The sequence below is a fragment of the Wenzhouxiangella sp. XN201 genome, assembly GCF_011008905.1.
In the GTDB taxonomy this organism is placed as follows: domain Bacteria; phylum Pseudomonadota; class Gammaproteobacteria; order Xanthomonadales; family Wenzhouxiangellaceae; genus Wenzhouxiangella.
Genome location: NZ_JAAIVI010000017.1, coordinates 1,090,905 through 1,148,575, shown reverse-complemented (window position 1 = coordinate 1,148,575; position 57,671 = coordinate 1,090,905). Strand labels below are relative to the sequence as shown.

The 57,671-nt window shown below is 62.7% G+C and carries 49 protein-coding genes and 1 tRNA gene (2 of these 50 cut by a window edge); 21 read left to right on the top strand and 29 right to left on the bottom strand.

The features are described 5' to 3' along the window. The 5 genes from secF to queA all read right to left on the bottom strand — a co-directional run. Positions 1-701 carry the 5' portion of a protein translocase subunit SecF gene (gene secF, locus G4Y73_RS05600; protein ID WP_164230292.1) on the bottom strand. Its footprint begins 271 nt before the window's first position, so 701 of the gene's 972 nt are visible here — the first part of the coding sequence; the start codon lies at positions 699-701; its stop codon lies beyond the left edge, outside the window. A gap of 16 nt (positions 702-717) precedes the next feature. Further along, positions 718-2,577, bottom strand: a complete 1,860-nt coding sequence (gene secD / locus G4Y73_RS05595) for a protein translocase subunit SecD (RefSeq protein WP_164230290.1) — start codon at positions 2,575-2,577, stop codon at positions 718-720. 44 nt (positions 2,578-2,621) lie between these two features. After that, positions 2,622-2,954 (bottom strand): preprotein translocase subunit YajC, encoded by a 333-nt coding sequence (yajC, locus tag G4Y73_RS05590; protein WP_164230287.1) that lies wholly within the window; start codon positions 2,952-2,954, stop codon positions 2,622-2,624. A gap of 141 nt (positions 2,955-3,095) precedes the next feature. Continuing rightward, complete coding sequence (gene tgt / locus G4Y73_RS05585) at positions 3,096-4,199, bottom strand: tRNA guanosine(34) transglycosylase Tgt (RefSeq protein ID WP_164230285.1); 1,104 nt, start codon at positions 4,197-4,199, stop codon at positions 3,096-3,098. A 51-nt stretch (positions 4,200-4,250) separates the two neighbouring features. Further along, a complete protein-coding gene (gene queA / locus G4Y73_RS05580; protein WP_164231218.1) occupies positions 4,251-5,270 on the bottom strand; it encodes a tRNA preQ1(34) S-adenosylmethionine ribosyltransferase-isomerase QueA in 1,020 nt (339 codons plus the stop codon). Positions 5,271-5,377: 107 nt separating this feature from the next. On the opposite strand from queA, the gene kynU reads away from it, so the two are divergent. Beyond that, positions 5,378-6,640, top strand: coding sequence for a kynureninase (kynU, locus tag G4Y73_RS05575; RefSeq protein ID WP_164230283.1), 1,263 nt, complete (start codon positions 5,378-5,380; stop codon positions 6,638-6,640). A 4-nt stretch (positions 6,641-6,644) separates the two neighbouring features. Further along, the gene (locus tag G4Y73_RS05570) at positions 6,645-7,352 is read left to right on the top strand and encodes a VTT domain-containing protein (protein ID WP_164230281.1); all 708 of its coding nucleotides are present in this window, start codon (positions 6,645-6,647) and stop codon (positions 7,350-7,352) included. On the opposite strand, the gene G4Y73_RS05565 is transcribed toward G4Y73_RS05570, so the two are convergent. The 4 genes from G4Y73_RS05565 to gor form a co-directional block, all read right to left on the bottom strand. After that, on the bottom strand, positions 7,315-8,961 hold the full coding sequence (locus tag G4Y73_RS05565; RefSeq protein WP_164230279.1) for a hypothetical protein: 1,647 nt from the start codon (positions 8,959-8,961) through the stop codon (positions 7,315-7,317). The two genes, G4Y73_RS05570 and G4Y73_RS05565, sit on opposite strands and share 38 nt — an antisense overlap. Further along, positions 8,958-9,668: a glycosyltransferase family 2 protein gene (locus G4Y73_RS05560; protein WP_205596489.1), complete on the bottom strand. Its 711-nt coding sequence runs from the start codon at positions 9,666-9,668 to the stop codon at positions 8,958-8,960. The genes G4Y73_RS05565 and G4Y73_RS05560 overlap by 4 nt, the downstream gene beginning before the upstream one ends. Before the next feature lie 115 nt (positions 9,669-9,783). Beyond that, complete coding sequence (locus G4Y73_RS14170; RefSeq protein ID WP_276207543.1) at positions 9,784-13,836, bottom strand: S8 family serine peptidase; 4,053 nt, start codon at positions 13,834-13,836, stop codon at positions 9,784-9,786. A 33-nt stretch (positions 13,837-13,869) separates the two neighbouring features. Then, entirely contained in the window at positions 13,870-15,225 is a 1,356-nt protein-coding gene (gene gor, locus G4Y73_RS05550; RefSeq protein ID WP_164230272.1) for a glutathione-disulfide reductase, read from the bottom strand. Between the two features lie 118 nt (positions 15,226-15,343). On the opposite strand from gor, the gene G4Y73_RS05545 reads away from it, so the two are divergent. Genes G4Y73_RS05545 through G4Y73_RS05495 form a run of 11 tightly spaced genes read left to right on the top strand, consistent with a single transcriptional unit; the run spans position 15,344 to position 23,302 of the window. Beyond that, on the top strand, positions 15,344-15,772 hold the full coding sequence (locus tag G4Y73_RS05545; RefSeq protein ID WP_164230270.1) for a DUF3293 domain-containing protein: 429 nt from the start codon (positions 15,344-15,346) through the stop codon (positions 15,770-15,772). Continuing rightward, a complete protein-coding gene (ccmA, locus tag G4Y73_RS05540) occupies positions 15,772-16,374 on the top strand; it encodes a heme ABC exporter ATP-binding protein CcmA (RefSeq protein ID WP_164230268.1) in 603 nt (200 codons plus the stop codon). Before G4Y73_RS05545 ends, ccmA begins: the two co-directional genes overlap by 1 nt. Beyond that, entirely contained in the window at positions 16,371-17,042 is a 672-nt protein-coding gene (gene ccmB, locus G4Y73_RS05535) for a heme exporter protein CcmB (RefSeq protein ID WP_164230266.1), read from the top strand. The genes ccmA and ccmB overlap by 4 nt, the downstream gene beginning before the upstream one ends. Beyond that, positions 17,039-17,794 (top strand): heme ABC transporter permease CcmC, encoded by a 756-nt coding sequence (gene ccmC, locus G4Y73_RS05530; protein WP_164230264.1) that lies wholly within the window; start codon positions 17,039-17,041, stop codon positions 17,792-17,794. Before ccmB ends, ccmC begins: the two co-directional genes overlap by 4 nt. Then, on the top strand, positions 17,791-17,961 hold the full coding sequence (gene ccmD / locus G4Y73_RS05525) for a heme exporter protein CcmD (protein ID WP_164230262.1): 171 nt from the start codon (positions 17,791-17,793) through the stop codon (positions 17,959-17,961). The genes ccmC and ccmD overlap by 4 nt, the downstream gene beginning before the upstream one ends. Then, positions 17,945-18,394 carry a cytochrome c maturation protein CcmE gene (ccmE, locus tag G4Y73_RS05520; RefSeq protein WP_164230260.1) on the top strand — a complete coding sequence of 150 codons (450 nt, stop codon included), beginning with the start codon at positions 17,945-17,947 and terminating at the stop codon, positions 18,392-18,394. The genes ccmD and ccmE overlap by 17 nt, the downstream gene beginning before the upstream one ends. Next, positions 18,391-20,355 carry a heme lyase CcmF/NrfE family subunit gene (locus G4Y73_RS05515; protein WP_164230259.1) on the top strand — a complete coding sequence of 655 codons (1,965 nt, stop codon included), beginning with the start codon at positions 18,391-18,393 and terminating at the stop codon, positions 20,353-20,355. Before ccmE ends, G4Y73_RS05515 begins: the two co-directional genes overlap by 4 nt. Then, positions 20,352-20,888, top strand: coding sequence for a DsbE family thiol:disulfide interchange protein (locus tag G4Y73_RS05510; protein ID WP_164230257.1), 537 nt, complete (start codon positions 20,352-20,354; stop codon positions 20,886-20,888). The genes G4Y73_RS05515 and G4Y73_RS05510 overlap by 4 nt, the downstream gene beginning before the upstream one ends. 35 nt (positions 20,889-20,923) lie before the next feature. After that, positions 20,924-21,301, top strand: a complete 378-nt coding sequence (locus G4Y73_RS05505; RefSeq protein ID WP_164230255.1) for a cytochrome c-type biogenesis protein — start codon at positions 20,924-20,926, stop codon at positions 21,299-21,301. Next, the gene (locus G4Y73_RS05500) at positions 21,298-22,299 is read left to right on the top strand and encodes a hypothetical protein (protein WP_164230253.1); all 1,002 of its coding nucleotides are present in this window, start codon (positions 21,298-21,300) and stop codon (positions 22,297-22,299) included. The genes G4Y73_RS05505 and G4Y73_RS05500 overlap by 4 nt, the downstream gene beginning before the upstream one ends. After that, positions 22,283-23,302 carry a lipid A deacylase LpxR family protein gene (locus G4Y73_RS05495; protein ID WP_164230252.1) on the top strand — a complete coding sequence of 340 codons (1,020 nt, stop codon included), beginning with the start codon at positions 22,283-22,285 and terminating at the stop codon, positions 23,300-23,302. The genes G4Y73_RS05500 and G4Y73_RS05495 overlap by 17 nt, the downstream gene beginning before the upstream one ends. A gap of 6 nt (positions 23,303-23,308) precedes the next feature. Here the strand turns inward: G4Y73_RS05495 and G4Y73_RS05490 are convergent, their stop codons facing one another. Then, entirely contained in the window at positions 23,309-24,406 is a 1,098-nt protein-coding gene (locus G4Y73_RS05490) for an EAL domain-containing protein (protein ID WP_164230250.1), read from the bottom strand. Positions 24,407-24,527: 121 nt separating this feature from the next. Here G4Y73_RS05490 and G4Y73_RS05485 point away from each other — a divergent pair, with 121 nt between their 5' ends. Together G4Y73_RS05485 and bfr are read left to right on the top strand one after the other, a co-directional pair. Continuing rightward, the gene (locus G4Y73_RS05485) at positions 24,528-24,758 is read left to right on the top strand and encodes a (2Fe-2S)-binding protein (protein WP_164230248.1); all 231 of its coding nucleotides are present in this window, start codon (positions 24,528-24,530) and stop codon (positions 24,756-24,758) included. 28 nt (positions 24,759-24,786) lie between these two features. Then, entirely contained in the window at positions 24,787-25,272 is a 486-nt protein-coding gene (gene bfr / locus G4Y73_RS05480) for a bacterioferritin (RefSeq protein WP_164230246.1), read from the top strand. A gap of 156 nt (positions 25,273-25,428) precedes the next feature. Here the strand turns inward: bfr and G4Y73_RS05475 are convergent, their stop codons facing one another. From G4Y73_RS05475 to G4Y73_RS05460, 4 genes are all read right to left on the bottom strand, one after another. Then, entirely contained in the window at positions 25,429-26,796 is a 1,368-nt protein-coding gene (locus tag G4Y73_RS05475) for an aminotransferase (RefSeq protein WP_164230244.1), read from the bottom strand. Positions 26,797-26,864: 68 nt separating this feature from the next. Further along, entirely contained in the window at positions 26,865-27,659 is a 795-nt protein-coding gene (locus tag G4Y73_RS05470) for a lysophospholipid acyltransferase family protein (protein ID WP_205596488.1), read from the bottom strand. Positions 27,660-27,693: 34 nt separating this feature from the next. Further along, positions 27,694-29,076 (bottom strand): aldehyde dehydrogenase family protein, encoded by a 1,383-nt coding sequence (locus G4Y73_RS05465; RefSeq protein WP_164230242.1) that lies wholly within the window; start codon positions 29,074-29,076, stop codon positions 27,694-27,696. Positions 29,077-29,160: 84 nt separating this feature from the next. Then, positions 29,161-30,546, bottom strand: coding sequence for a tryptophanase (locus tag G4Y73_RS05460; protein ID WP_164230240.1), 1,386 nt, complete (start codon positions 30,544-30,546; stop codon positions 29,161-29,163). A 278-nt stretch (positions 30,547-30,824) separates the two neighbouring features. Here G4Y73_RS05460 and G4Y73_RS05455 point away from each other — a divergent pair, with 278 nt between their 5' ends. Then, positions 30,825-33,041, top strand: coding sequence for a S8 family peptidase (locus G4Y73_RS05455; RefSeq protein ID WP_164230238.1), 2,217 nt, complete (start codon positions 30,825-30,827; stop codon positions 33,039-33,041). Positions 33,042-33,135: 94 nt separating this feature from the next. On the opposite strand, the gene G4Y73_RS05450 is transcribed toward G4Y73_RS05455, so the two are convergent. Further along, positions 33,136-33,651 (bottom strand): adenine phosphoribosyltransferase, encoded by a 516-nt coding sequence (locus G4Y73_RS05450; RefSeq protein WP_164230236.1) that lies wholly within the window; start codon positions 33,649-33,651, stop codon positions 33,136-33,138. 3 nt (positions 33,652-33,654) lie between these two features. Further along, a complete protein-coding gene (locus G4Y73_RS05445) occupies positions 33,655-35,067 on the bottom strand; it encodes a M20 family metallopeptidase (RefSeq protein ID WP_164230234.1) in 1,413 nt (470 codons plus the stop codon). 132 nt (positions 35,068-35,199) lie between these two features. Here G4Y73_RS05445 and G4Y73_RS05440 point away from each other — a divergent pair, with 132 nt between their 5' ends. Then, positions 35,200-35,736 carry a histidine phosphatase family protein gene (locus tag G4Y73_RS05440; RefSeq protein WP_164230232.1) on the top strand — a complete coding sequence of 179 codons (537 nt, stop codon included), beginning with the start codon at positions 35,200-35,202 and terminating at the stop codon, positions 35,734-35,736. A gap of 10 nt (positions 35,737-35,746) precedes the next feature. On the opposite strand, the gene G4Y73_RS05435 is transcribed toward G4Y73_RS05440, so the two are convergent. The 7 genes from G4Y73_RS05435 to G4Y73_RS05405 all read right to left on the bottom strand — a co-directional run bounded on the left by G4Y73_RS05435 (position 35,747) and on the right by G4Y73_RS05405 (position 40,440). After that, the gene (locus G4Y73_RS05435) at positions 35,747-36,022 is read right to left on the bottom strand and encodes a DUF2845 domain-containing protein (RefSeq protein WP_164230230.1); all 276 of its coding nucleotides are present in this window, start codon (positions 36,020-36,022) and stop codon (positions 35,747-35,749) included. 40 nt (positions 36,023-36,062) lie between these two features. Beyond that, on the bottom strand, positions 36,063-36,839 hold the full coding sequence (locus G4Y73_RS05430) for a hypothetical protein (RefSeq protein ID WP_164230228.1): 777 nt from the start codon (positions 36,837-36,839) through the stop codon (positions 36,063-36,065). A gap of 21 nt (positions 36,840-36,860) precedes the next feature. Next, the gene (locus G4Y73_RS05425; protein ID WP_205596487.1) at positions 36,861-37,793 is read right to left on the bottom strand and encodes a glycosyltransferase family A protein; all 933 of its coding nucleotides are present in this window, start codon (positions 37,791-37,793) and stop codon (positions 36,861-36,863) included. Positions 37,794-37,979: 186 nt separating this feature from the next. Further along, positions 37,980-38,055, bottom strand: a tRNA-Thr gene (locus tag G4Y73_RS05420). A gap of 49 nt (positions 38,056-38,104) precedes the next feature. Further along, positions 38,105-38,527 (bottom strand): TonB-dependent receptor, encoded by a 423-nt coding sequence (locus tag G4Y73_RS05415; RefSeq protein ID WP_164230226.1) that lies wholly within the window; start codon positions 38,525-38,527, stop codon positions 38,105-38,107. A 128-nt stretch (positions 38,528-38,655) separates the two neighbouring features. Further along, a complete protein-coding gene (locus tag G4Y73_RS05410; protein WP_164230224.1) occupies positions 38,656-39,708 on the bottom strand; it encodes a hypothetical protein in 1,053 nt (350 codons plus the stop codon). Positions 39,709-39,909: 201 nt separating this feature from the next. Then, positions 39,910-40,440, bottom strand: a complete 531-nt coding sequence (locus tag G4Y73_RS05405) for a hypothetical protein (protein ID WP_164230222.1) — start codon at positions 40,438-40,440, stop codon at positions 39,910-39,912. A 659-nt stretch (positions 40,441-41,099) separates the two neighbouring features. On the opposite strand from G4Y73_RS05405, the gene G4Y73_RS05400 reads away from it, so the two are divergent. Then, on the top strand, positions 41,100-44,210 hold the full coding sequence (locus G4Y73_RS05400; protein ID WP_164230220.1) for a DUF11 domain-containing protein: 3,111 nt from the start codon (positions 41,100-41,102) through the stop codon (positions 44,208-44,210). Positions 44,211-44,336: 126 nt separating this feature from the next. On the opposite strand, the gene ppc is transcribed toward G4Y73_RS05400, so the two are convergent. Together ppc and G4Y73_RS05390 are read right to left on the bottom strand one after the other, a co-directional pair. Beyond that, positions 44,337-47,039 carry a phosphoenolpyruvate carboxylase gene (ppc, locus tag G4Y73_RS05395; RefSeq protein WP_164230218.1) on the bottom strand — a complete coding sequence of 901 codons (2,703 nt, stop codon included), beginning with the start codon at positions 47,037-47,039 and terminating at the stop codon, positions 44,337-44,339. Positions 47,040-47,151: 112 nt separating this feature from the next. Then, the gene (locus tag G4Y73_RS05390; RefSeq protein ID WP_164230217.1) at positions 47,152-48,522 is read right to left on the bottom strand and encodes a serine hydrolase domain-containing protein; all 1,371 of its coding nucleotides are present in this window, start codon (positions 48,520-48,522) and stop codon (positions 47,152-47,154) included. A 389-nt stretch (positions 48,523-48,911) separates the two neighbouring features. Here G4Y73_RS05390 and G4Y73_RS05385 point away from each other — a divergent pair, with 389 nt between their 5' ends. Then, positions 48,912-50,048, top strand: coding sequence for an alanine racemase (locus G4Y73_RS05385; RefSeq protein ID WP_205596486.1), 1,137 nt, complete (start codon positions 48,912-48,914; stop codon positions 50,046-50,048). 153 nt (positions 50,049-50,201) lie between these two features. Here the strand turns inward: G4Y73_RS05385 and G4Y73_RS05380 are convergent, their stop codons facing one another. Further along, on the bottom strand, positions 50,202-50,342 hold the full coding sequence (locus G4Y73_RS05380) for a hypothetical protein (protein ID WP_164230213.1): 141 nt from the start codon (positions 50,340-50,342) through the stop codon (positions 50,202-50,204). 27 nt (positions 50,343-50,369) lie between these two features. Next, on the bottom strand, positions 50,370-51,092 hold the full coding sequence (locus tag G4Y73_RS05375; protein ID WP_164230210.1) for a cyclase family protein: 723 nt from the start codon (positions 51,090-51,092) through the stop codon (positions 50,370-50,372). A 125-nt stretch (positions 51,093-51,217) separates the two neighbouring features. On the opposite strand from G4Y73_RS05375, the gene G4Y73_RS05370 reads away from it, so the two are divergent. Next, positions 51,218-52,732 (top strand): winged helix-turn-helix domain-containing protein, encoded by a 1,515-nt coding sequence (locus tag G4Y73_RS05370; RefSeq protein WP_164230208.1) that lies wholly within the window; start codon positions 51,218-51,220, stop codon positions 52,730-52,732. A gap of 204 nt (positions 52,733-52,936) precedes the next feature. Here the strand turns inward: G4Y73_RS05370 and G4Y73_RS05365 are convergent, their stop codons facing one another. Together G4Y73_RS05365 and G4Y73_RS05360 are read right to left on the bottom strand one after the other, a co-directional pair. Further along, entirely contained in the window at positions 52,937-54,025 is a 1,089-nt protein-coding gene (locus G4Y73_RS05365) for an efflux RND transporter periplasmic adaptor subunit (RefSeq protein ID WP_164230206.1), read from the bottom strand. A 17-nt stretch (positions 54,026-54,042) separates the two neighbouring features. Next, positions 54,043-57,123: an efflux RND transporter permease subunit gene (locus G4Y73_RS05360; RefSeq protein ID WP_164230204.1), complete on the bottom strand. Its 3,081-nt coding sequence runs from the start codon at positions 57,121-57,123 to the stop codon at positions 54,043-54,045. 231 nt (positions 57,124-57,354) lie between these two features. On the opposite strand from G4Y73_RS05360, the gene G4Y73_RS05355 reads away from it, so the two are divergent. After that, positions 57,355-57,671 carry the start of a thiamine pyrophosphate-binding protein gene (locus G4Y73_RS05355; RefSeq protein ID WP_164230203.1) on the top strand. Its footprint extends 1,432 nt past the window's final position, so the window shows 317 of its 1,749 coding nt (coding positions 1-317); the start codon lies at positions 57,355-57,357; the stop codon falls past the right edge of the window.

Sequence of the window (57,671 nt, the reverse complement as noted above, 5' to 3'; positions counted from 1 at the left end):
TTGATGGCGAGGTTGGTCAGTTCCTTCGGGCTGCCCTTGCGGCGGGTCTGGAAATTCTCGCGCAGGCGGTCGTAGACGACAATGGTGTCATTGAGCGAGTAGCCGATCAGGGCCAGGATGGCGGCCACAACGGTCAGGTCAAAGCTGACCTGCAGGATCGACAGGACGCCGAGCACCACCAGGACGTCGTGGACCAGTGCGCCGACCGCACCGACGGCAAAGCGCCACTGGAAGCGGAAGGAAACGTAGATCAGCACGCCGATCAGCACGTAGAGCAGCGCCAGTCCGCCCTGCTCGGCCAGTTCCTGCCCGATCTGCGGGCCGACGAACTCGACACGGCGCATCTCGAGATCCGGCACGTTCTCCGACAGGGCCTCGAGTACCCGGGTGCTGAGATCCGCCCCGGACTCGCCGACATCGGAGGCCGGAATGCGGACGACGATGTCACTCGCTGTACCGAAGGTCTGGACCACGAAGTCATCGAAACCGGTGTCTTCCAGAATCTGGCGCACCTCGCTCAGCTCGGGAGCCTGCGGGTAGTGCAGCTCGATCAGCGTGCCGCCGGTGAAATCGAGACCGAAATTCAGGCCGCGGGCAAACAGGGAGACGATGCCGCCAACCAGGATAAGGGCCGACAGCACCAGTGCCAGGTTGCTGTAGCGCAGGAAATTGATCTTGGTGTCGCTTTTGATGATGTCCATGACGATTCCGCGCTCCTCAAAGAGCCAGTGACTTGACGCGCTTGCGGCCGCCGTAGATCAGGCTGACAACGCCGCGCGTGCCAAGGATGGCCGTAAACATGGAGGTGACGATACCCAGACTGAGCGTGACGGCAAAGCCCTTGATCGGGCCGGTACCGAACATGAACAGCACGATGGCCGCAATCAGGGTCGTGACATTGGCGTCCGCGATGGTCGAGAAGGCTTTCTCGTAGCCGGCCCGGATCGAGGCCTGCGGCGTATTGCCGTTGCGCAATTCCTCGCGTATTCGCTCGAAGATGAGCACGTTGGCGTCGACCGCCATGCCGACCGTCAGCACGATGCCGGCGATGCCGGGCAGGGTCAGCGTCGCACCGAGCATCGACAGCAGCGCCACGATCAGCACCAGGTTTGCCGTCAGGGCCAGGTTCGCGACCAGGCCGAAGACCTTGTAGTAGACCGCCATGACGACCAGCACCAGGGCGAAGCCGATAATGACCGAACGGAAGCCCTGGTCGATATTGTCCTGCCCCAGGCTCGGACCGACGGTGCGCTCTTCGATGATCTGCATCGGCGCAGCCAAGGCGCCGGCACGCAGCAGCATGGCCAGCTGGGCCGCCTCGGTGGCCGATCCCAGGCCGGTGGTCTGGAAACGCTTACCGAAGGGCTCGCGCGTGACCGCGGCTGAGATCACTTCTTCGACCCGGCGGGTGGAGTGCACCTCTTCGCCATCGACCATCTTCGTTTCGGGCCGGTGCTCGATGAACACGACGGCCATGCGATTGCCGACATTCTCGCTGGTGTGGTCGAGCATGCGCCGGGCACCGGCGCCGTCGAGCGTGACCACCACATTGGGCTGGCCCGACTGCTGGTCGAAGCCGGCCGCGGCGCCGATCAGGTTGTCACCCGAGGCAATAACCTCGCGCGAAAGCAGGATCGGCTGTTCACTGCGATCGTAGTAAAGCCGGGAACCCGGCGGAATGCGCCCGGTGCGCTCGGCCTCGTAGGGGTCGTTCTGCTCGTCGACGGCGCGATACTCCACCGTGGCGGTCGCGCCCAGCACGCGCTTGGCCTGCGCGGTGTCCTGAACGCCCGGCAGCTGCACGACGATTCGATCGGCGCCCTGCTGCTGGATTACCGGCTCGGCCACGCCCAGCTCGTTGACGCGGTTGCGCAGGGTGGTGATGTTCTGCCTGAGCGCGTTCTGCTGGATTTCCTGCAGGTACTGCTCGTCGATGCTCGCGCGCAGGTTGAAGGTGTTCGAACCGTCGACCGACTCGAGCTCCAGTTCTTCGATCTCGCGCTCGATCAACTGGCGCCCCTCGTCGCGATCTTCGGCCGTACGCAGTTCGGCCACCACGTGGTTGCGATCAACCCGCACCGAGCGATAGCGAATGCCGCCATCGCGCAGGATGTTGCGCACATCGCTGACGTAGCTTTCCAACTGCTGGGTACGCGCGGCTTCCATGTCGACCTGCATCAGGAAGTGCACACCACCCTGCAGATCGAGGCCGAGCACCATCGGTTCCGCGCCCAGCACATCCAGCCATGCCGGCGTGGCTGGCGCCAGGTTGAGCGCGACCACGTATTCCTCACCCAGCGATTCCCGCAGCGCATCAGCTGCCCGCAGCTGCCGATCGGTGTCCTCGAAACGAATCAGCAATCGCTGCGGGGAGAACTCGGTGGGCCCGTGGGCAGCGCCCTCGGACTCCAGCACTCGCTCGACCTCACCCACCAGCTCCTGCTGCAGGTCGAAACCGCGCGAGGAAGACACCTGCACCGCAGGGTCGTCACCAAAGAGGTTGGGCAGTGCATAGAGGATTCCCAGGCCGAGTGCAATGACCAGCAGGGCGTACTTCCAGGGTGCGAATCGATTCATGGGTCGACTTCAGTTGTTGGTATCGGTTGGCGAGATCGGCACGATCAGTTGGCGGAATCGAAGGTGCCCTTGGGCACGACCTGGCCGATCGAGTGTTTCTGCACCTTGATCGTCACCTGATCGGACAACTGCAGTGAGACAAAACTCTCGCCCACTTCGGTGATCTTGCCGAGCATGCCCCCGGCAGTGACCACCTCGTCTCCCACCGACAGTCCGGCGACCAGTTCGCGGTGCTGCTTGTTGCGCTTCATCTGCGGCCGGATCAGCAGGAACCAGAAGATGACGACAATCAGGATCAACGGCAGCAGGCTGCCCAGCATCGAGGGCGCGTCGGCCGCCGCATCTTGCGCCATGGCGCTCGCAATCAGAAAATCCATGTTTCTAGGACCTCGGCTTGGTTCGGGTTCGGAAAATCTATGTGGGGTCGACCGTGGGCCGATCCAAACGACGAATTATCGCACAGTGGACCCGGGACAACCACACGCGATTGCCGCAGTAGCGCCGAAGCGGCCAGAATCTCAGTCCCCGCGCCGCCAGCCCTCGCGCAGCCGACGCGCCAATTCACCCAGGGCGCCGGCCTCGATCGCTTCACGCATCCGGCGCATCAGCTGCTGGTAGTAATACAGGTTGTGAATGGTGGCCAGGCGGTGGCCCAGGATTTCATTGCACTTGTTGAGATGCTTGAGATAGGCGCGCGAGAAATGCGTGCAGGTGTAGCAGTCGCAGTCGGGATCGACCGGGCCGGTATCGCTTTGGTGGCGAGCGTTGCGAATCTTCACCACGCCCCGGCTGGTGAACAGGTGGCCATTACGGGCATTGCGTGTGGGCATCACGCAATCGAACATATCCACGCCGCGGGCCACGGCCGCAAGCAGATCCTCCGGTCGGCCCACGCCCATCAGGTAGCGCGGATGCCGCTGCGGCAGCAGCGGGCAAGTCGACTCAAGGATGGCTTCGCGCTCGGCCTCGGGCTCGCCCACGCTCACCCCCCCGATGGCATAACCGTCGAAGCCGATCTCGATCAGGCTCTCGGCCGATCTGCGGCGCAATTGCGGGTACATGCCGCCCTGCACGATGCCGAACAACGCGGCGGGATTGTCGCCATGAGCCTGCTTCGAACGCTCGGCCCAGCGAAGGGAGCGCTCCATCGAATCACCTGCTTGTGCCTCGCTGGCCGGGTACGGGGTGCACTCATCGAAGATCATCACGATATCCGAGCCCAGCGCCCGCTGGACCGCCATTGACTCCTCCGGCCCGAGAAAAACCTTCGAGCCGTCCACCGGCGAGGCAAAGGTCACGCCCTGCTCGTCCATCTTTCTCAACCCGGCCAGGCTGAACACCTGGAAGCCGCCCGAATCGGTCAGGATCGGCCCCTCCCAGCCCATGAAATCATGCAGGTCGCCATGTGCCTCGATCACCCCGGTACCCGGCCGCAGCATCAGGTGAAAGGTGTTACCGAGAATGATCTCCGCACCGATCCCACGCAGTTCCTCAGGGGTCATCGCCTTGACCGTCCCGTAGGTCCCGACCGGCATGAACGCCGGCGTTTCCACAGTCCCCCGCTCGAAAGTCAATCGCCCGCGCCGGGCATCGCCATCCTTATCCAGCAGTTCGAACTTCATTCGCACTCGCTCACTAGTCTTTTCCTGAACCCTGAACCCTGAAACCGTCTTTTAACCAATAAACATCGCATCGCCATAACTGAAAAACCGGTACTCCGCCTCGACCGCATGCCGATAGGCCGCCAGCACATTTTCGCGGCCGGCAAAGGCACTGACCAGCATCAACAAGGTCGACCCCGGCAGATGGAAGTTGGTGATCATCGCATCGACCGCCCGAAATTCGTAACCGGGATAAATGAACAGGCGGCTGTTGCCCTCGAACGGTGCCAGCTCGCCCCCGGCAGCAGCCGTTTCCAGGGCGCGCACAGCCGTGGTGCCGACCGCCACGACCCGACCACCGCGCCTGCGGGCCGCCTCGACAGACTCGACCAGCTCCGGCGACACAGACAGCCATTCGGCATGCATGCGGTGCTCGGCCACGTCTTCGACCCGCACCGGCTGGAACGTGCCAGCGCCGACGTGCAAGGTACATTCGGCCCGGGTCACACCCTTTTCGTCGAGCCGATCGAAGATCGCCTGGTCGAAATGCAGTCCGGCGGTCGGCGCGGCCACTGCACCCGGCACCCGTGCGTACACCGTCTGGTAACGCTCACTGTCCATCGCCTCGTCGCCACGCTCGATATACGGCGGCAACGGCATATGCCCCGCGGCTTCGAGCAGGTCCGACCAGGCCGGGCCCTCGGCAACAGCCAGTCGCCAGAAATCGCCTTCCCGGCCCAGCACTTCCAGTTCGAAACGCTCATCGACCCGCAGTCGACTCCCCGCCGTTGGCTTGCGGTTGGCCCGCAGCTGCGCCACCGCCTCCCCTTCATCGACAACACGCTCGATCAGAATCTCGACGCGCCCGCCGCTTTGCTTGCGCGCCCATAATCGGGCGGGAATGACCCGCGTGTTGTTGAACACCAGCAGGTCTGCCGAATCGAGCAGGTCGGGCAGATCGGAGAACTGACGGTCGGCCCAGCGCCCGGACTCGCGCCCAAGCTGCAATAGGCGACTGGCCGAGCGTTCGGACAGCGGATACTGCGCAATCAGCCGCTCGGGCAATTCGTAGTGGAAGTCGGATAGCTTCATGCCAATGGGGGATCGGGCCGGCCGGCCATTGTAGCCCCGGCCGACGATGCTTTTCGCGGCCATCGAATCCGGCTATCCTGCGGACTTGAGCAAACGCCTGACCACGCATGACCAGCCAGACCACCCGTCCAGCATTCAACCCCGGTCAGTTCCGCGACCGCTTTCGCCTGCCCGAAGGTCGCGGCGACGGCCAGGCGGTCTACCTGTGCGGCAACTCGCTCGGCGCCCAGCCGCGGGCAGCCGCAGACGCAGTCGACGCCGAGCTGGAGCGCTGGGCACGCCTGGGGGTGGCCGGACATTTCGATGGACCGACGGCCTGGACCGAGTACCACCAGCTGCTCACTGCTTCCCTGGCCGGGTTGTGCGGCGCCCGGCCGGTCGAGGTGGTCGCTACCGGCACCCTGACGGCCAATCTGCACCAACTGTTGATCAGCTTCTATCGCCCACAGGACCAGCGCCGCCGCATCGTGATCGAGAAAGGCGCGTTTCCGTCCGACCGCTACGCAGTCGCATCCCAGGCCGCGCTGCACGGCCTCGATCCGGCCCACGACGTGGTCGAACTGGCACCACGCCGCGACGGCCTGCTGCACGAGGAAGACCTGGAGGACTACCTAGAACGCTACGGCGAGCAAGTGGCTCTGGTGCTCTGGCCCGGCGTGCAGTACGCCACCGGACAGGTGTTCGATCTGGGACGCGTCTGCCGCGCGACCCGCCGTGCCGGAGCCACGATCGGTCTGGACCTGGCCCACGCCATCGGCAACGTGCCACTGAATCTGCACGACGACGGCCCGGATTTCGCCGTCTGGTGCAGCTACAAATATCTCAATGCCGGGCCCGGCGCCATCGCCGGGTTGTTCGTGCATGAACGCCACGCCCACTTCGAAGGCCCGCGTCTGGCCGGCTGGTGGGGGCAGGATGTGCCGACGCGATTTCGCATGGCGCGGGAATTTCGCCCCGAGCGGGGTGCGCCCGGCTGGCAACTTTCCACCCTGCCAATCCTGGCCACGGCGCCGCTGCTCGCCTCGCTGCAGCTTTACGACGAAGCAGGCGGCATCGATCCCTTGCGCCGCGCTTCGCTCGACCTGAGTGGTCACCTGGCGAGGCGCATCCACGAGGAATTGGACGATCAAATCGAGATCATCACGCCGCTCGAACCCCAGCGTCGGGGCTGCCAGCTCAGCCTGCGGGTGCGCGCCGGCGAATCGGCCGGCCGCCGCCTGCTCGAACGCCTCGAGGCGCGCGGCGTGGTCTGTGACTGGCGCGGGCCGGATATCATCCGGGTGGCTCCGGCCCCGCTGTACAACACGTACGAGGACGTCGAGCATTTCGTCGAACTGAGCGACCGCCTGCTCGCCGCCGACAAGCACTGAATCCATGCAGCACAAGCGCATCAAGTTCGCCCTGGCGACACTGACACTCTCGGTGGTGATGGCCTTCGCCATCGGCCTGACCGACGCCGGTCAGGGTGCCGCATTTGCCCTGATCGAACGACTGGAGGGCTGGGTGGACCTGTACTTCTGGCCCGGTGTGCTGGGCTATGTATTGGCCTTCGCCATTCTGATCACTCTGACGCTGCCCATGGCCACGCTGTTCACCGTCACCGGGGGCTTCCTGTTCGGCGCGAGTATCGGTTCCGCCGCCGCTCTGGCCGGCATGACCCTGGGCGCCATGCTCACTTTCAGCATCATGCGGCTGCTCAAGGTGCGCGAGGACAGCACCGTCCTGCGCCACGGCCGGGCGCAGGCCCTGTTCGAACTGATGGATCGAAATGCCGTGTTCTACGTCACTCTGCTGCGTATCGTGCCGGTGGCGCCCTGTTTTGCCGTCAATGCCGGCGCCGCCATTACCCGCATCGATTTTCCACGCTTCACGATCGCGTCCCTGGTCGGACTGACGCCTTCGGCCATCGTCTACGGCGGTCTCGGGGCCGGCCTGGAAACCATACTCGAGGCACGCCGGGTGTTGTCACCGACGCTGCTACTCGAACCCAGGATCGGCTTGCCGTTGCTGGGCGTCGTCGTGCTGGTCGTGGCTTCCTGGCTGCTCAGGCGTCATCTGCCGGGGCTGAGCCCGGAAGCCTGAATACGACTTGGTCGTCGCTCTCGTGCCAGGGCTGACCGAATCGCTCCTCAAACGACCGGATGCATGGCTCAATGTCCGGAAGTTCTCGACTGTGCTCGAAGGGCCGCCGACGATGAAAGACCACGAAGCGATCCCCCGATGGCCCCTGTTCGAGCAAGTCGGACAGGAACACGAAACGTGCGAGTTCGATATCGTGGTCACCCTCGGGATCGAGCTCGCCCCAGGTCCAGTCGCTGCACAGTCCGCTGATCATACCGATCCGGACCGGCAGCTGATGGAATCGCTGGAACTGCGAGATCGCGGTGTTGTTGGACTCGAAGTACCACGGTGCCTCGATGATTTCCCAATTGCCGGGCTCGGCGGCCATGTCCGCATAGATCTCCGGCAACCGGACCGAGCTCATCAAGTCGTGGTAGACGCTACGCTCGAAGTCGTAGTCGACCTGGTAGCGGGCCGCGTTGGTGAACTGGTTTAAACCACGGTAGAGCTGCGGAAACGGACCGGCCAGGTAATGCGCCCAGACAAGTGCCGCCGCGATCGCGAAAGCAGCTGATCGCGCCATCGACCCCCAATTGGATCCGACGGCTGAAGGAATCCAGGCCGCACCGACGGCAACCAGCGCCAGCACCAGTGGCTGGGCAATGGCGCTGTAGCGCACCAGCACCAGCGCATTGTGAATCCAGGCCGGCTCCAGCAGAACGATCACCACCAACACCGCTGCCACCATCCAGGCCCAGTAAAGCAGGAAATACCGGTCCCGCCGCCAGAGTTGCCAGGCCCCGATACCGGCCAGCGCCAGCCCGATCAGGGCCACGGGATTGCCCGCCGTGCCCAGTGTCAACTCCCAGGCACGGACCAGGGTGATCCAGTCGGGTCGATCCATGCCCGCCTTGGCGGCAATCGACCACGGATCGGAAAGTATCGGCGGCAGCAGCAGCGCACAGCAGGCGACCGTGGTGGCTCCGCCGAGCAGCAGCAATCGTCCCAGCGGCCACCACCGCCGCTCGACCAGTCCGTGCTTCAGACCGGCCAGTCCGAACCAGGTCAGTGCTGCACCGGTGAACAACGCGCTGAGTGGGTGCAGCCAGGCAGCCAGTACCGCGCACACCGCGAAGACGACCGCCCGGCCCCGCCCACCTTCGTGCCACCAATGCCACAGCACGATCACCGCTACCAGGCCGAGCAGGACTGTCAACGCGTATGGCCGAACATAGCGCGAAAAATGCACCAGCAATGGGGAGATCGCGATCAAGGCGCCGAGCAGCAGGCGTTCGTATTTGCCCAGCCAGGCGGCGAGCAGCCGCGGGATGACGACAATCGATGCACAGCCGGCCGCCAGCGGTAGAGCACGCATGTGCCACTCCTGCAGCCCGACCGTCTGCGCCAAGGCCTTGAACAGCAGGGTCAGCGGAATGCTGTGGTCGGCATGGCCCAGCGACAGGAAGATCTGGCGGTAGTCGGCTGTCATCAGCCGGTGCAGCGCGTGCCATTCGTCGTCGATCAGGATTTGCAGATGAAGCTGCCAGAATCGCAGCCAGAGACCGAAGCCCAGCACCAACAGCCATGCCAGAGCGCGAAAGGGTTCCCGGTCGAATCGCTCGGCGATCATCCCGCCGGGGCACGGCTGATCAAGCCGAGGCGCTGGCCGAGAAAGCGGCACGAAACGCGCAAAACGCCCACACCGTAGGTTATCGAACGGCGAAAATCGATCGACGAAGCCTCGCCGAAGTAATGGGCCGGGCAAGTCACCTCGCCGATGCGGTATCCCTGCCCGAGCACCTGCGCCAGCATCTCGTTGTCGAAGACGAAGTCGTCGGAATTGGCATCCAGATCGATCGCACGCAGCACTTGGGCGGAAAAGGCGCGGTAACCGGTGTGGTACTCCGACAGTTTCGCCCCGGTGCACAGGTTCTGGAATGCCGTGAGCACGCGGTTGGCAACATACTTGTAAACCGGCATGCCGCCACGTATCGCACCGCCGCCGAGGATGCGTGAACCGAGCACGACCGGGAACAGGCCACTGGCGACCAGTTCAACCATGGCCGGAATCAAGCGCGGACTGTACTGGTAGTCGGGGTGCAGCATGACGACGATGTCGGCGTCCAGTTCCAGCGCCTTGCGGTAACAGGTCTTCTGATTGCCACCGTAGCCGCGATTACGATCGTGCTGGATCACGTGCTCGATGCCGAGCGAGCGCGCCAGACCAGCCGTGTCGTCCTGGCTGGCGTCATCGACCAGCACGATCTCGTCGACGACGTCGCGCGGCACCTCCGACAGCGTTTTCTCCAGCGTCCTGACTGCATTGTAGGCAGGCATGACGACGACCACCCTGTGCTGCCTGATCATCGATTTCGCGACCTTCTGGTTGCGGTTAACGGAACCAATGACGGTTCGGCCGGCCGCGCGGGCCGGCCGAACCGCCCGAACTCATCTACTGGCAGGTCACGCGCGATGTCAGCTTGCTGGTGGTGACCTCGGCCGAATACTCCTGGTTCAGCGGCGGCAGGGACTGGAACTCGAAGATCTCCGTTGCCGAGTCTTCGCTGTCGTAAACCCGCGAATACGCGCCGACTGTTTCAATACTGATCTCGGATTCTTCACAGCCCGGACAGAAACCGCGCAGCTCGAGCAGGTCGAGATCCTCGGCCAGCGGCCCGTCGCCGCGACCGGACGTGATCACCCAGCGGCCAACACCCACCTCGTCGAAGTAATATCGAATGTGCGCCTGAGCCTCTGCGGTCACCATCATGGTCGTGCCTCCGACAGCCATGTCGGGCGGCGACCAGGTGCCGGTGTAGCTGACGGGCTCAGCATTGACTTCCGGACAGGTCTGACCGATGACCGGCGACATACGCTCGGATCCGTGCCGGCCATTGACACGCCAGGACACCATCATGTCGTCCGCCCCGATACGCGTCAGGCTGACCCGCCCCACGGTATCGATATTGTTGCGATTTCCCAGGCTGGTGGTGCGCAACAGGCCGGCGGTCCAGGATGAACGGTCATCGGCAACACTGCCCACGGCGTTGTAAAAGGTCGGGACACCCGCGTCGTCGTAGGTGTACCAGATAGCGGTGCCGGTCGCCCCGGCATTCCAGTCTATGCCCTGGTTGGTCTCACGGAATTTCGGGCTCCAGACCGAAAAGCGCGGCGGCATTCCGCTGCTTTCACTGAAACTGGCGGTCACCCTGACCCGCTTCTCGGTGGTAGTGGTATTGTCCAGAACCACGAAATAGCGGCCCGGGAAGAGCGGCTGTCCGACGGCCGGCAGGTCGAACTCGACCCCATCAGCGGAAGAAGCCCCCGATGCCAGAGCGGTACTGTCCGGAGCGTCCGGCGTATCAGGCTCCGACTCGGCCAACTCGTCGAAGTCGAGTCGTTGAATGGCCACATCGACGCCTTCCTGTCCCTGGACCGAAATGCTCAGGTCTTCGGCGGTGTCGGGCACGTCAATGTACAAACGGCGGTGGCTGGTATTGCCCGGCACCACCACCGGCATGGTTTCCTCGGCAAACATTGCCGTCGTTGGTGTCCCGAGCTGGGCCGTTCTCGTCATGAAGACCGGAACGACCCCGAGATAACTGGAATCATCCGGCGTGCCGCGCACACCAAGCGCACCGAACCAGCGCTCGTTGCGCCGCATTCTGGGCTCATCCCAGTAAAGATCCAGCTCAAGCGTTCCCGCTTCGTGAGCCCCGGGGCCGGATACCACCAGGCTGGGATTATTACTTGCCGGTAGCACCGCCCAATCGAGCTCGACGTCGTCGGATGGTCCCGATGCGCTCCAGTTCTGTACCAGGATCCACCATTGACCGGAAGCTGGAGACTCGATCAGGCATTCTTCAAGTTCTTCAGGACTGGTGGATCTGCATTGCTCTTCGGATTCATCCGCCTCGCCGTTTCCGTTGTCGTCACGGCCGACAAACAGATCGATATCGGTCGCATCGGAAGACACTACTTCGGCGATCAGCATCAGCGTGTCATCCGGGACATCCGCCAGGAATGTACGCAGACCATCACTGTCCTGATAGGGATCGTCACGAGAATCATCCTGCGGCAGAGAGAAAGATTCACGCTCGGGCTTGACCAGCGCACTGGTTCGGAATACAGGCTCCGTCAGCACGCCTGCTGAAACGGAGACATTCTCCTGACCTCTATTGTCCGAGACTTCCAATTGCAACTCGTCAGGCAATTCAATTGCAGCAGACTGCACTCCAAGCGTCAGCTTCTGAACAGAAAACGCGCCACTGGAAGGAGTCAGCAGAATCGACGCTTCACCCAGAGCACCCGTGGGCAGCGCTTCGGCATTGACTTCGATCGACAATTGCTGGCGCTCACCCTCGGCCAGCGTGAAACTCTGGGGTGAGACCGTGACTGAAATATCGCCCTGGACGGACACGTCCCAGGACCCGCCGCCCAGTGCCTCAACGGTCCGCTCGAAGGTGCATGAGCCCGCGCATTCCTGATCCCAGAGCCCCGAAAGATTGAGCTTGCGCGGGTCGCCGCCCGTCGCGGGATTGGCCGACGAGAAATCATTGCGGGTGATGGGCAGGAACAGACCCGCGTCAGCGGCGCGATCGACGCGCACACGACCTGCTCCGCGGTCGAAAAATGTTGCCGCACCATCACCATATCTCAGGGGATCGGTCTCGGACGTGGTCTCGAGAGCGGACTGAATGATATCGAGAGTCCACTCCGGATGAATCGATTTCAGCAATGCAACCGCCCCGGCTACGTGTGGACTCGCCATCGAGGTACCGCTGCTGAACGCCAGCGATTCAGGACCGTCATGCCAGCCGGCCGCAATATTTGAGCCTGGCGCCACGACGTTGGGCTTCATCACTCCCGGATATTCCACCGGGCCGCGTGCCGAGAAGCCGCTCACGAGATCCTGCCAGTCGGCATTTCGTATTGCGTAACCGTCTGCGAACAGCGTTGCCGTTGGTTCATTCGCGGCGGCAATTGCCGCAATCGACGCGGTACCGTCTTCCAGGCTCATCATTGCCGCAGGAATCGCGGACTGCGACAACCCGCCCATGACGATCGGCGGACCTTCGACGTCATTGAAGACCAACACCGCGACTGCACCCGCCTGCGCCGCGTTGCTCACCTTGGTCTCGAAGGTACAATGACCACGCTGCAGAAATGCGATGGCGCCGTCCAGTGCATCAGCCTGGAATGAAGAGCAGGCGAACAGATCACCACTAACGTCATCGACCGACACGACCGGGGCGGAAATCATTCCGGAAACCTCCGGACCATTGCCGTGAATGACAAATCGATCTTCCAGGTCGGCTACTGTCGCCCGATCACCCACCAGGCGGCCGTGTGTCGAACTGCCAACCGCGAAGGTCCACGGCGCATCGGCCGGTGATCCAACCGTTCCCGGAGCCGGCCCTTCATTGCCCGCCGATGTCACGAAAGCGATGCCTGCCGACCAGATGTTCAACAGCCAGCTGCTGCTGCTCCATGGATCGGAGGGGGAACCGCCAATCGAGTAATTGATGACGTCGACGCCGTCAGTGATGGCCTGCTCCCAGGCATCCACAATGGCACTGCCTTCGCACTGATCGTCCAGGTCATCATCGGTGGGATGGTCCTTGTAGCAGACCTTGTAGGAAATAATGTTGGCATGCGGCGCCACACCGGTCGTATCGAAGACGTAAGGACCCGTACTGGAGAGGGTGTATTCAATCGGAACACCGGCTGCGGTGGATGCAACATGCGTTCCATGACCGTCCGGGTCCTTGCCCTTCGTTTCCTCGACAGTGAAATCGTAGACACCAACCAGCTTGTTATTACATGCAACCGTGGCCTTCGAGCACTCACCAAGTTGCGATTCGTACGGGTTGGAAAAAACATGCCCGGAAGCGAGGTCATCATCGGAGAAATACTGGTGATCCCAATTGATCCCACTGTCGATGATGCCGATGACGGTTCCCTCACCGCCGTTGGCGGGCAAGCCACCCACGCCTGCATGGACATTGCGGGCACCGATGACTTCCGGCCCGGCATCCAACTCCAGTTTGTGAGCCAGCACGGGTCTGATGGCACGCACGCCGGGCAGCTTCGCCAATTGCCCGACTTCCTTTTTGCTCATTACAGCGACGAAACCATTGAACACGTGATGGTAGGTGCTGGCGGCTTCGACGGTTCGACCCAGTTCAACGCTCGCCCGATCGAGAACTCGATTCCTCTCCTGAGCCAGGTGGGCGACATAGGCTTGCACTTCCGGGGCGCGCGGGTCATAACCCGGTCGCCCGTTAAGATGGGGCGCCGTCGCCTGCATCGACTTGCCCACTGCACGCGGGCCCGATTCTGCTTGTAGCGAATGCACGGGCCCGCCTTCGAAAGCGAGTGCCGGCGGGTCGGCGAGTTCAACAAACCACTTGTCCGGCACGACCGTCGTTGGCTTGGCCGACGCAAATCCACCAACACCAAGCAGCAGAAGACCGAATAGTGCAGAAATCCTGATTTTTACCATCACTGAATTATCCTCGCCTGTTCCTTGTCAGGTTCAATTATCAACGGGCTGCCGCATGGTCACCAGTTCCTCGGCGCTAGTGGGATGTATTCCCAGGGTGCGGTCAAACTCGGCCTTGCTCAGACCGGCCCGGACCGCCACCGCAAAACCTTGCACGATCTCCGGGGCGTCGGGTCCGACCACGTGACAGCCGACTACCCGGTCGCTGGCATCGTCGACAAGGAGTTTCATCAGCCCCTTCTCGTCGCGTTGCCCGAGAGTATATTTCATTGGAGTAAAACTTGACCTGTAGACGCGCACGGCGGAAAGGTGTTCGCGGGCCTCGACCTCGGTCAGACCAACCGTTCCCACCGGAGGCTGGCTGAACACCGCCGCCGGCGTGTTGGCGTGATCGACGGGGCGATCCATGCCGCCGAACTGCGTGTCGGCAAAAGCATGACCTTCCATCAAAGCCACTGGCGTCAAGTTGATGCGATCGGTCACGTCGCCGACAGCAAAGATGTTGTCGGCGCTGGTTCGGCTGTAGGCGTCCACCTCGATGCGATTCTCCGCGCCCATACGCACGCCCGCATCCTCCAGCCCGAGGCCCCAGGTATAGGGAGATCGTCCGGTGGCGAACATCACGCAGTCAAAAACCTGTCGGCGGTCGTCGGAAAAGGTCACTTCGATACCATCATTGGCCTGCTCGAGCCGCGCCGGGACGCAGTGATACTGGATGTCGATGCCGCGGCTGCGCATACCCGCCTCGACCGTCCCCCGCACATCGTCATCGAAGCCGCGCAGAATCAGATCGCGCCGATAGGCGAGCGTCACTTCGCTGCCCAGGCCGTTGAAGATGCCGGCAAACTCCACCGCGATGTAGCCGGCTCCGGCAATCAGCACGCGTTCCGGCAATTTCTCGAGGTGAAAGGCCTCATCGGATGTAATGGCCAGTTCCCGGCCGGGGATGTCGGGCAACCACGGCCGGCCGCCGGTGGCAATCAGGATCTTTTCAGCCGTAACCCGATCCTCGCCGACCGCAACGGTATGTTCATCCAGCAGCTGGCCGCGTCCCTGGTACAACTCGACGCCGGCGCTGTGGAGCAGCCGGTGATAGATACCCTCAAGGCGATCGATCTCGCGATCCTTGGCCGCAATCAGCGCCGGCCAGGAAAAGGCGGGCTCGCCGACTTTCCAGCCATAGCCGGCGGAATCGGCGAAGTGTTCGGAAAACTGCGAGGCATAAACCAGCAGCTTTTTCGGTACGCAGCCGCGGATCACACAGGTGCCTCCGACTCGCGATTCCTCGCAGATCGCAACGCGGGCGCCATGGCCGGCGGCAATGCGCGAGGCTCGAACGCCGCCCGAGCCGGCACCGATCACGAAGAGGTCAAAATCGAAGCGGGGCATGGGTCAGCCTTTTCTCCTGTTGCATCGAGTGGAATTGATTCAGATCATGCCCGCGCCGAGCCAGGCGGTAGAATGGTACCGCACCAGCCTGAACCATCGCTGACAACCCGAGCCCGACATGGAAGATCACTCAGCCAGCCACTTGCAGGAGGGTTTACTACAGGCCTTTACCGCGGCCGACTATCGCGTCGCGATGGCCGGCCACGAGCTGTCGATCCGCATTGGCCGCACGCATCCCGAACTCGACCGGGCGCTGGGCCATCGAGCCTGGGCCATCGTGACAGCCTGCAATCCGGGTGGCCGGCTGGCCGACGAAGATGACAACCAGCGCCGGCAGTTGGCACTCGAGCAAGCGATTGAAGAATTCGGCTGGCCGTATTGGCGGGGTCGGAATCTCGATCCGCAGAACGCGTGGCCCGAGGAGCCCTCGCTGTTGATCGTCGACGCCGATGTCGAAGCACTCATGCGCCTGGCTGCACGCTTCAGCCAGGTGGCCATCGTCACCGGGCGGCCGGGCGCGAGCGCCGAATTGAGGCCCTGCAGCTGATGCGAACCCTGCTGGAAGCCCACCAGGCCACGTTCGCCCGGTCCGGGGAGCCGGTCTTCCGGCCCGTCGATCTCGATCTCACCGGCGGCCAGGCGCAACTCGTACGCGGCACCAACGGCTCCGGCAAGACGACCCTGCTGCGCCTGCTGGCCGGCATTCTGAGACCGTCTTCGGGCACCGTCGCCCGGCATGCGTCGGTGGCTTTTCTCGGCCATCTGTCCGCATTCAAGAGTGACTTGAGCTGCCGCGAGAATCTCGATTTCTGGCGCCGCTTTCGCGCCACCAGCAGCGGACTCGACAACAACCGGGCGCTGGCGCGCGTCGGCCTGGCCGGACTCGGGCTACGCCCGTCCCGCACGCTCTCGGCCGGCCAGAAACGGCGCCTGGGTCTTGCCGGCCTGTTGGTGGCGCCAGCCGCAATCTGGCTGCTCGACGAGCCTTATGCCAGCCTGGACGATGCCGGCTGCGCCCTGGTCGACGAACTGCTCGCCGAGCACATCGGACGCGACGGCGCAGTGGTGCTCTCAACGCATCAACGCCTGCCCGAACTGAATTCCAGACCGGCGTCGCTCACGGTCGAGTCGCCCGAGGTGTCAGCATGAACCTGGCACCGGTTCCGGCCCTGCTGCGACGCGATCTGCGCCTGGCACTGCGCCATGGCGGCGAATCGCTGATGCCGCTGATCTTCCTGTTCGCAGTCGTGATTCTGATTCCGCTGGGCGTCGGTCCCGGCCCCAACCTGCTGGCCAGCATCGCGCCGGGCATGATCTGGGTGGCGGCGTTGCTTGCCAGTTTGCTCGCCCTGGAGCAGTTGTTCCGGCCCGATCTCGAGGACGGCACGCTCGAGCAATGGTGGCTGGCGCCCTGTGCACCGACTCTGCTGGTGCTTACGCGCCTGCTTGGTCACTGGCTGGTGACCGGCGTGCCAGTGATCCTGTTCGCGCCGCTGGCAGCCCAAATGCTGTATCTTCCAGTCGCGGGCCTGCCCACACTCATGCTCAGCCTGCTCATCGGCACGCCGATTCTCAGCCTGGTGGGCGGCCTGGCCGCGGCTCTGACCCTGGGAACGAACCGTGGGAGCGTGCTGCTGTCCATTCTGGTGTTCCCGATGGTCGTGCCGGTGTTGATTTTCGCCACTGGCGCGGTCGCGGCGGCCGCCGAGGGCTACTCGGCCGCGGCGCATCTCGGGCTGCTGACCGCATTGTTAATCCTGGCTGCTACGCTGGCTCCGCTGGCCATCACCGCTGCATTGAGACTGAACATCGAATGATATTCCAACGCCTCAAGGTCGGATTCCACAGACTCGGTTCGCCGCCGTTCTTCCACACGGTATGTCGAGTGCTCGCGCCCTGGCTGTGGGCAGGCTTTGCCGTGTGCGCAGCGGTTGGGCTCTACCAGGCGCTGTACGTGGTACCGCCGGACTACCAGCAGGGAGACAGCTTCCGCATCCTCTACATTCATGTGCCGGCGGCCTGGCAAGCCATGGCCGGCTACCTGATCATGTCAATGCTCGCGGTGATCGCGCTGGTCTGGCGCATCCGCACGGTCGAAATCATGGCGATGGCCGCCGCTCCGATCGGTGCGGCCTTCACCGCGCTGTGCCTGGCCACCGGCTCGCTCTGGGGCAAGCCGATGTGGGGCACCTGGTGGGCCTGGGACGCGCGCCTGACCTCGATGCTGGTGCTGCTGTTCATCTACCTGGGCATCATGGGCCTGTACGCGGCTTTCGACGATCGCCGCAAAGGTGCGCGCGTCGCCTGCATCCTGATATTGGTGGGCCTGGTCAACATTCCCCTGATTCACTTCTCGGTGGAATGGTGGACCACGCTGCACCAGGGTGCGACCATCCGCCTGATCGGCGAGTCGCGCATGCACCCGAGCATGTTGCCGCCACTGGTCTGGATGACCGTCGGCGTCAAGCTGATGTTCGGCGCCGCCCTGCTCGACCGCGCCCGCAATGATCTGCTCGATCAGGATCGACGCAAGCACTGGATTCACGACGTCATCGGAGCGCGCTCATGATTCCCGAACTCGACTATGCCTTTTATGTCTGGAGCAGTTATGCCTTGTTCGCCGTGGTCATCGGCTGGCAGTTCCTGCAGCCCCTGCTCAGGCGGCGGCGCATCCTGGCCGAACTGCGTGAAGAACTCGCCCTGAAAACCGGAAAATACGATGACCCCAACGCGTAAGAAGCGACTGGCCGTGGTGGCCCTCATCCTGGTCGGCGTCGGTACCGCCGCCGCGGTGGCCTTCACCGCGCTCAACGACAACATGCTCTACTTTGTCAGCCCCACTGACGTGCATGCCAACATGGCCCCACCGGACAAGCAGATCCGCCTCGGCGGCCTGGTCGCGGCTGGTTCCGTCGAACGCGATCAGGACAGCCTGGCGGTGTACTTCACGGTCACCGATGGTCGCCACGATGTTCCCGTGAGCTTCGAAGGCATCCTGCCCGACTTGTTCCGCGAAGGCCAGGGCGTGATCGCCCACGGCAGTCTCGACGAATCGGGCCACTTCCATGCCCATGAGGTTCTCGCGCGCCACGACGAGACCTATATGCCCCCGGAGGTGATGCGCTCACTCGAAGAGGCCGGCCATCCGGCGGAGGCTTCCGGACGATGATCGCCGAACTCGGCCAACTGTTCCTGATCCTGGCCCTGATTCTGGCCGCGCTGCTGGCCAGCCTGCCGATGGTGGGCGCCTGGCGCGGTAACGACGCCCTGATGAAGCTGGCGCCGTCGCTGGCGACCGGGCAATTCGTGTTCCTGGCCGGCGCCTTCGCCGCGCTGGCCACCGCCTTCATGCAGCACGATTTCACGGTCACCTACGTGGCCATGCATTCCAACCTGCTGCTGCCCTGGTACTACCGCCTGACCGCGGTATGGGGCAGCCACGAGGGCTCCCTCCTGCTCTGGATGCTGCTGCTCGGCGGCTGGACCCTGGCGGTGGCAGTTTTCTCGCGCTCGCTGCCGAAACACTTCGTTGCGCGCGTGCTGGCCGTGATGGGGTTCGTGTCGGTCGGCTTCCTGTTGTTCATCCTGCTCACCTCCAATCCCTTCGAGCGTATCCTTCCGGGTCCCATCGACGGCCGCGACCTCAACCCGTTGCTGCAGGACCCGGGCATGATTTTCCACCCGCCCCTGCTCTACATGGGCTATGTCGGTTTCGCGGTGGCGTTCGCCTTTGCCATTGCCGGGCTGATCGGCGGCAAGGTCGAGCGCGACTGGGTGCGCTGGGCCCGTCCCTGGACACTGGCGGCCTGGGCCTTTTTGACCTTCGGCATCGCGCTGGGCTCCTGGTGGGCCTACTACGAACTCGGCTGGGGCGGCTGGTGGTTCTGGGATCCGGTCGAGAACGCCTCCTTCATCCCCTGGCTGATCGGCACGGCCCTGATTCACACCCAGGCCGTCACTGAAAAGCGCGGCGCCTTCCCGGCCTGGACGGTGCTGCTGTCGATCGCCGCTTTCTCGATGTCTTTGCTGGGCACCTTCCTGGTCCGTTCCGGCGTACTCACATCGGTACACGCATTCGCCAACGACCCCGAACGCGGCCTGTTCATTCTCGCCTTCATGGGCGTGGTCACCGGCGGTGCCCTGCTGCTCTACGCCCTGCGCGCGCCGCGCATCATGACCGGCGAGGGATTCGACTGGATCAGTCGCGAATCGGCCCTCCTGCTCAACAACGTGTTCTTCACGGTGTCTGCCGCCATGGTGCTGCTGGGTACGCTCTATCCGCTCATCATCGACTTCATGGGCTGGGGCCAGATCTCCGTCGGGCCGCCTTATTTCGGCGCCATGTTCGTCATGCTGATGACACCAGTCGTGCTGCTGCTGCCCCTGGGGCCCTTCACGCGCTGGAAACGCGACGAGTTCAAGCGCATCGTCCGACCCCTGGTCTGGACCGCGCTGGGCGCAGTCGCCGCCGGGCTGGCTGTGAGTGCCTTGCTCGGCGCCTGGAACCTGCGCGCGGTCACCGGCTGGATCGGCGGTTTCTGGCTGATTGCCGGCGCCCTCGCCTGGGGCTTGCGAACCGGGCGGGCTGGCCGCTCCGGCCTGGCGCGTAGCCAACTCGGGATGATGCTTGCTCATGCCGGCGCCGGTGTATTCCTGATCGGCGCGGCCATGGTCGAGTCGACCACCTTCGAGCGCGACATTCGCATCGCTCCGGGCGAGAGCGTGGAAGCATCGGGCTACCGGTTCGAGCTCCATGAAGTGGTGCAGGTCAAGGGACCCAACTGGCGTGCCGACGAAGCCCGATTCACGATCTGGCGCGGCGAGCGCGAAGTGGCCGAGATGAATCCGCAGAAACGACGCTACCATCGCGGCGGCCAGGTCATGACCCAGGTGGCGCTAAAACCGGGCGTGTTCCGCGATCTTTATATCGCCCTGGGCGAGCCGCTCGGCCAGAGCGGCGCCTGGAGCGTGCGGGTACACGTCAAGCCCTTCGTGCGCTGGATCTGGGGCGGCGCCGTGCTTATCGGCCTGGGCGGCCTGCTGGCGGCCAGTGATCGCCGCTACCGCCAACTGGCTCGGCGCGAGAGCAGGCAAACGAGCCCGGCCCGAACGGTAGAGGCCGGCGCATGATCCGACTGCTCATCCCGCTGATCGTATTCGCCGGACTGGTTGCGTTGCTGATTGCCGGACTGCAGACCGGCGACGAACGCAAGCTGGTTCAGTCGCCGCTGATCGGCAAGCCGGTACCGGACTTCAGTCTGCCCGGCCTGCACGACCCGGATACTGTGCGAACGCGCGACGAACTGCTCGGCGAGCCCTTCATCCTCAACGTCTGGGGCAGCTGGTGCTGGGCCTGCCGGGTCGAGCACCCCTTCGTCGAGCGTCTTGGACAGGAGGCCGGGATTCCACTGGTTGGCTTCAATTGGAAGGACGAGCGCGCCGACGCACTCGAGTGGATCGAGCGCTTTGGCGATGCCTGGGACTTTCATCTGGTCGACTACGAGGGCCGCGTCGCTATCGACCTGGGTGTCTACGGTGCCCCCGAGACCTTCCTGATCGATCACCGTGGCATCATTCGCCACAAGCACATCGGGCCGATCGATGCGACGGTATTCGACGAGCTGCTGCGGCGGATCATGGAAATGCAGGCGGAGGCAGAGTGAGTTGTCAGTTGCCAGTTGCAAGTTGTAAGTGGGCGGTGGTGCTGGTCCTTGTGCCGCTGCTGGCGCTGGGGTCGGCGATCGAGCCCTATCCGTTCGAGTCGGAATTGCAGGAACAGCGCTTCAAGGCCCTGGCCGAAGAGCTGCGCTGCACCGTCTGCCAGAATCAGTCGCTGGCCGACTCCGATGCCCCGCTCGCCCGTGATCTGCGTGAAGAGCTGTTTCGCATGCTCCAGGACAACCGCAGCGACCAGGAAATCCGCAACTTCATGGTCGAGCGCTATGGCAACTATGTCCTCTACCGGCCACCCCTGGCCGGCCACACCCTGCTGTTGTGGGGCGGGCCAATCGTGCTTCTGGTCATCGGCCTGATCGCCGCCCTGATCGTCATTCGCAAACGGAGACAGGCGCTTTGAGTCAACCGGTCTTTTTGTTCACCGCTCTCGGCGCGGTGCTGCTGGCGCTCGGCTTCATCGTGCTGCCACTGCGAGGGCGCCAATCGCGCGCCCTGCTAATAGGCCTCGTGCTGGCCGTTCCCCTGGCCGCGCTGGGCCTGTACCTCTCAATCGGCACGCCGTCGGCCATTGATCCCGATACGGGAGAAGCGGGCCAGATTCGATCCGCGTTGGGTGATCTGGCCGGTCGGGCCCTCGAAGAGCCCGATCAGGCCGAGCACTGGACCCGGCTCGGCCTGGCCTACAAACGTCTGGAGGAATTTGACTCGGCCGAACACGCCTTCCGGCGCGCGCTCTATATCGACGAGAACAGCAATTTCCTCCGCGCCGAACTGGCCGAGACCCTGCTGTTCGCCTCCGGCCAGCCTGAGCTACCCGATGAAGCCCGGCAGTTGCTGCTGACCGCCGTGGAGGACGAGCCGAACCAGAAGGCTCTGTGGCTTCTGGGTCTGGATGCCTTCCAGCGTGGGGACTGGCCGATCGCCATCGAGCGACTGGATACCCTGGCAAGCACGCTCGAGCCGGGCAGCAGCGTGCGCGCTACGGTCGACGACTATCTGGCCCGGGCAAAATCACATTCCGGCCTGGTCAGTGAGCCAGCTGATGCGCTCGAAGGACCACTCCTGCAACTTGAAATCAGCATTGACGAGGCACTGGCACAGCGCCTCGACGGCAGTGAAGTGCTTTACGTCGTTGTGCGCGAGGCCAACGGCCCGAACGTGCCGCTGGCTGTTCGGCGATTGCAGGCGGGCGACCTGCCCGTGACGGTCACGATCGACGAGAGCGATGCCATGATGGCCGGAAGGGGCATCGGTTCTGTCGAGGCCGTCATCGTTACCGCCCGGGTTTCGTTCAGCGGGGACGCCAGAGCGGCCGACGGCGATCTGGAAGGCCGTTCGGCTATCCTGCCAATCCGCGACAACATGCAGGCGGAGGTGCACATTGACCAGGTGCTTTAAGTCCTGGGCGCTAGTGGCTGTTGTTCTCACCGCCTCGGCCTCGGCGTCCGCAGCAGGCGAGCCCTTCAATGAAGACAACAACAATCTCGAAGATCACGCCATCTGGGTGATCGAGTATGAAAACGACCTGTTCGTGGGAGAAGACCGCTACTACACCAACGGCATCCGCCTCTCACGCGTGGGTCAGGTTCGTACACCACCGAGCTGGCTGGCCCGGGTTGCGCGGCGGTTTCCGGGTATTGACGACGCCGACGCCCTGCCCTATCGCCTGTCAATCAACCATAATCTCTACACGCCGGCCGATATCGAAAACCCGGCCCTGCCGCCCGATGATCGCCCCTATGCAGGTTGGCTCAACGTCCAGTTCGCCACCGGAACGCTGAGCAAGCATGGTTCCGACCGGGTGCACGTCGGGCTGGGGCTGGTCGGGCCCTGGGCGCAGGGTGAAGGCGTCCAGAAGGTCATCCATTCCGCAATCGACTCTCCGGAACCGGTCGGCTGGGAGCACCAGATCCGCAACGAGGCCACTTTGCAGCTCGGCTACGATCGATTCCGGAGAATCTTCAGTACCAATAGTGAAGAAGGTCCGGGCATCGATGCCACCTGGCTCGGAGGCGTGGCTCTGGGCAATGCGCACACGCACGCGTCAATGGGGGCGTTCTTACGTGCCGGTTACAATCTCACGCCCGGCTACGGTCCGCCGCGCATTACGCCAGCCGTGTCCGGTGGCAGCTACTTCACGCCCAGCCGTTCGACTTCCTGGTACTTCTATACCGGCATCGAAGGGCGGCGAGTTTTCCGCAATTTATTCCTTGAAGGCAATACTTTCGGGGGTACCGAAGGCGTGTCGCGGGAACGCGAAGTGGGGGAGATATTCAGCGGATTCGTCTATACCAGCGGACCATTCCGAATGGCATACACCCACGTCTGGCGCTCACGCGAGTTCATTCGTCAGAAAGAGAGCACCAGCTACGGAGCGCTGTCTTTTTCGCTGTGGTGGTAGCTGGAATCAGAAGTCTGTCAGGGGCCTGGGTCGGCCGTAGAAAAAACCCTGCATCAGATCGATGCCGATTTCGCGGCATAGTTCAGCCGTTTGTTCTTCTTCCACCCCTTCGATCAAGGTGGAAACGCCCATACCGGATATCATCCGGTTGAGATCATCAAGCAGTCGATAGCGCGGCGATTCGCGACCACTCAAGTCGCGGATCAGGCTCATGTCGAACTTGAGAAAGTCCGGCGGCACTTCGACCAGCTCCAGCAGCCGGGCTTGACCGGCGCCAAAATCATCGTAAGCCAGGCGAATATTCAGGCGTTCCAGCTCCTGCTTGACCTCCGCCATGGCACCCAGGTCGGTGACCGCCGATTCGTGGACCTCGAACACCAGCTCCAGATCGGGATATTCCTGTCGCAGATCCTGCAGTTCATCCATCAAGGCCGGCATGTCCTCACATTCGGCCGGGTGGTTGTTGAAAAACAACGGCTGAGTCAAGCCCACCCGGGCAGCTTCGGCAAAACTGGAACGCCGCAGCAGTCGGCTCAGGCGCACCTCGGTGTTGAGCGCAGCAGCCAGGGCAAATAGCTGGCCCGGTCCCTGATCGAGCTGGGGATGCTGGCTGCGCCCGAGCAGTTCGATGGCGAAGGGATCTCCTTCCGCGGTGACGATCGCCTGTCCGAAACCAGTCACGCGCTCGTTCTCAAGCAGGTCGAAAAAAGCCGGCATGTGCAGCGGAAAGTCGCGCGGCAATGCCGCCATACCAACCACGGTCTCCTCGCCGGTCCTGATGCCGCGCTGGTCCGATATCTGGTCATCGGCCATCAGCCTGAACTCATGGTCGGCCAGGTGAAGGACATCACCGACGTGCAGCCGCGTCGGTTCAATCACGCGCCGGTGATTGACGAAGGTGCCGTTGGTACTGCCCAGATCCTGGACAATCAGGGCCTTGCCATCCCGATCGAGCTGCGCGTGCAGGCGCGAAAGCCGGTCGACCGAAAGCTGGACCGCGCAGTCGGGATGCCGGCCAATCGTGGCGGGGAACTCGTCCAGACTCACATGGCGAGGTAGATTGGAATCCTTGCCCGAGCTTTCGAGATAAAAGCGCTGCGTCATCGGGTCCCCGGCGCGATTTCTTGCCGGCCAGTATCGGTGCAACACCATTGTGGCGCAAGCGGCGGATACGCTAAACCGCAATGTATTTGACAATCATTCGCATTCATGAAATCATTGTGCCATGTATGTCTGTCTCTGCAATGCGGTCACGGAGCGACGGATTCGGGAGCTGGTTGCCGCCGGCTACCGATCGCTCGACGAAATCCAGCTGCTGACCGGCTGCGCCGATACCTGCGGCAGTTGCCATGATCACGCCGAAGCGGTCATCGCCTCGGCGCTTGCCGCACCCGCCCTGCCCGTAATGTCCATCGAAACCCACTCTGGCCAGCTTCACTCACCGGCGTTATCCTAGGGGTTCAGCTCAACACTGGATCCCGGACATGAAAGGCGACCGCAAGATTATCGATATCCTCAACCAGGCACTCAAGGCCGAACTGACCGCCATCAACCAGTATTTCCTTCACTCGCGGATGTACGAAGACTGGGGGCTGAACCGGCTCTCCGAAATGGAATACGAGGAATCGATCGACGAGATGAAGCACGCCGATCACATCATCAAGCGCATCCTGTTCCTCGAAGGCCTGCCGAATCTCCAGGATCTCGGCCACCTGCTGATCGGCGAGAATCCGGTCGAATGCCTGCAGAATGATCTCAAGCTCGAGTATGAAGCGCTCGACATGTACAAGGCTGCGGTCAAGGAATGCGAAGCCGTCGGCGATTACGCCACACGCGATCTGTTCGAGGATCTGATCCGGGACGAGGAAGGCCATGCCGACTTCCTCGAGACCCAGCTCGGCCTGATCGACCGCATCGGCGAGGAACGCTATCTGCAATCGCAGATGGGCGAGCAGGAAGTGGGCGACTGAACCGCTACAGGCTTCGTCCAGACGAGTCGAAGCCACGAAACGCCTGGGCTACATAGAGCGTTCGCTGGTTGGCTGGTTAGCTGGTTCGGCATCCGACAAGAAGGCAGGCCCGCGTCGTGCGCAAGGATTTCACCAGGCGACGCGGGCCCTTCACACTTAACACTTCACACTTTTTTCCACCCGATTCAATCCCCGCACCAACTTCTCCACCAACTCGTCCACCTGCGCCTCGTTGATGATCAGTGGCGGGCAGATGGCGAGGGTGTCGCCCGGTAGCGCCCTGACGATCAACCCTTCTTCCAGGCAGGCCGCTGCAGCCTTGAAGGCGATCTTTGCTTCGGCCGGGAATCGCTCGTGGGATTCTCGATCGGCCACCAGTTCCACACCGGCGATCAGGCTTTTACCGCGCACGTCACCGACCAGAGGGTGTTCCCGCACGCGCGCCAGCCCGGCCTCCAGCAGCTCGCCCATTCTGGCCGCATGCGCCATGATGCCGCGTTCTTCCATCAGCTCCAGGTTACGCAGCGCCACGGCCGCCGCCACAGGGTGTCCCGCATAAGTCAGGCCGTGCGCGAACAGGCCTATCTCGCCCGAGGCCTCGGTAATGGCCTCGTACATGAACGGCGGCACAGCCACGGCCGAAATCGGCTGATAGGCCGATGACAGGGCCTTGGCCAGGGTCATGGTGGCCGGCTCGATGTTCCAGGTCTGGCAGCCAAAATCATTGCCGGTACGACCAAACCCGCATACCACTTCGTCATCGATCAGCAGGATGTCGTTATCGCGCAGGATCGGCTGGATCTTCTCGAAGTAGCCTTTCGGTGGCGGGATCACACCGCCGGCAGCCATCAGCGGCTCGGCAATCATGGCCGCGATGTGATCGGCACCCTCGCGCTCGATGACCTCGGCCAGCTCATCGGCCAGGCGTTGGGAAAAATCCTCCTCGCTCTCGCCGGGTAGCGCCTGACGGTAGTGATACGGAGCGGTCAGATGAATGACATCGTCGCCGGGCAGATCGAAGTGCTTGTGGAAGGCCGGCAGGCCGGTCAGCGCCGCCGAGGCCAGCGTCACGCCGTGATAGGCGTTGCCCCTGGAGAGAATCTTCTTCTTGTTGGGCTTGCCGATAGCGTTGAAGTAATAGCGGATCAACTTGACCTGGGTGTCGTTGGCATCCGAGCCCGAGCAGCCGAATAGAAAGCGGGCACCTTCGATCGGCACCCATTCGGCCAGCTTGGCGGCAAGTCGGATGCTCGGTTCGTTGGCCTTGCCGGCAAACAGCGGCCCATAGCTGAACGTTTCCATTTGCTTGCGGGCCGCCTCGACGAGCTCGGGCTCGCCATAGCCCAGCGCGGTGCACCACAGGCCGGCCATGCCTTCCAGATAACGCCGCCCTTCGCTGTCATGGACATGCACGCCCTCGCCGCGCTGCCAGACCAGCGGACCGGTCCGTCCGTGGGTCTTCAGATCGGTGGAAGGGTGAAACAGGTGATCGAGGTCGAGTTGGCCAAGCGCGTCAGTAGACATGGTGGTCTCGGGAATATGGCGAATCAACGGCGATGATAACGCCGAACCCGGGATTGATCCGCCCGGTCTCAGCCGAGGCGGCTTTTGAGTGCGCTGACCGCAGCGAACGCGTTGCGGGCCAACTGATGCCGATCCGACAGCGTGACTCCCTCGGTCGGGATTGGCTGTCCGAAGATCAGGCGAATTCGGCCGGGGCGAATGGCAAATCCGCCCGGCGGCATGACCTGACCACTGCCCTCGATGGCGACCGGAACGACCGGCACGCCGGCCCTGATCGCGGCGCGCAAGGCGCCAGCCTTGAAGGGACGCACACGGCCGTCGTGACCACGCGTACCCTCCGGAAAGGCGACCAGGCTGTGACCTTCTTGCAGCAGCTCGGCAGCCCGTTCGAGCTGCCTGGTCACACTGACCGAATCACCCCGCCGGAGCAGGATCATGCCCATCGCCTTCGTATACCCGCCCAGAAATGGCACCTTGCCGAGCGAGGCCTTGAGCATGAAGCGAAGCGGGACGGGAACGGCCATGAACAGTGCACAGATGTCGATCATCGACTGATGGTTGGCCACGAACAAATGCGGGCGTGAAAAATCGACTTTCTCCGACCCGGCGATTTCCAGCCGGGCTCCAGCACCCAGCAACAGACCCGGCGCCCAAAACCATGCGGCCATGCGCAGGGGAATGCGTTCGCTGCCGGTGACCAGGCGGACCAGCAGCGCCAGACTGATGCCACCGGCCGACCACAGCAGGGTCACGATCAGTTGTAGCGCGTTGATCGGTAACCACAGCCACTCGGGAACCAGTCGCAGTCGCTGCCAGCGACGGCCGACCGAACCCGCCATGCCTTGAGATCTTTGTTCGTTCATCGATCCCCCTAACGAACAAACAGTCAGAAAAGTGTCAGCTGAACCACTTGAGAAGGCGCATCTTGAACCGGCTGTACGGCGGGAAGCGGACCGGAATCTCCGGGAATCTTCCGCGCTTCATCACCGCCTTGAGATGCGACAGGCGATCGAAGCCGGCCTTGCCGTGGTACTGCCCCATACCGCTCATGCCCACGCCGCCGAAGGGCAGGTCCGGCACCGACATGAACATCAGCGTGTCATTGATGCACAGGTTACCGGTCGAGACCAACTCGGCGAAGCGCTGCTCGGACTCGCCCGAACGGGTGAACAGGTAGGACGACAGCGGCTTGTCACGCTGGCGAATGAAAGCGATCGCCTCGTCGAGGTTCTCGACTTCGAGGATTGGAAGAATCGGCCCGAAAATTTCCTCCTGCATCACTGCAGAATCGGGCGCCACCTCGGTCATCACGGTCGGTTCGATCCGGCAGTTTTCCTCGTCGACCTTGCCGCCGATCACGACCCGGCCGCTGTCGAGCAGATTTCGCAGGCGATCGAAGTGCCGCCGGTTGATGATCTTGCAGTAGTCCGAACTTTCCAATCGGTTGGAGCCGTACATTTCGAACAATTCGTGCTCGATGGCGCCGATCAGCTTGTCGCGCTCGGATGGCGTGACGAGCACGTAGTCAGGCGCGATGCAGGTCTGCCCGGCGTTGAGGCACTTGCCCCAGGTCAGCCGCCGGGCCGCCGACTCGATGTCCGCCCCGGCATCGATCACGCAGGGACTTTTTCCGCCCAGCTCCAGGGTCACCGGCGTGAGGTGTTCGGCCGCGGCCCGCATGATGATCCGGCCCACTGCGGCACCGCCGGTGTAGAAGATATGGTCGAAGTGCTGCTTGAGCAGTTCCGTGGTTTCTTCCACCGCACCCTCGACCACCCGAACAGCCCGCTCGTCCAGGTACTTCGGGATCAGTTCGGCCAGCAAGCGTGACGTGGCGGCGGCAATCTCCGAGGGCTTGAGCACGGCACAATTGCCGGCCGCGAGCGCCGGAATCAACGGGCTGAGCAAAAGCTGGACGGGATAGTTCCAGGCACCGATGATCAGCACCACCCCGTACGGTTCGGGCTGCACCCAACTGCGACCCGGCTTGCCCACCATGGGCGTGCGCACACGCCGGCGCTTCGTCCAGGACTTGAGATGCCTGCGGGCATGGTCAATCTCGCTGAACAGCAGCGCTGTCTCTCCCAGCAGTACTTCCTGGGGCGGCTTGCCCAGATCTTCGGCCAGCGCTTCGTTGAGCCGCCCTTCGTTCTCCTCGAGCAGGCGCGACAGGGCAGCCAGTTGCTCGCGTCGCCAGCCCAGAGGACGGGTGAGGCCGCCATTGAAGTGTGCGCGGAGCTCGGCAAGCATGTTCGAGTACTGGGAGGTATCAGTGGGCATGGAAACTTATGGGCTAGGGACTAGGGACCAGCATACCTCTGAAACCGAACATCGAAAACCTGGTCCCTCGTCCCTGGTCCCTTTCTACCCGATCGGCTCGAATTCGCTGGTGAAATGCCGCAGGAACCGCGGCTCCTTGGTAATCCGGTAACCCGGCGCCGAGTGGCGCTGATCGCGCACAATCTCAAAGGCCTCGATCAGGTAGTCGACGTGACTTTGCGTGTAGACCCGCCGGGGGATGGCCAGACGCACCAGCTCACGCGGTGCGGGCACCAGCTTGCCGTCTTCATCGTACTTGCCGAACATCACCGAACCGATCTCGACCGAACGGATGCCGGCCATCTTGTAGAGCTCGCACACCAGCGACTGACCAGGATACTGATCGACCGGAAGATGGTCGTAGAGCTGACCGGCATCGACATAGACGGCGTGACCGCCAATCGGCTTGATCACCGGAATGCCCAGTTTGTCGAGATGCTCACCCAGGTAGGCGGTCGAACGCGTGCGATAACGCAGGTAGTCCTCGTTGAAGATCTCGACCAGACCAATGGCAATCGCCTCCATGTCCCGGCCCGACAGGCCGCCGTAGGTGGTGTAGCCCTCGGTAATGATCAGCACGCTGGTGCAGTGCTCGGCCAGCTCGGCGTCGTTCAGGGCGAGGAACCCGCCCATGTTGACCAGCGCGTCCTTCTTGGCGCTCATCACGCAGCCGTCGGCCAGGCCGAACATCTCCGTGGCGATCTCGCGGCAGGACCTGTCGCTGTAGCCGTCCTCGTCCTGCTTGATGAACCAGGCGTTCTCGGCAATGCGGCAGGCATCCAGAATGAACAGGATGCCGTGTTTTCGGCAAAGATCGCGTACCTCGCGCGCGTTGGCCATGCTCACAGCCTGGCCGCCGCCGGAGTTATTGGTCACGGTCAGGATGATCGCGCCGAAGTTCTCCGCCCCTCGCTCTTCCACGATCTCGGCCATGCGCGCGACATCGGCATTGCCCTTGAAGGGGAAATCGCTGTCGGCCTTGCCGGACTCGGGCGTGACGCAGTCGATCGCCTCGGCGCCGCTGTACTCGATGTTGGCCCGGGTCGTGTCGAAATGCGTATTACTCAGGAAAATCTTGCCTTCGCCGCCTAGATGGCTGTAGAGAATCCGCTCGGCCGCGCGACCCTGATGGGTCGGCAGGATATGCGGATAACCGGTCAAGTCGCGAATCACCCGCTCGAGGCGCTGCCAGCTGACCGAGCCGGCGTAGGACTCATCGCCGCGCATCATTCCGGCCCATTGCTCGGCACTCATTGCCGATGTGCCGCTGTCAGTCAGAAGGTCGATGATGACCTGCTCGGACTTGAGCTTGAATGGGTTGTAGTGCGCTGATTTCAGATATTTTTCCCGCTCTTCCCGGGTGGTCATCGCGATCGGCTCGACGGACTTGATGCGAAACGGCTCGATCACCGTCCTGAACTGTTCGGGCATGGTCGGATTCACTCACGAATTCGGGTCAGCCGGGATGATAGCCGCTGGCCTCGATCACGTCACCCGCTCAATTGATTCATGCACGCAGAATCTTGCGCAGATTGTGAGCAAATGCAAACTTTCGACGTGATGGGTGTCACAAAATCAGGGATTCATGCCCGGATCGGGTGGCAATTGGTGGAGCCGATCGTGTATACCCCGTGACTGGCTCGGGAGGCGAGGGCTTGAAAAAGGCGATCAAGGGGACTCACCAATTGATCGAACGGGAGAAAAACTGAATGTCTAGATTTAGATCCTTAACCTGGCTGGCCGGCATGTTCATTCTGGCCGCCACCTTCATTTCAACCACCCACGCTGCGGACTTCCGCACCACAAAGAACCCCGTCCCGGGGCAGTACATCGTGGTTCTCGATGACGCCGAACTACCGGGCAATGGCCGCGGCCAGGGTCAGGGCCTGAACGTCGCAGCGACCGCACGCGCCATGGCGCGGGACTACGGCGCCCAGCTCAAAGGCTCGTTCTCGCATGTCCTGCCCGGCTTCGTGATCAAGGCCGACGAGGACGCCCTGCTCGCTTTGCTCGATGATGATCGCATCGCTTACATCGAGGAAGACGGTGTGGTTCAGATCAACGCCACCCAGAACAACGCAACCTGGGGTCTGGACCGGGTCGACCAGCGCGACCTGCCGCTCGACGGCGACTACACCTACAACACTTCGGCCGGCAATGTGCACGCCTACATCATCGACACCGGCGTGCTTTCCTCGCATGACGAGTTCAGTGGTCGCATGGGCAACGGCTATTCCGCCATCAACGACGGCAACGGCAGCGACGACTGCAACGGACACGGCACGCATGTCGCCGGTACCGTGGCCGGCACCACCTACGGGGTGGCCAAGGGCGCGACCGTGCATGGCGTTCGCGTACTCGACTGTAACGGTTCCGGCACCAACTCCGGAGTCATCGCCGGCATGGACTGGGTGGCCGAAAACGCGCAGTTCCCCGCCGTAGCCAACATGAGCCTCGGTGGCGGTGCTTCATCGACCATCGACGATGCCGTGACCAACATGCGCAACGCCGGGGTCACCGTCGTGGTAGCCGCGGGCAATGAAAGCCAGGATGCCTGCAATTCCTCTCCGGCCCGCTCGGCCAGCGCGATTACGGTCGGCTCGACGACCAGCTCCGATGCGCGTTCGAGCTTTTCGAACTACGGCAGCTGCGTCGATATCTTTGCGCCGGGATCGGACATTACCTCGGCCTGGCACACGAGCAACTCCGCCACCAACACCATCAGCGGCACCTCGATGGCCTCGCCGCACGTGGCCGGTGTTGCCGCGCTCTACCTGGCCGACAACCCGGGTGCCTCGCCTTCCCAGGTCGAAAACGCGATTTATGACAGCGCCACCAGCGGTCGACTGAGCAGCATCGGCTCGGGCTCACCCAACCTGCTGACCTACTCCCTGCTCGACGGGGACGGTGGCGACGGCGGTGATGGTGGTGACGGCGGTGGCGGCACCACCGAGCTGACCAATGGTGAGTCCGTCGACAACCTGTCGGGCAGCCAGGGCTCGGAGACCTTCTTCACGATCGACGTGCCGTCCGACGCTACCAGCCTCGATATCGACATGAGCGGCGGCTCGGGAGATGCCGATCTGTACGTGAAGTTCGGATCGGAGCCGACCACCTCGGACTACGATTGCCGCCCGTACCAATCTGGTAACGACGAAAACTGCAGCTTCGACGATCCACAGGCCGGCACCTGGCACATCATGATCCATGGCTACAACAGCTACTCGGGCGTCAGCCTGGTCGGGAGCTTTGAAACTTCCGATGGCGGTGGTGGTGGAGATTCCGAGCTGACCAACGGCGTCCCCGTCGACAACCTGTCGGGAAGCCAGGGCTCGGAAACGTTCTTCACGATCAGCGTCCCGTCCGATGCCATCAGCCTCGATGTCGACATGAGCGGCGGCTCGGGCGATGCCGATCTGTACGTGAAGTTCGGCTCAGAGCCGACGACCTCGGATTACGACTGCCGTCCGTATCGTTCCGGCAACAACGAATCCTGCAGCTTCGACGATCCGCAGGCCGGCACCTGGCACATCATGATCCGCGGCTACGAGAGCTATTCGGGTGTGAGCCTGGTTGCCAGCTTTGAAGAAGGTGGCGACGGAGGTGACGGTGGTGCGCCGTGCTCCAACTGCACCCAGTACACCGGCTCGCTGTCCGGCAGCGGCGACGCCGACGTGCAACCGGACGGTACCTACTACTACGCCGGCTCCGGCACGCACAACGGCTGGCTGGTCGGCCCCACCGATGCCGACTTCGACCTCGAGCTCTACCGCTGGAACGGTTCTAGCTGGAGTCGCGTGGCCAATTCGGCCAGCGCCGACAGCGAGGAACAGATCAGCTACAACGGCTCAGCCGGCTACTACTACTGGCGAGTCCTGTCCTATTCGGGCAGCGGCAGCTACGATCTGTGGCTGGATACGCCGTAAGTTCGAAACTCATTCGAACGAAACGAAAACGCCCCGGACTTTCGGGGCGTTTTCATTGGGGGGAAGACGACATTCCAGCCCAGGCCGGAAGCATTCAGTAAATCACCACCGAGTGCAGCGGTACGTTGACGCGTCCGGCACCATCGAGAAAACCCAGCTCCACCAGCACCGCAGCGCCAGCGACATCGGCACCCGTCTTGGCGAAAAGCTCACAAGTGGCTGCCATCGTGCCGCCGGTCGCCAGCACGTCATCGACCACCAACACTCGCTGCCCCTCGCGCGCGGCATCGGCGTGCATTTCAACCGCGTCGCTGCCGTATTCCAGTTGGTACTCACGCCGCACAGTGGCCCGCGGCAGCTTTCCCGGCTTGCGTACGGGAATGAAGCCGGCGCCTAGAGCGCGAGCCACGCCGACTGCGAAGATGAAGCCCCGCGACTCGATTCCTGCAACCAGGTCGATGCCCTTGCCGACGAAGGGCTCGTAGAGCCGGTCCACCGCCCAGGCCAGGCCCTTCGGGTGGGCCAGCAGCGGCGTGATGTCCTTGAACACGATGCCCGGTTCAGGCCAGTCGGCAACGTCTCGAATCAGATGTCTGAAATCGTGCTCCACGACTCAGCTTTCCCGGCCGGCGTGGTTGGCCAGTACGCTGGCCACGACCGTGGTGAGCTGGCTGGCGTAAGAAAGGTGCAGAAATTCGTTCGGCCCGTGGGCGTTGGATTTCGGTCCCAGCACGCCGGTGATCAGGAACTGGGCCTGCGGGAAGGACTCGCCGAGCATCGCCATGAACGGAATCGTGCCGCCCTCGCCCATATACATTGCCGGCTTGCCAAACACCGCCTGCGAGGCATTCTGGCAGGCCTCGTCCAGCCACGGGGCGACTTCAGGGGCATTCCAGCCGGTGGCCGACTGATCCGACTCGAATCGCACCGTCGCCCCGTAGGGCGGGTCGGCTTCGAGGATCTGCTTGACGCGCCGGCTGGCCTCGTCACCGTCAAGTGTCGGCGGCAGGCGCATCGAAAGCTTCAGCGAGGTTCCCGGTCGCAGCACGTTGCCGGCCGAGCCGATGTCCGGCAGCCTGCCGGCCCCGGTCACCGACAGCGCCGCAGCCCAGTTGCGCGTGAGCAGGCGATCAAGTGCTGTCTCGCCCATCGGCTGTGCCCCATCGACCCAGGGGAAGGCGCTGTGGACGCCCTCGCCCAGTTCCTCGGCCACGGCCGAGAGCTGCTGCTGGCGTTGTTCGGGAATCTCGACCTGCAGTTCCTCGGGCAGGATCCGACCCGTCGCCTCGTCCTCGAGGCGGGAAATCAGCTGTCGGGCGATGCGAAAGCTCGAAGGCACGATGCCCGAGGCCATGCCCGAATGCACGCCTTCGGTGAGAATGTCGACGTGCAGGGTGCCGGCGGCCATGCCCCGGAGCGAAGTCGTGATCCACAATTGCTCGTAGTTACCGGCGCCCGAGTCCAGGCAGACCACCAGCGAGGGTGAACCGATGCGGTCGGAGAGATGGTCGATATAGGCTGGCAGGTCGTAGCTGCCGGACTCCTCGCAGCCCTCGATAACCAGTACAAAGCGCGCATGCGCCGCGCCCTGCTCCTGCAGCGCCCGAATCGCGGCCAGCGAGGCATAGGCGGCATAACCGTCGTCGGCGCCGCCGCGGCCGTAGAGCTTCCCGTCCTCAATGACCGGCTTCCAGGGCCCCAGGCCCTCGGACCAGCCGGTCATTTCCGGCTGCTTGTCGAGATGGCCGTAGAGCAGCACGGTGTCATCGACCGTGCCGGGCACCTCCATGAAGATCAGCGGCGTCCGGCCCTCGAGGCGCACGATTTCAACCTCCAGACCCTCGATCGGCTGTTCGCGGCACCACCGGGCAATATGTTCGACCGCATCGTCGATGTAACCGTTCTTCTCCCAGTCCGAATCGAAATGCGGAGACTTGGCCGGAATGCGGACATACTCGACCAGTTCGTCGGTGATGCTCTCCTGCCAGAGCTTGTCGATGGTGGCGGTGGCCTGATCCAGTTGCATGGCTGATCCGTTGTCGTGTGAGTGCCTCTCTTATTATGGCAGCGTCGGAATGCCGGCGGAACCGGACACTGCCGGACGCAAGCCAGCACCTCGTATACTCTCTGCCTGGATCATCGGGATTGGATTGCCCCCATGCGCATTGTCACGACTTTCGTACTTCTGTTGAGTTTCGGACTCTCACCGGCCGCGTTGGCCGAACCCGGTGGCATCGTCGTGGTCCGCCACGCCGAGAAGGCCGACAACGGCACGCAGGATCCCGACCTGACCGAGGCCGGGCAGGCCCGGGCCGGGGCCCTGGCCGAGGCCCTCGCACGATCCGAGATCGGTGCACTGATCGCCACGCAATACCAGCGGACGCAACAAACCTTGTCGGTGCTGGCCGATCGGCACGATCTGGAAATAGCGGTCGTGCACGCCGAGTCAGGTGAAGTCGAGGCTCACATCGAGGCCATTGCAAGAAAAGCGCGGGAAGCGGATACCGACGGCCTGCTGGTCATCGCCGGACATTCCAATACCGTGGGGCTGATCGTCGAAGCCCTGGCCGGCCATGTGGTATCGCCCATCGACGAATCGGAATACGATCGCCTGTTCCTGCTGCTGCCCGGTGATACGGGCATGGATGTCATCGAGACGCGCTACGGTGCCCGGTCGCCAGCGCAGGCGGATTGAACGGCGGCTTTCAGTCGTTGAAGTGGCAGATGCGCGAGATGCGGCCAGCGCGTACGTAGACCTGGATCGTCTTGCCATGCAGGTAGAAGTCATAGCGAATGCCCGCAGCACCGCCCCGACGATTCTCGAGCTGTACCGTTCGATCAGGATCGTGCCTGAGCACCTTGCGTTCGGCATCGCCGACCTTGAGCACCTGATTACCCAGGCGGGCCGAGGATAGATCGCAGCCGGCCTGGACGGACGCCGTCAGCAATAGCCCCACTGCCAATGACAGAATCACGCGCATTCGTTGTCTCCCGACTGCCCGAATCCAGACTAGCACAAGCTCAGGGCTGCCAGACACGAGCCATGGCCGCGATCTGTTCGAGGTCGCAACGGTACATGTCCCGCAGTTCACTTTTCTGTGCTTCGGTCCAGGGATCAAAACGGGGATACTTCTTGCCCACGGGGAACCGTGCGCGAACCCGTTCCAGCCGCCGTTTGCCGACCCTGGAGCCTGAGCACTGGCCGAGCTCCGCCACCGCCCGGGCCGAAAATCCGGACTTGGGCCGGGCCACCAATCCGGTCGGAAAGCGTTCGATGGCATTATCGGCGTAGTAACGGGCAATGGCCTCGGCGTGCTCGCGGTAATGCTCGTAACGCCAGACGTGTATCGGTACACCAGGCAGGTCCGATCGTAAATCGGCAACCACATCGGTCCATCGGCGCACCGGCAGTTTCGCTTCGAACGGCTGGAATTCGTGGTGCCACAACCGCTCACCCCAGGCCGAGGGCAGAAAACTCTCGTAGCTTCGCACGCACAGGAAAAGACTCAGATCGCAGTCGACAAAGTATTTAAGGGCCGCCGCTGGGTCCGGGTACATGCGCAGGGCGTTGGCCGTGGTGCCCAGGATATTCTCGTCGGAGAATAGCCAGGTTCCTGTATGCCAACGGTGCCAGGGCAAATGCGGCCGGCCCTTGCGAATCGGAGAGATCAGCCAGCGCCGAAGGCGCTTCAAGGGCACGTAACGCGTTCCGGGCGCCAGCCGGCAGCCGGCCAGGGTCAACTGCAGATGCGTGGTGGCGGTCTTGTGCGCACCGATATGAAAACGAATGCGGGTCATGCGGGTCGGACCGACCTTGTCTCAATCATCGTCACCGGAATTCTGGCTGCCCTCACGCATCCGAAGCTGGGCCTGTCGCACGCGCGTGCGCAGGCGGCTGTGCATGCCCCGCTTGCGATACCGTCCCTTGGCCTGATGGCGAATGCGGTAAACGGCCGGCACATCCACGGGCACGCCAACGGTGCCGAGCAACCAACGGAAAGCGCGATCTTCCTGTGCCTTGGCCCAGCGATCGGTCGGTTGCTGATAGACGGCGATCTCGCTGCAGTAGCCACAGGCGCGCGCGACGTCCCCGTGGGTGATCTGCAGAGGACCGGTCGCGCGATCACGTTCCTGGCATACGAACACGCTCGGATCGATCTCCACCAGGTCAGCGTGACGGGCCGCCTCCAGAACCTCATCTCCCGGCTCATAGACTGGTGAGCAGAACTCATGGTCCGGGAAAACCAGGGCATCACGGCGCCCCTGCAGCGATTTCCCGAGCCCATCGAGACAGCCCTGGTGAAACACCACATCGCAGTCCGTGAACCAGACCCAGTCGGCCTGGCTGGCCACTGCCGCCTCGTTGCGACCGATCGAGCGGCGAAACAGTTGTGTCTTGTCGCGCGCCTGCCAGTTCCAGGTGACGCCGGGCACCTCAAAACGACCGAACCGCTTGAGCAACTCGACGGTTTCCGCATCGTCGGGCGAGTGAAACACCGTCATCGTCACGTCCACATCCTGTGGCGGATGATTGACGAGGGAGCTCAACTGGTAGGACAAAAGATGCGCATACCGCCAGCAATGGCTGACGATCTCGATTCGCAGTCGGCCGGTCTGTGCCGACCGCCTTTCAGGCGGCGGCGGCGGCGACTGAAACCAGCGCGCCGGCGCCAACCCGCTGGCCGCGAGCCAGATCAGGCCGAGGCGCAGACGGTAGCCGAGCGAGCCGGCTGCGGCAATTGGTTCAGGCACGCATCACCCCCGCTTGGCCGGGCTCACAGCGGAACTGCATCATTCGATAATGGGCTGCAGGTGGCATCGACAGTCTGTTCTGGCTGGCAGGCACGCCATAGACTACGGGCGCTGCGCCGGAATGGCAAACGAGGAACTGCAAAAACGAAAAAGCCCCGTCGAGTGACGGGGCTCAATCGCTGATTCTGGTGCCGGTGGACGGAGTCGAACCGCCGACCCACGCATTACGAATGCGTTGCTCTACCAACTGAGCTACACCGGCCGGGGCAGGCGGGGAATTATACCGATTCTGCCCGGGCGATGCATCGAAATCAGCCGGCGAATTCCTTCGCCTCCGGCACCGGTGCAGCTTTCCGTCCCACGATCACGACCAGCGCCAGCATCTTCAGCAGGGCCAATAGCACCAGAATGGATGAACCGGCCAGCACCGGCTCGAGCTGGCCATGACTGAAATGACCACCGTAGAGCAGGAACAGTCCCGCGACCATCAGCACGACGCCGACATGGTGGAAGCCGAACTGCAATCGGGCCAGCACGGATCCGGATTCGCGCAGCCAGAGGCGGTGGATGGTGGCGTAGATGACCGAAAGCAGGAACCCGACCAGCAACAGGTGCGCATGAGTCACATGCTGAACATGGTTCTGGCCGGCGGCCATGTAGATGCCTAGCCCCATGCCCAGGGCGGCATAGACCAGACCGGCGATCAGGTGAGCACGATCGAATGACAGCTTCATTTGAGGACTCCCAGGCTTGAACATGCTGAAAGTCTGACCCGGGGCATTGCCCGAGTCATGCAGGAATCCTCAAGAAATTCTGAAATGTCTACAGAGTCTGCGGCTGGAGGGACCGGGAACGGCCGGATTCAGTCCGAACCCGAGAAACCGCTGCCGAAAATACGGTCGTTGTCGTCCTCCGGGGGACTGTCATTGTTGAGCGTATCGTTGAAATGCCAGTTGATGTTCGAGGCGGACGCCATCTTGATCGTGCCTTGGGTCACTTTCATGTGATTGGGCGCAACCTGGGTTCCCGAAGCACTGCACATGGCAAAGCTGGTACCACCCATCTTGACAGTAATGTCGCAGTCGTCCGAAACACCCTCGTAGACCAGTTCCACCTCATAGCTGCTTTCGCTGCCCTGTACCTGGTCGGTGCCGGCCATGGCCAGACGGAGCATCGCAACATCATCGTGACCCAGGCCGACACGCTTTTCACCATAGTAGATACCCTGGTGCATGACCGCTTCGGTCCGTTCGAGGTTTCGGCTACTCGATACCTGCGCTCCGGCCACCGCCGGAAAGTCATGGCCACTCGGCAAATCATTCAGGTCAACACTGTAGGTCGATGCGTCGACGATCTCACCAAGCGCGAACGGATCATTGTCACTCTTTCGAAACCAGTGGAGATTGACGTCAGTACCGCGCTTATCATTGGCAGTGGCAATCACCCCGTCGCTTCCGGCATCCAGGGTGTAGCCGTCGTCCCTGCCGCCGCCCGGGAGCGCCCTGGCGTAGCGTCGCTGCTCACCCTCCAAACCGGATTCCGAGGCCAGGTTCGGGTGAGCCAGGCCGATGCAATGGCCGATTTCGTGCAGCAGAACCGATTCGGCGTCGACGCTATCGGACGGGACACCGGATTGTGGCGACATTTCGCTGTTGCCATGCATCGGTTCGAGCCGATTCCAGTGATCGATGCTGTTCTGGATGGCGATCGCCATCTCGGTCTTGCTCTCGCTGTCGGAAGCAATGCAGACCGACACGGTCGTTTTTCCGCCTTCGCCGTTGTAGCCACTCGAATGGGTGATGGTGGCCGGCTCCTTCAGCAGATCAGCGAAGCTGAACGCCCCTGCAAATACCGGGGTGTAAATCCCCGACATCAGGAGCAGCAAGACAAGCTTGCGGTTGAAGGCAATCACCATTGGAGGCACCAGACATAACTAACTGAAATTACAGGCTTACTATTTTATTGGACGGGCTCTGGGAACAGAAGGAAAACCATGCTCGAAGCGGTCACACAGCAACGGATTTTTGAGCAAATCCGTCACAAATCTGCAAATTCGAGACACCCAGATTGGCAACCGAGGCGCAATTGATGAAAGCGCCGGGAAAGTGAGGGAGGACTACCTTGCGGAGGCGTGAGCCTGAATCCAGTCCATGAGAATGCGGTCGATATCCGCCGCCACGGCCAGAGCCTGATCGCTGGACATGACCTCGGCCCAGTGGTCCGGGGACTCAATCCGAAGATCGACGGGGGACCGGCTATGAGGGTGGGTCTTGATCAACACGATGTCGGCGTCATGAACCTGGTGAATTTCCCCGCTGCGGGACAGGTTGCGGCGAATATCGATGTTCTGCAGTTCCTGCTGGGCGCGCTCAGTCCGGGAAATCACGTTTTCGAGCGTATCGATGTCATATTCCCCGGGTTCCAGGACATGCCGTCCGCCATTACGGGCATACGGCGGAACCTCTACTTCGACTCGCCCATCGGTCAGCCACCGCATGACGTAGCGGCCGTCGTTGCCCGCCACCATTGAGTGGATGCGCACGTACTCGATAAACGCGTCCCCATCCGAGTTCTCCTCGGCTTTTGCAGGCTGGGCGCATGCCAGAAACAACGCGATCGCGACGATTAGGAAACGCAGATTGAACATTTAGTAACCGGTGAGGAGTTGGCCAATAAAACCGGAACCCGAAGCCCTTCGATACATGCCGAATACGGCTTCATAAGTTCTTAAATCTATTGTAGTTATCGGCCGACAACCTCGGAAGCAAAACCTGCGTCTAACGCGTCACATTACCCCCGGGGATTGGGGTACCGAATTCCATTTTTGAAAAGTCGGCGACCGATTTCGAACCGGATGGGTCCGGTCGGTCCCGCCGTTGACCGGAATTCGTGTACCTGCATACGCGGGGCCAGGAAAGCCCCTCGACGGCGCCAATACCCTGCCCAGTAGTCAAAAAAACTCTTGACATGTGATGTGTGTCACAGTATTTTTCTCCACATTGATTCGTGTCACTCTTTTTGAGCTGCGATATGAATTGCAGCACAAATCGTCAGACAGAGGGTTCCGTCGTCAACGCCAAAGCCTGTTACAGGCACTGCGGCCAAGGTTTAAGGATCTGCACTCCGGTCTGGGTCATCACAGAGTCGATACCGGGAACGCCCGCAATCGACTCTCGAAATTTCTGAACGAGGGGTACTATCGTGAACGCAAACTTTCCCGCTTTCGAGTCGGCAGCTAGCATCGCGGCTCGCCCAATTCAATCGGCCAATTCATGTGACCGAGCACGGCGTCGCCTAGCTCCCGACGTGTTGCACTGGCTGCTGGCAGTGACACTGCTCGCAATCTGCGCACCTGCGGTTTCGCAGACGCTGGAGAATGACGCCACCTTCAGTGGCTATTTCACATTCAGTGATTTCGCCGGCACCGTTCATGAGTTGCACTATGCGGACCTGGGTAACCTGGGCGGCAACAACATCAGCGTGCCCGGCTACGACTGGCAGGGTGACGGAAGCAACGAGGGACCCGAATTTCACGTGTCCTGCTCCGCGACCCTGCTCGGCACCAAAGCCAAAGTAAACCGTGGCACCCAGAGCGATACCCCCCCGCTTACCTTTCCGCCGGCCAACTGGAGCGACGGTCAGGAAGTCACCATCATCGACTTCAAGATCGATCGGTCCGGGACCGGCGGCGGTGGAGATTGCGAAGCGGAAGATTATGACTTTCCCGACGTGAGCATCGAAAAGAGCGTCGACAACAGCACCTCAGCCACCGTTACGGCAGGCGGATCGTTCACGTATGAACTGGTGGTCAGTAACACCGGCGACGGTACGCTCGAAGACGTCAACGTAGTCGACGAGCTGGACCTGCTTGGCGGTGCGCTCAGCGTCGATTCCGTTACGCCTGACTCGCCGACCTGCGAGTTGTCCGGCACGACACTCGACTGCGTCTTCGCCCAACTGGCTGAAGGCGCATCCGAAACGATCACCATCACGATGGTATCGGGGGGCACCAGTGAAGGCTTCTGCGGCAGCGTGCAAAATTCTGCCGATGTCTCCAGTTTCGATCCCGTAACGACCATCTATCCAGCAGACCAGTCAAACGTCGTGGACGTGGATATCGTCGACTGCCAGTCCATTGAGCCCGGCCAGATCGAGATCATCAAGAACACGGTCGGTGGCAATGGCAGCTTCGACTTCTCCGGCGATCTCGGCAACTTCACCATTGCAACGTCCGGTGGCAGCGGCAGCGACCTGTCCACCAATCTTTCTCCGGGATCCTACACAGTCACCGAAACCGTGCCCGCGGGCTGGAGCCTGACCTCGATTTCTTGCGTGAGTGATTCGGGCTCGAGCACCAGCGTCAGCGCACCCTCGGCAACCATCGACCTGGGCAGCGGCGGCGACGTGACCTGCACATTCACCAACACCCTGCTCGAACCCGCCATCGAGATCACCAAGACCGACGGCGGCCAGATCGTCAGCCAGCAATCCAGCTTCGCCTACGCCCTGAGCTATACCAATACCGGCGAGCTTAATCTGACCGATGTCGTCATCACCGAAACGGTACCCGACGACACCACCTTCAACGCCGCTGGCTCGACGCCGGGCTGGAGTTGTGCAGACGGTGCCGGCCCCGGCACGACCTGCGAATTCGATGTCGGCAATCTCGCAATCGACGGCAGCGGCTCAGTGGACTTCGGCCTGACCGTCGATCTGCTCTGGAGCCCCGATCCGGAAACCGGACAATGTGACGAGCAGCCGAGCAACCCGCAGGTGGACAATACCGCCAGCATCGTCGGCAACTCCGACAATGGCCAGGCCAGCGACAACGATTCCGACTTCACGCCGATCTCGGTCTCCTGCGAGGACCTGGAAGCCGGCCTGACGATCGAAAAGATCGTCTCTGACGGTGATACCAGCCAGGCATTTGAGTTCACCGGCTCGGTTTCGGACGATGGCTTTGACTCATTCAACCTCTCCCATGGTCAGTCCCAGACATTTGCACTGCCGATCGGCACCTACTCGGTCAGTGAAACCGTGCCGGAAGGCTGGGAACTCGAATCGGCCACCTGCACAGGCGGGAACACCATCGAGAACATCGAACTGGCCGACGGAGAAAGCGTGCTGTGCACGTTCACCAACCGCGAGCTGTCCCCCGGTATCGAGATCACCAAGACCGATGGCGGTCAGATCGTCAGTCAGGAAGCGAGCTTTGCTTATAGCTTGAGCTACTCCAATACCGGTGAACTTGACCTGACTGGTGTGATCATCACCGAGACGGTGCCCGATGACACCACCTTTGATGCCGCCGGCTCGACGTCAGGCTGGAGTTGTGCAGACGGTGCCGGCCCCGGCACGACCTGCGAGTTCAATGTCGGCAATCTGGCGACTGGCGGTAATGGCTCGGTGGACTTCGGCGTGACCGTCGACCTGCTGTGGGAGCCCGATCCGGAAACCGGGCAATGCGACGAGCAGCCGAGCAACCCGCAGGTGGATAACACCGCCAGCATCGTCGGCGACTCCGACAATGGCCAGGCCAGCGACAACGATTCCGACTTCACGCCGATCTCGATCTCCTGCGAACACCTGGAAGGGGTGCTGACCATCGAGAAGCTCGTTTCCGGAGGCGATACGAATGAGAGCTTCCAGTTCTCCGGATCGTCCTCTGACGACGGTTTCAACTCGTTCAGCCTTTCCCACGACGAATCCCGCAGTTTCGGACTGCCGGTTGGCACCTACTCGGTCAGCGAAAACTTACCGGAAGGCTGGGATCTCGAATCGGCTACCTGCACTGGCGGCAACACCATAGAGAACATCGAACTGAGCGATGGCGAAAGCGTGACCTGCACTTTCACCAACCGGGAACTCGATCCGGGCATCTCCATCCAGAAGAACGCAAGCACCAGCAGTGTCGGCCAGGGAAATGACCTGTACTTTATTCTGACCTATTCCAACAATGGTGAAGTCGACCTGACCGATGTCGTCATCTCGGAAACCGTTCCCGAAAACAGCACTTTCAATCATTCAGGTCCAGACGCCAACTCCTGGAGTTGCGAGAACCGTATCTGCACTTATGAAATCGGCAACCTGCCGTCAGGCGGCTCCGGCGAAATCAGATTCCCGCTGACCGCCGACATGGTTTGGGAGCCCGATCCGGAAACCGAAGAGTGCCCGCCGCAGCCGGAAAACCCGCGCGTGAACAATACCGCGGAGATTACCGGCACATCTCCGGAAGGTGAATTGTCCGACAGCGACTCCGCCAGCTCGGCCATTATCGCCATCTGTCAGGATTCCGGCGGTGAGCCACAGAATCCGTCCATACCGATACCGGTCAATCATCCCCTGGGTATGGCACTGCTGATCATGCTGATGGCCCTTCTGGCCGGGGTGAACTTGCAGCGTCGCAACACGCTGTGATCTGATCCCCTGATACGCAAGCGCCCCTGAAAAGGCGGGACTTCGGTCCCGCCTTTTTTATTCCCCGAGCTTGAAAAGCTTGTGCCCGGCAATGACTTCCCCGGGCGCACAGCACACTGATTCCTCTTACCCGGTATTCTGAAGCCCCTGGGCGATGCCGTGGACGCTGTCGATCAGGGCCAGTTCCAGTGCTGCGTCCTGGCAGCCCCCAGCGCGCCAGCGCTCGAGCAGTTCCACCTGGGTAAAACTCATCGGGTCGACATAGGGATTGCGCAGCAGGATCGAGCGCTTGAGCGTGAGGTCCTGGTCGAGCAGCCCGTCCTGACCCTTGATACGGCAGATCATCTGCCGGGTTCGGTCAAACTCGGCCTCGATGGTCGGAAAGTAGCGCTCGCCCAGCTCGCCGGCCAAACCGGCGTAGTGGCGGCCGATGCCGATATCTGCCTTGGCCATTGCCATTTCGGCATCGGAGAGCAGGTTGGAAAAGAACAGCCACTCGCGCGCCATTTCCTCGACCTGCTCGAAACCGCATTCCTCGACCAGAGCTTCAAGCCCAGTTCCCAGACCGTACCAACCCGGCAGGCCCTGTCGCGATTGACCCCAGGCAAACACCCAGGGAATCGCACGCAGGCCGGAAATGCCGGTCTTCCTGGCGCGCGATGCCGGGCGCGAACCGATCCGCATGCGTTCGATCACGTCTATGGGCGTGGCCAGGCGGAAGTAGTCGCTGAATGTCTCGTCGCCGTAGACCAGGTCGCGGTAAGCGCCGCGGGAAAATTCTGCCAGGCGGGCCATTGCACGCCGCCAGGGGCCTTCCTCCGTATCCGGATCGCGATCCAGAAAACCGGACATGATCACCGCCCCCGTGGCCTGCTCGAGGTTACGCACCGCGATCGTACGCAGTCCGTACTTGCGGTGGATCACTTCACCCTGTTCGGTCATGCGAAGGCGCCCGCCTACCGAACCGACCGGGGCTGCCAGCACGGCTCGCGGGGTCTTGCCACCGCCCCGGCCTACCGTGCCGCCACGGCCGTGGAAGAAAGTGATCTTTACGTCCTGCTCGGCGAACAACGCCAACAGCTTGCGCTGCGCATCCTGCAGCGACCAGCGTGAGGCGGCCATGCCGCCGTCCTTGTTGGAATCCGAGTAACCGATCATTACCGTCTGGCGATTGCCGCGCTCGGCCAGCAGTTCACGCCACACATCCAGTCCGAGCAACTCCTTCATGACCCCTTCGGCCGCGATCAGGTCGTCGACCGTCTCGAACAGCGGCACGATGTCGAGCCGGTGGCGCTCGACGCCGGCGGCTCGTGCCATGAACCAGGCGGCCAAAATGTCATCGGCGTTACGGCTCATGGAGATGATGAGAGTGGTGATGGCGCGGGCGCCAAATTTTTCGTGGGCGCGGGCGGCGGCGGTGAGGAGTTTGTAGACCGCATGGGTCGCGCCGGCATTTCGTCCGTTTGGGATGTTCCCGCCACCTACGGCGTCCGTGAGATAGCGAGTTCGTGCTTCCGGGTCGCGCTCGGGCCAGTCAGGATCATCGATCAATTGGGCGACAGCCTCATGCAAGTCGCCCGAGTCAATCCGCAAGTCCAGTGCAGCCAGATGAAACCCGAAGATATCGACCCGGCGCAGCAAGCGCTCTACCGGGAACAGACCGGCGCGGCGGCCGCGATTGGCCTTGAGGCTGTCGGCAATTCGCTTCAGGTCATCGGCGAATTCGTCGACATGTCCGTAGCCACCCTCGCCGTCAGACAACGTGGCTTTCAGGCGCGCTTCCACCAGGTACAGCAGCCCGCGATACGGCATGTCGGCGTGCCGAGTCGGAATGGCTTCGGCCTCTTGTGGCAACAGCTTTCGGTAGTCGGCGATACGCTCTCGGACTGCCCCGCTGATGGAAGCGCGCCCATCGGTCTGGCTCAGCAATCGATTGAGCCTACGGATTTCCTTGAGATAGTTGCCGATCACCTGCCGGCGTTGCTCATTGAGCGTTTCCATCACCGTCTCGCCGGTCACATTCGGGTTGCCGTCCATGTCACCGCCCACCCAGGAGCCAAATTGCAGCACCGACGGCAGGTCCCCCGGCCACACGTTCTCGCCCCAGGCTCGTGTGGCCGCCTCAGCCAGGTTCTCATGCAATACGGGGGCGACGCTGTAGAGCACGTTGGCCAGGTAATAGTGTGCGTGCTCGGCCTCGTCGGCAACACTCGGGCGCGAGCGCGACTGTTCGGCCGTCTGCCAGGCAATCGTCTGTTCCATACGCACGCGATCGACCAGCCGGTTGGCGGCATTCTCCGACAGACCCGGATCCAATCGCTCGACCAGGTAGCGCGCCATGCGCTGTTCCTTCTCCAGGATCGAGCGGCGCGTCGCCTCCGTCGGATGCGCGGTAAATACCGGTTCGACCAGCAAGCCGGCCAGCATGGTACGAACCGTCTCCCAGTCCTGCCCGTCCGTGGCCAGCTTTTCAAACACATCGGCCAGGGACTCGGGTTGCACACCCTCTCCGGCGGCCATGTATTCTCGCCGGCGCCGGATGCGGTGCACCTGCTCAGCCAGGTTGACCATTCGGAACCAGGCCGCGAAGGCGCGCACGAACGCGCTGGCCTCACCGGAGTCGTCAATCCGGCACTGCGCCAGGAGTTCCGAACCGTCGTCTTCACCCACCCGGCGCGCAATGGCCGCCGCCCTTGCCGTCTCGACGCGCTCGAACAGCGCGTCACCGCACTGCTCGCGTAACAATTCGCCGATCATCGCGCCCAGCAGACTGACATCGTCGCGCAGGGGCTGGTGTTCGGAGGGGAAATCGATGTCCTGACGTTTCATGCGGCGGGAGCTCGGAGGGAGAGAACCCAATGGTAAACAATGTCTGTTGCAAACGACCGACGATTCAGCAAATCACCGAACATTCCGTTGCAAGAGCGGCGAGCAGCACCCCTCAAAGTTCAGGCCGATGTCCCGACATCCCCCACAGTTGCATCGACATCGAGCCGTCAGGCGCCTGCACCAGGGTCATCCTCGAACCGTTCTCGAGGGCAACGAACCGCGTCTCTGACTCCGGGTAGAACGTGTAGCGCGAACCTCGCGGTGTATCCAGAACCAGGTGGTCCCGCTCCCTTCGGAGAGCAACGGAGAATCCCGCTCCGCTGAATTCGTAGCTACCCGAAAAGCGATCAAGTCGGTCGGCGGCCAGGCGGGCGATGGAAACCTCTTCCATTCTGAAATCGGGCCAGTCATAGACGGCGGCAACACTACGGAGGATCTCCCGGATCAATTCATGGCCGCCATCCGAGTTGGTCATGACCACCACACCGTCACGGGAATGCGGATAGGCCACCAGATAGGTCCGGAACCCCTGGGACCAGCCGGCGTGATCGAAATGCAGGCCATCTCCCTCCCCGTGGACTCCCGCGCCAAGCCCCATGTTGCCGACTTGGCGGGTGAGCATCGCGCGGGCCATGGACCGATCGATCAAGCGTTCCGATTCACCGTGAAAGGCAGCGATCAACTCGACGACAAACCGCGCAAGGTCAGTTGGCGTGCTCCAGAGACCGGCCGCGGCCTGCTCGGGATAGACGTACCATCCCCCCGCAACCTGTGAGCCGTCAAATCGATGGCCCCGGGCAGCGCTATCCGCCTTCTCAGCGGGCAATGGCTGGACAAACGTACTGTGCAGCATACCGAGCGGTGCCAAAACGGTTTCATCCAGAACCTGCTCGAAAGGACGTTGCGTCACATCCTCGACAAGCAGTTCGGCAATCTCATAGCCTCCGCCCGAATAACGGTAGCCGGCGCCGGGTACCTGGTCGACCGTGACCACGGGCGAATTCGCCGGCTCCGTACCAGTCAGCAGTTGCACCAGGCTCGGCAGCGCTTCTGTATGGGCGTATCCCGGGAAACCGTGAACGGTCACACCGGCGGAATGTGACAGCAATCTTCGGAGCGTAACCGGCGAACCACTCGTGAACTCGTTATTCGGCACCTTCCAGGAGGAGAGCCGGGCATTCACATCGCCATCGAGCTCCAGTACGCCCTTCTTGACCAGGCTAAGCATACCGGCGGCAGCAACCATCTTGCTGATCGACGCTGCCTGGAAAATCGTCGAGGCCGTAACAGGTTCCGGGGAAACCACTCCATGCGTGCCGTAGCCGGCTACCCAGTCAATCCTGCCGTCACGAACCACCGCCATACCGATACCGGGCACCTTGTATCGCGTCATGCGCCTTGCAAGGCTCCAGCCCTGCTTGTCCCGGTCAGGAAAATCGACAGCCGGCAGCAGCTCTTTCTCGACTGCGCGCTGCCGCTCCATTGCAGCGCCCGCGGAAGCAGTCGACGAATCGGATTGAGCGCCAGCCTGGAGCGCCAGCAGTCCAACAAACAGGCCCACAAAAAGGGCATTACCCTTCATTCGAAGTTCTCCACGACCACTTTCTCCATCTGCTCTGCAGCAAACAGCAATTTCACGTCATCACGAACCCGGACAAGATTCACGAGCCGGTGACCCGATCGAGTCCCCTGGACCGATTGGCGTCCAGACGCCCCGGTGAGCCGGTGCCCACCGGTCCGGCCGGCGTGATAATGCCCTGCGGCCATGGCGCATTCAAGGACTCCGATTGCTCATCGCGGCAGTATTCGGTCGCGCTGGGCGCCTGGATTGGGGACAATGGAGTATCGGGCAGAATGAATCGGGAGAGTGCCTTGCCGGACCTAAATGAACTGACGACTCCAGCCCTGTTGATCGACAACGCACGCTTCGAGCACAACGTGGCGCGGATGGATCGGCAACTGGAGCACCTCGGCGTTCCCCTGCGTCCGCACCTCAAGACCGTCAAGAACATCGAGCTGGCCCGGCGCATGCTGGCGGGGCATCCCGGCGGCGCAGCGGTTTCCACCCTGGCGGAGGCGGACTATTTCTTCGCTGCCGGCATCCATGACCTGCTCTACGCGGTCGGCATCGCGCCGGGCAAGCTCGCAGAAGCCGCCCGCCGGATCGCCGGCGGCATGCGGCTGACCCTGATCCTGGATCATCCCGACGCGGCGCAAGCCCTGGCCGAGGCGGCCACCGCGCGCGACACCGCATTTCGTGTGCTGCTGGAAGTCGATGCAGACGGGCACCGGGCGGGCTTCCATCCCGATGACCCGGCGCTTGTCGAGGCCGCCGGCACCCTCACCCGCGGCGGCGCGACACCGGTGGGTGTGATGGTGCACGCCGGCGGCTCCTACGCCTGCCGCGATCGCGACTGTCTGGTGCGAATGGCCCGACAGGAACGCGATGCCGCGGTCGCTGCAGCACGGAAGCTGCGCGAAGCCGGCTTTGATGCGCCGGTGGTCAGCGTAGGTTCCACGCCGACGGCGATGTTTGCCGAAGATCTCACTGGCGTCACCGAAGTACGCGCCGGCGTGTTTGCCTTCATGGACCTGGTCATGGCGGGGTTGGGCGTGTGCCAGATCGACGATGTCGCCATATCAGTGCTGACCGAGGTGATCGGCCACCGCAGCGAGCACGGGCAGGTGATCGTCGATGCTGGCTGGATGTCGCTCTCGCGCGACCGCGGCACCGCCGACCAGGCCATCGACCAGGGCTACGGTTTGGTCTGCGACGAGGCCGGCAGTGTCCTGTCACCCGAAGTCATCGTCCGGGCCACGAACCAGGAACACGGCATCCTCGCCCGGCGCGACGGGGAAGCGCTGGATGCCAGAGCCTTCCCCATCGGGAGTCGACTCCGTATTCTGCCCAACCACGCCTGCGCAACCGCGGGGCAATTCGAGGCGATGTGGTTGATCGATTCGGATGACGAAACGACGGAACCACTGGAACGATGTCGGGGCTGGTGATCAGCGCACCAGGCAGTGGTGCTCCCGCCATGCCGGCCGGGTTTTCGTCGGGATAATCGTCGAAAGGGTGCTCGTTCCCACCCTCCGGCAGTTCAACCCAGTTGGCCTTGCTGCGCTCGACTTCGACCCGGCAGATCTTGATGTGATTCCGCCTCAGGGTTCGCCGTACTTTTCGAAGACCTCAGCGGCCGTCATATTGTTCGTTTCGTTGGCAAACTCGTACCAAGACGGCTTTTCGTCAATGAATATCTGCTCGCTGAACGTCCAGGGCACATCACCTTCGATCAGGCCCACCGGGAAGGCGTAGTGGGCCAGCTCGAATCAGTCATGCTCGATTACTGCATAGGCGCGCACCGGAAACGTACCCATGCCACGAACCTTTACCGGCGCGGCGTGAAAGACGAATCCGCTTTCGGGTAATTGCTCCAGTCCGCGCAAGTGCTCGGCGATGGGGATATCGGCGCCGAGCAGCGTAGTGTGGACAGGCCGCTCGCCGTCTTCGATATCGTCGATATTGAGTGAGTCGATGCCGACCAGAGCCGCGCCGCCGTCACGCAGCCATTGGGCCGCCTCACGAGTCAGGAATGGATGGCCTTCGAAGTAGGCATCGGTGTTCCAGTGACGGGCCCAGCCGGTGTGGACAAGTACGGCCTTGCCGGTGACGTCCAGGCCCTTGAAGGCTTCGGGGCCGATGGCGCGAGAACTCCGATTGGTGTCCTTGAGCAATTCGGGCAGCTCCCGGTTCGGGGTCCGGGACGACGGGACTGCTTCAAGATGAATGCAGAGCCCGGGCAGTTCGGCCAGACTCTCGAGTTCCAGTTCCGACAGGTCCTTGCCGTCGGCAAAGCGATGGAACGGCGAATCGACGTAAGTGCCGGTGTTCGCCACCATATCGATACGACCGATATGGAAGCTCGTGTCCGTGTCGTAGTGTTCCTTCGAATCCTCACGCGACAGGAAATCGCACACGATCGGTGCCGGCAAGCCACGGTAGGTGATCAGGCCGTCTTCGACGGTATGGCTTAGATCAATCAATCTGCGCATTCTGCATTGCCCGTCGGTTGAATCCTGAATTTGCCAGCTGCGGCCGGCAAAGGTGGTAATGCTACTCCGGTCGCCGGCGACGCGTGAAGTGATTCGGCGCCATCCGGGGACCGGGTGGACTATCATTGCGCCCTCTGCTGCCGATTGACCGGATCGAGCGCCACGCGGCGCATCACCCCATGGATCATTCCGTTCACTTTAACTTCAACTCCGCCTCATTCGCACCGCGCGAGGGCCGCCTGCACCTGGGTGACGATGACGTAATCCTGGAGCAAAAGGTCGCCAATCTGCTCCATGCCTTCTGCCGCAGACCAGGCCAGGTGTTGACCAAGACCTGGCTAATGGAAGAAATCTGGCCGGGGCGCGTGGTCAACGAAGACAGTCTTTCGGTGGCCGTCAGCAAGCTGCGCCGCGTGCTCGGCGATCGCGCCGCCGCGCCGAAGTACATTCGTACCGTGACCGGCACGGGTTACATCTGGTTACCCGAAACCCGGCGTGTTGTTGTCACACCGGAGCATCTCAGCTCAACGGCTGGTTCGGGAACGAAGAGGTGGTTGTCTTCCGGTCTGGTCGGCGTCGGCCTCCTGGTGGCCGGCGTGGGCGGCTGGTGGATCAGCCGTGATCGGGCGCCCGCTCCCGAAACACCACCCATCGAAGCGCCAGACGCCGAAGTGGGCAGGTTGCTCGAAGAAGCCGGCGAGCGGCTCGACAGCGAGCAGCCAGAAATACTGCGGCAAGCCATTGCCGAGTTCCGGGAAGCGCTGGAACAAGATCCGGACTCTGCCAAGGCCTATCTGGGTATCGCCGAAGCCAAGCTCGAATTGAGTGCGCGCAATGGCCATCTCGATATCGAGCTCTACGCGGACGAAACCCACGCCCTGCTCGACCGCGTGATCGAACTTGATCCCGACAATGCCCGCGCCTGGCTGCGCAAGGCGGAACTACACTGGCTGGCTGACTGGGACTTCCAGGCCGCCGAGCATGCCTATCTGCGTGCGATCGAACTCGACCCGAACGACCCGACGAATTACCTGCCCTACAGCGAATTCCTGCTGACGCTGGGCGAGTTCGAACGGTCCGAAGAAATGCTGCAGCAATTGCGCGAGGCCGATCCCGCCGCCTATCGCTATCTCAATATGTCTTTCGTCTACACAATGCGAGGCGAACTCGAACGGGCGCTGGCCGAAACGCGTCGGCTGATGAACAGCGAATCGGAATCCGACTCTTACAGAAAGATGCTGCATCGTCTCGCCCTGCTCCTGGGCGACGAGGAACTCGCTTTCGAACAATTCATTGCGCTCATGCGCGAGAAGGACATCGCCGAGAAACAGATTGCCGAATACACCGAGCTTTATCGGCAGAGCGGCCTGCGCGCGCTCTTCAGTCGCCTGCTCGAAGACCGAGTCGAATCCAACATAGGCCACTACCAGCCACCGATGGCATGGGCCCGTTATGCCGTCGTTGCCGAACGCCACGACGAAGCCTTCCGATGGCTGAATCAGGCGGTCGATGAACGCCAACCGCAGGTATTGCTGGTCAACGTCGATCCCCACTACCTGCCCCTGCGCAACGATCCGCGCTTCGCCGAATTGCTTGATCGCCTGCCGCAGCGGGCAGGCGACTCGAAGTCTTCCGACTGAGTTACGAGATCCCGGATAGCCGCTCACGCGGTTTCCGGGACCACGGTTGATTAAGCCCCCCCAACCCTTGTCGTCCCGGCCGGAGCGATGCGAAGAGCCGGGATCTCACACGCCAGCGCCCTGCACTGCCTGGCTGAGTGCCCGCCGTTAAGTGCGAGGCCCCAGACAATAGCTGCGCGGCTTCCGGAACGACAGGCAGCCTGCCTAGCTGTTCAGAGTCGTTACCGGAAACTCCTCCGGCGACAAGACGGTTACGAGATCACCGCTGCGAATCGACTCCGCGCCGCGCACGATCACCTGCTGGCCGGCGGCGAGAGAACCTGCCACGCCGACGTAGTCGCCGTGATCGGCGCCGACCTCGACCGGAATGGCCCGCGCCCGGCCCTCATCGTCGAGCACGAACACCCGGATCTGCTTTTCCCCCAGCACCAGCGCATCGCGCGGCACGATGTACTGCTGCGACGGCAGCGCCGTGGGCACGGCCACGCTGATCAACTGGCCGATGCGGAACTGCGAGGCCATTGACTCGGGCACGCTGAGGTAGCCCAGGAAGCTCTGCGACTGCTCATCGCTGACCGGCACCGTGGCCCGCACGGTCATCTCGGCGCTGCCCGAGCCCCAGTGCACGCGCAGCGTGCCCAATGCCGCCGGCAGCGCGCTGTGGGCCAGCGGCCCGTGGAAGTGGATGTCGAGCGCTTCGGTGCTGACCACTTTCGCCACCGGCTGCGTGGCCGACACGCTCTCGCCCTGTTGCTGAAAACGCTTGGTGACCATGCCATCGAAGGGCGCGACGATACGGGTCCTGGCCAGATCCTGGCGGACCCGATCAATCTCCACCTCGAGCAGTTCGGCATCCGAACGCGCCATGCCCAGGTCGGCCTCGAGCGAATCGACTTCGCGCGCGGAGATCGACTGCTGTTCCTGCAGCCGGCGATAGCGGTCGAGATCCTGGTCCAGGCGGCGAATCTCGATGTGCTTTTTGTTCAGCCGTGCTTCCAGCTCTCGCACGGCCAGTTCGAAGGGCCGATCGTCGAGGCGCGCGACCGCTTCGCCTTTCGCGACCCGCGTGCCGGGCTCGGCCACCCAGGTCAGCGCACCGGCGATACCGGCCGAGACCGCCGAGTCGTGGCGACTCTGCACGGTGCCCGTGACCATCAGGGTGGGACTGACTTCGTCGGACTCGACTGACACGACCGAAACCACGGGCCGTTCGGCGGCCAGAGCAGCCCCGGCCAGGGCCAGGACGGCCGGCACGAAGAAAATGACATGGATAAAGCGTTGTGTGATATTCATTTCATAAACTCCTGTTTTTATGACGCTTGGATCGCTGAATCAATGGCCGCTTCGGCCCGGCGGGCGCGAAGCCGCGCCAGCAAGCGCAGGGCGGATGCCATGAACACGACGGTGAACAAGGTGCTGGTGAGCATGCCGCCGACAATGACCACGGCCAGGCCGCGGTAGATTTCACTGCCGACGCCGGGCACGAGCACCAGCGGCAGCATGCCGACCACCGAAGTGAGCGTGCTCATCCAGATCGGGCGCACGCGGGTCTCGACGGCCATGCGGATGGATTCTTCGTCGGAAAGCCCTTCAGCTCGCCCGCGCCGGGCACGGTCGATCAGCAGGATGGCGTTGTTGACCACCAGGCCCATGAGAATCACGAACCCGATCATCGTCAGCAGGTCCAGCGACTGAAAGGCGAACAGGTTGAGCGCGCACAGTCCCAGCACGCCGCCGGCCAGCGCCATCGGCATGGAGGCGAGCACCACCAGGCTGTCCAGGGTGGAACGGAACAGCGCGGTCATCAGCAGGAACAGCACCAGGACGGCAAAGGCGAAGTTCCAGGTCATGGTGGCAATCGTGTCGGCCAGGTCGTCGGAACCGCCCGAGAGCATCAGGTGAATGCCGGGGCTGACCTGCGCCTGTGCATCGGCCATGATCGGCGCCAGTTTCTCCAAAGTGGCTTCCAGCGACATATCGGCCGGCGGCGTGATGGCCAGGGTGAAGGTGCGCTCGCCGTTGTAGCGGCGAAGCTGGGTGGGGCCAGCACGGCGTTCGGCCCGTGTAAGCTGCCCGAGCGTCTGTACGCCGCTCAGGGGCGTGGCCATGGGCACCGCCTGCAGTTGCTCGGGGTTCGCCCAGGGCGGCGCCTTGAGGATGATGTTCTGTCGCCGGCTGCCGTCGAACTGCTCACCGACGTAGAGACCGCTGGTCGTCGCACGCACCATGTCGGCCACCTGGTTGCGGTTCAGGCCAGCCCGGGCGACGGCATGGTCGTCGGGTGCGAGCACCAGTTGCGGCTGCGCGTCGTTCAGGCCGGGCAGTGGGCGGAGACCGGCGCCGGGAATCTCGGCCTGGATACGCTGCATGGTCTGCGCCGCCACTTGGCGCGAGGCATCGTCGAGTTCGCCGGCGAAATTCATATAGACCGAGCGGCTGCCGCCCACGTTGATGCTCAGCAACGACGACTGGAAGGAAAACGCGCGTGTATCGGGCAGGTCCGCGAGAATCTCGGTGCGCAGGAGATCAAGCACGTCATGCACTTCGCGTGGATTCTCCGGGTAGACGAACAGCACCTTGCCGCCTTCGCTCATGGCCAGGTTGTAGGCGCGAATGCCCGGCGACTTCTCGCCGGTGCGGTGGGGTTCGAGCCGGCGAATGAGTGTGCGGCCGATCTCGTCCTCCAGTGTTTCGTAGCTGGCGCCCGGTGGCACGGTAAACACCGTCATGATCCCCTCCCACTTGGCCTCGGGCAGGAAGTCCGTTTCGGGGGTGAGTGCCCAGATCACGGCCGCTGCTCCGGGGCCGAGCAGCAACAGCCAGAGCAACGCGCGCGAGTCGGTGTTAGCCAAGCACAGGTAGTGCTTGGCCAGGCGATGCCAGAAGCGCGGCGGCTGGCCGGCGTCGGCTCCACCCCGCAGGAAAATTCCGGCGACAACCGGCACCAGGAAGAAGGCTCCCAGCATGGAAGCGCACACGGCCACGGCCATGCTCACAGCCAGGTCGAAGAACAGCTGCCCTTCCACGCCCTGCATGAACACGATGGGCGTGAAGATCGCTACCGTGGTTAGCGTGGAGGCGAACAAGGCCGGCGCCACTTCGACAGTGCCCTGCACCACCGCCTTCTTCAGCGGCTTGCCGTGTTGCAGCAGGCGCACAATGTTCTCCTGCACCACGATGGCCGCATCGAGCACCAGTCCCACGGCGAAGGCCAACCCGGCCAGCGAGATGATGTTGAGGCTGCGTCCGAGCAGATCGAGCACCAGCAACGCGGCCAGCAGTGAAAACGGGATGGTGATGGCGATCAGCGCGGTCGCGCGCCAGCCGCGCAGCATCAGGTAGAGCAGCCCCATCGCCAGCGCGATGCCCAGGCCGAGATTGCCCTGCACCAGGGCGATGGCGCGCTTGATGTGCTCGGAGGCATCGAAACTGAGAATCAGCTCGAGGTCTGCATCCGACAGATGCTCGGCGTTGACCGTGGCCACGCGCTCTTTCAGCGCGGTCATGATCTCCACCGTATTGGCATTGCTGGCCGCGAACAACTGAATGTAGAAGGCAGGGTCGCCGTCGCGGTAGGCAAAGCCGCGCAGCGGCTCGTGACCCGGCCGCACCTCTGCAATCTCGCCCAGTCGCACCGGTCGGCCGTCGTTGTAGGCAACGATCATCTGCGCCCATTCATCGGCCACGTACTGTCCGGCAAAACGCACCGTGTACTCGCGCCGTCCGACAGAGGCGAAACCACCCGAGACGTTGCCGGCGCTTCGAATGCGCTGCAGCAATGTGTCGAGCTGCAGGTCCAGCGCGGCCATGCGGTAGGGGTCGAAAACGATCTCGAGCTGCGGGTCGCGAAAGCTGTTGAGCCTGACCTTGGTGACGCCCTCGATGGTGCGAAGCGCCGGCGCCACGGTCTGTCGAATCAACTCCTGGTCGTCGGTGAAATCACCGTCGGCCCCTTCGACGGTCTTGCGGATCAGCAAGGTCGAGAGTGGCTGCTCGAGACCACCCAGGCTGATCCTCGGCTCCTCGGCGTCACGCGGCCGGGGCGGCGCCTGATTCATGGCGTTGATCACGTCCATGAGCTTGGCCTGCATGTCAGTGCCCACCTGGAAGTTCAGCGTGGTAATGCTCATTCCGGCGCGTACCGAGGAGCTGATGCTCTCCACGCCCACGATCGTTTCGAGCACCTCTTCCTGCGGCTCCACCAGCTCGGCTTCCATTTCGGCCGGCGCCGCCGCGCGCCAGAAATTGAGGATGGTGATCTTGGGCTGCTCAAGGTTGGGCGTGAGTTGCACCGGCAGACTGATCAGTGCGGCAAGGCCCATGATGGCGACGATCAGAAAGATGACGACCGTGGCGACCGGGTTGGCATGAGAGAGCTTGAAAAGGTTCATGGCGCGATTCCGTGATGGGCGTGATGAATGTGGGTTCCATCCTGCGCATCGCGGCCCATCAAGTCCTGAAACCATCCCGAAGCATTCGGAATGATTCCAAAAAGGCGCTTAAGAATTGCTTCAAGCCCTTGTTCGCAAAGCACTTACCCGCATGGCACCGGATATCGCCTACACTGGAATCATCGTAAACTTGCGCGCCGGTGGCGCCACTCGCTGACGAAAAGGACAGGCATGGCCGAACACCACGGCGGCGAATTGATCGCACGCATGCTCCAGGCCGAAGGCGTCGAAAAGGTCTTCGGCATCATCGACGGCACTTACTTCGGGTTCTACGCGGCGCTCGACCGGCTCGGCATCGAAATCGTCACGCCACGCCACGAAACCTGCGCGGCGCACATGGCCGGAGCCTATGCGCGCCTGACCGGGCGGCTGGGCGTGTGCATGGCTTCCAACGGACCGGGTGTCGCTAACCTGCTGCCGGGCCTGGTCGTGGAGCAGGCCGAGGGCAACCGCGTGCTGGCCATCACCAGCGCGCGCCGGCCCGAGAT

Coding starts and splice junctions, on each gene's coding strand:
- tgt (WP_164230285.1), bottom strand. CDS start 4,199: ATGAAGTTCGAACTGCTGGATAAGGATGGCGATGCCCGGCGCGGGCGA.
- G4Y73_RS05470 (WP_205596488.1), bottom strand. CDS start 27,659: ATGAACGAACAAAGATCTCAAGGCATGGCGGGTTCGGTCGGCCGTCGC.
- G4Y73_RS05415 (WP_164230226.1), bottom strand. CDS start 38,527: ATGAAGCTGTCATTCGATCGTGCTCACCTGATCGCCGGTCTGGTCTAT.
- G4Y73_RS05365 (WP_164230206.1), bottom strand. CDS start 54,025: ATGAATATCACACAACGCTTTATCCATGTCATTTTCTTCGTGCCGGCC.
- G4Y73_RS05410 (WP_164230224.1), bottom strand. CDS start 39,708: ATGGTGATTGCCTTCAACCGCAAGCTTGTCTTGCTGCTCCTGATGTCG.
- G4Y73_RS05430 (WP_164230228.1), bottom strand. CDS start 36,839: ATGACCCGCATTCGTTTTCATATCGGTGCGCACAAGACCGCCACCACG.
- bfr (WP_164230246.1), top strand. CDS start 24,787: ATGAAAGGCGACCGCAAGATTATCGATATCCTCAACCAGGCACTCAAG.
- G4Y73_RS05565 (WP_164230279.1), bottom strand. CDS start 8,961: ATGATCGCCGAGCGATTCGACCGGGAACCCTTTCGCGCTCTGGCATGG.
- G4Y73_RS05455 (WP_164230238.1), top strand. CDS start 30,825: ATGTCTAGATTTAGATCCTTAACCTGGCTGGCCGGCATGTTCATTCTG.
- G4Y73_RS05435 (WP_164230230.1), bottom strand. CDS start 36,022: ATGCGCGTGATTCTGTCATTGGCAGTGGGGCTATTGCTGACGGCGTCC.
- G4Y73_RS05515 (WP_164230259.1), top strand. CDS start 18,391: ATGATCGCCGAACTCGGCCAACTGTTCCTGATCCTGGCCCTGATTCTG.
- G4Y73_RS05405 (WP_164230222.1), bottom strand. CDS start 40,440: ATGTTCAATCTGCGTTTCCTAATCGTCGCGATCGCGTTGTTTCTGGCA.
- ccmB (WP_164230266.1), top strand. CDS start 16,371: ATGAACCTGGCACCGGTTCCGGCCCTGCTGCGACGCGATCTGCGCCTG.
- queA (WP_164231218.1), bottom strand. CDS start 5,270: ATGAAGCTATCCGACTTCCACTACGAATTGCCCGAGCGGCTGATTGCG.
- gor (WP_164230272.1), bottom strand. CDS start 15,225: ATGCCCCGCTTCGATTTTGACCTCTTCGTGATCGGTGCCGGCTCGGGC.
- ppc (WP_164230218.1), bottom strand. CDS start 47,039: ATGAAACGTCAGGACATCGATTTCCCCTCCGAACACCAGCCCCTGCGC.
- G4Y73_RS05460 (WP_164230240.1), bottom strand. CDS start 30,546: ATGCCCGAACAGTTCAGGACGGTGATCGAGCCGTTTCGCATCAAGTCC.
- G4Y73_RS05570 (WP_164230281.1), top strand. CDS start 6,645: ATGCAGCACAAGCGCATCAAGTTCGCCCTGGCGACACTGACACTCTCG.
- G4Y73_RS05390 (WP_164230217.1), bottom strand. CDS start 48,522: ATGGAGCGGCAGCGCGCAGTCGAGAAAGAGCTGCTGCCGGCTGTCGAT.
- G4Y73_RS05440 (WP_164230232.1), top strand. CDS start 35,200: ATGCGCATTGTCACGACTTTCGTACTTCTGTTGAGTTTCGGACTCTCA.
- ccmA (WP_164230268.1), top strand. CDS start 15,772: ATGCGAACCCTGCTGGAAGCCCACCAGGCCACGTTCGCCCGGTCCGGG.
- G4Y73_RS05545 (WP_164230270.1), top strand. CDS start 15,344: ATGGAAGATCACTCAGCCAGCCACTTGCAGGAGGGTTTACTACAGGCC.
- kynU (WP_164230283.1), top strand. CDS start 5,378: ATGACCAGCCAGACCACCCGTCCAGCATTCAACCCCGGTCAGTTCCGC.
- yajC (WP_164230287.1), bottom strand. CDS start 2,954: ATGGATTTTCTGATTGCGAGCGCCATGGCGCAAGATGCGGCGGCCGAC.
- G4Y73_RS05560 (WP_205596489.1), bottom strand. CDS start 9,668: ATGCCTGCCTACAATGCAGTCAGGACGCTGGAGAAAACGCTGTCGGAG.
- ccmC (WP_164230264.1), top strand. CDS start 17,039: ATGATATTCCAACGCCTCAAGGTCGGATTCCACAGACTCGGTTCGCCG.
- G4Y73_RS05475 (WP_164230244.1), bottom strand. CDS start 26,796: ATGTCTACTGACGCGCTTGGCCAACTCGACCTCGATCACCTGTTTCAC.
- secD (WP_164230290.1), bottom strand. CDS start 2,577: ATGAATCGATTCGCACCCTGGAAGTACGCCCTGCTGGTCATTGCACTC.
- G4Y73_RS05360 (WP_164230204.1), bottom strand. CDS start 57,123: ATGAACCTTTTCAAGCTCTCTCATGCCAACCCGGTCGCCACGGTCGTC.
- G4Y73_RS05465 (WP_164230242.1), bottom strand. CDS start 29,076: ATGCCCACTGATACCTCCCAGTACTCGAACATGCTTGCCGAGCTCCGC.
- ccmD (WP_164230262.1), top strand. CDS start 17,791: ATGATTCCCGAACTCGACTATGCCTTTTATGTCTGGAGCAGTTATGCC.
- G4Y73_RS05375 (WP_164230210.1), bottom strand. CDS start 51,092: ATGCGCAGATTGATTGATCTAAGCCATACCGTCGAAGACGGCCTGATC.
- G4Y73_RS05510 (WP_164230257.1), top strand. CDS start 20,352: ATGATCCGACTGCTCATCCCGCTGATCGTATTCGCCGGACTGGTTGCG.
- G4Y73_RS14170 (WP_276207543.1), bottom strand. CDS start 13,836: ATGGTAAAAATCAGGATTTCTGCACTATTCGGTCTTCTGCTGCTTGGT.
- G4Y73_RS05490 (WP_164230250.1), bottom strand. CDS start 24,406: ATGACGCAGCGCTTTTATCTCGAAAGCTCGGGCAAGGATTCCAATCTA.
- G4Y73_RS05485 (WP_164230248.1), top strand. CDS start 24,528: ATGTATGTCTGTCTCTGCAATGCGGTCACGGAGCGACGGATTCGGGAG.
- G4Y73_RS05445 (WP_164230234.1), bottom strand. CDS start 35,067: ATGCAACTGGATCAGGCCACCGCCACCATCGACAAGCTCTGGCAGGAG.
- ccmE (WP_164230260.1), top strand. CDS start 17,945: ATGACCCCAACGCGTAAGAAGCGACTGGCCGTGGTGGCCCTCATCCTG.